Genomic DNA, 57,671 nt, shown 5'->3' with positions numbered 1-57,671 from the left:
CCGCGTCGTCACGACGACCGCGAAGACGCTGACGCAGGCGGTCGGCGGCGAGCAGGTCACGGGCGCCGTGGGCCAGGAGGTCGTCGCCCGGCTGACCGGCGGCATCTCCGCCGACACGACGGTGCCCGTGGGGCGGCTCGTGATCGAGGACGTCGCGGACGGCACCGCCGGGTCCAGCCTGTGGGGCGTCGCCGCGCTCGACCGCCTCGGGTCCGTCGCGGTCCCCGGCGGGTCGCAGGCCGAGGTGCTGGTCCGGGTCGGCGGGGCGTGGACCTCGCTCGCGGGGCCGACCTCCGACGCCTCCGCGCTGCTCGACCTGGCGGTGCCCGCGGGCGCCGACGGGGTCCGCGTCGTGTACACGCCGCTGACCGCCGGCGCGTCCCTGCCGACCACCGGCAGCTTCCGACCCGTCGTCACGCTGGTGATGGCGCTGACCGAGGCGCAGGCCCCGGGGACCGCCCTGACCAACACCGCGTCGACCACCGGTGAGGGCACCGGCGTGGGCGAGGGCCTCACCGGCACCTCGGGCGACACCGCGACCACGACGCCCGGACCGGGCGGCACGCCCCTGGACATCCGCCGCGTCGACGCGAGCAAGCAGTGGCGCGACGCCGCGGCGCTCGTCCCCGTCGGCAACGCGACGGCCGAGGACGGCGACCGGCCCGCCAACCGCCTCACCATGCGGGTGCAGAACGTCACCGGCATCCCCGTGCAGACGCTGCGCCTGGTCGACCCGGACCCGCAGGTGCTCGCCAACGCGTTCGACCTGGTGGACGTGACGCGCCTGGCGGTCACCGCCCCGGAGGGCACGCGGGACCTCACCGTCGTGCTGCGCGACGCGGACGGCACGCCGCTGCGGACGCTGACGTCGGCCGCGGCGGTCGCCGCGCTGACCCGGGCCGAGCTCGCCGACGTGGCGCAGGTCGAGGCGCGCGCGGACGGCACGCTGCCGGACGGCGCCGTGCTCACCGTGGTCGCCGACACGGAGCTGCGGGCCACCACCCGCTCCGGCTCGCCGGTGCTCGGGACCGCGGACGGCCCCGCGTGGACGACCGTCGTCAACACGCTGCGTGGCGACCTCGGCCCCGGCACGCCGGACGACGCCGCGCGCGCCGACACCGTGCTGTACCCCGAGGCGCTGCAGCCGCTCGACGGCGCGCTCGCCAAGTCGGTGGACCCCGGCACGGTGCCCCGGTACGCCGCCGAGGACCGCACCGTGCGGCTCGCGCTGAGCGCGCGGCGCACGAGCGACGCGGCGGTGAGCCGCCCGTGGCAGTACGTGCTCGAGGACACGACGCCGGAGTTCTGGGACGCGGTGGACCTCGTGGGCCTGGAGGCGCTGTCCGGCGTGACCGCCGCCGACGGGACCGGCTTCACCGCCGCCGTCGAGTACCGCGTGGACGGGGCGTGGACCCCGGCGGTGACGTCGGAGCTGGCCCCCGGCACCGCCGCGGCCTCCCCGGCGCTCCCCGCGGGCGCGGGCGACCTGCCGGACGGCGTCGACCCGTCGGACGTGACCGGCCTGCGCGTCACGTTCACCGCACCCGAGGGCCGGTGGTTCGCCAACCGCGTCGTGGGCGGGTTCGAGGGCCCGACGGTCCTGGTCACGCTGGCGCCGCGCAGCACGCTGCGCAGCACCGGCGCGGAGGTCCCGGCGGGCACCGTCACGAACGTGCTCACCGGCTCCGTGCAGGGCGAGCACACGCCGTCGCCCGTGGTCCTGGACCCGGTCACCGCGCCGTACACCGTCACCGACGGCACCCCGGACGCCACGGTGACCAAGTCGCCGGTCACCACGACCACCGGCCCGGGCGCGGTCATCCCGTTCACGCTGACCGCGACCAGCACGGGCACGGCCCCGCTGGTCGACCCCGTGCTGACCGACGTGCTGCCGGCCGACGCCGAGGGCGCCCTGCTCGTGTACGACGAGCAGGCGTACGGCGCCGCGAGCGTGCAGGTCACGCCGGCCACCGCTGCCGCGGCGTCCGCCACGCCCACGGTGACGCTCGACGGCACCGCTCTGCGCGTCACCTTCCCGCCCGGCACCCGCCTGCTGCCCGGGGAGCGCGTGCTCGTCACGGTGCCGCTCGCCGTGCGGCCGGGCGTCGCCGCGGGCACGACGCTCACCAACGGGTTCGTGCTGACCGCCGCGGACGACCTGCGGCGGGAGGCGACCGCGACGGTGGAGGTCGTCGCGATGGCCACCTACCTGCGCGTCAAGGACGTGGCGGAGGACGTCGCCCCCGGCGGGCGGCCCACGGGCGTGGTGAGCACCGTCGGCGGCACCTGCACCGACGACGGCGGGTTCTACCGGAACCCCTGCCTGGTGCGGACGGCCCCCGGCGGGACGGAGACCTGGCGGATGCGGGTGACCAACACCGGCAACCTGCCCACCGCCGCGATCTCGCTCGTCGACGTGCTGCCGCACCCCGGTGACACGGGGACGTCGCGCTCGCAGAGCGGGTCGCCGCGCGGCAGCGTCTGGGCGCCCGAGTACCTGGGCGACCTCCACGTCGAGGGCGTCCCCGCCGCCGGCAGCAGCGCGGTGTCGTACCTGCTCGACGGGCGGACGTGCCGGTTCACCGGCGACCCGCGGTCGGCGGACCCCGCCGGCGACGGGTGCGCCGCCGACGTGTGGACGCCCGCCGACCAGGTCGACGACCTCGCTGCGGTGCGCGGGCTGCGCGTGGACGTCGACCTCGCCGCCGAGCCGCTCCAGCCGGGGGAGACCGTCACGGTGACCTTCCGCACCCGGTCCGCCACCGGGTACGACCGGGCCGCCGCCGACGTGGACGCGCCCGCGTGGAACACGATGGTGGTCAGCACGGCGAGCGTCGCGGCGTCCGGGCTGGTGCACGAGACGCTCGAGCCCAACCGCGCCGGCGTCGCCGTCGACCGCACGTACGCGCTCGGCGACCTCGTGTGGGTCGACCGGGACCGCGACGGCCGGCAGGGCGCGGACGAGCCCGGGGTGCCGGGCGTGACCGTCCAGGTGGTGCCGGCCGGGTCGGACGAGCCCGTCGCGACCACCGTCACCGGCCCGGACGGCCGCTGGCACGTCGACCTGCTGCCGGCGGGGGAGTACCGGGTGCGGTTCGTGCTCGACGACGCCACCGCCGCCCGGTACGTGTTCACGCGGTCGCTCGTGGGCGACGGGGCGGGCGACTCGGACCCGGGCGCCGACGGCTGGACCCGGGTGGTGCGGCTCGGCACCGACGCACCGCGCGTGCGTCCGGTGGTCCCCGCGGACGGGCTCACGGCCGACTACGTCGACCCGACGGTCGACGCGGGCCTGGTCGAGCGCACCGTCCGCGTCGGGGACCTCGTCTGGGTCGACACCGACGGCGACGGCGTGCAGGACCCGGGCGAGCCGGGCATCCCGGGCGTGGTGCTGCGGCTGACCGGACCGGACGGGTCCGACGTGCTGGACGCGTTCGGCCGCCCGGTGCGGCCGGTGACCACCGACGCGGACGGCCGGTACCTGTTCGAGGACCTGCTGCCCGGGCGGTACCGGGTGACGGTCGACCGGCTGGCGTCCGCGGACGCGCTGCGGCCGTACGCACCGACGCTCGAGGGGGCCGGGTCCGACCGGGCGCGGGACTCCTCGACGTGGACTGCGGACTCGTCCGCCCTGACCGGCGGCCAGGAGGACCTGACGCTGGACTTCGGGTTCGTGCCGGCCGACGAGAGCAGGCTCGCGGTGCGCAAGGCGGTCGCCGACCGGGTGGCCGGGCGCATCACGTGGGAGGTCACGGTGCTGTCCGCCGGCACCCGGGACGTGCGGGACGGGTTCACCGTGAGCGACGAGCTCGAGGCCGGCCTGCGGTACGTCTCCGCCACGGGTGACGGGTTCGACTGCACCGTCGAGGGCCAGGTCGTCACCTGCCGCCACGACGGGCCGCTCGCGGCGGGCGGGACCGCCACGGTCCTCGTGGTGACGGACGTGACCACGCCCGGCGCCACGGTGGGCAACACGGCGGTCGTGCAGCCGGACGACCCGCACGGCACCGGCGTGCCGCCGGCGAGCGACTCCGCGGTGAGCGCCGCGCCCGCGGGCGAGCTGGCCCGCACCGGCTCGGACGCCGGGTGGCTGCTGCTGGGCGGGCTGGGCGCGCTGCTGCTCGGCGCCCTGCTGGTGGTGTCCCGCCGCCTGCGACGGGAGTGACGACGCCGGGCCGGCCCGCCGCACGCGCGGTGGGCCGGCCCGGCCCGGTGTCAGGCGACGGCGGGAGGCGTGCCGTCGGGTCGCAGCACGACGGTCGACGTCGGCACGGGCCGCGTGTCCGGCACCGGGACGCCCCACACGGGCCGGCCGTCGGCGTCGAACGGCAGCACCTGCGCGCGGGCGTGGCGGTTGGGGTCCCAGAGCGGGTCCCCGGCCGTCTCGGGGGCGGGCCGGGCGTGGTAGACGAGCACGACCCGGCCGTCCTCGGTCTCGGTGAACGAGTTGTGGCCCGGCCCGTACTGCCCGGTGGCCGGGTTGCTCACCATCACCGGCTCGGGGCTCTTGGTCCAGGACGCCGGGTCGAGCAGGTCGGCGGTGGCGTCAGCCGTCAGCAGGCCCATCGCGTACTCGGGGCCGGTCGCCGCGCCGGAGTACGTGAGCCACACCCGGCCGTGCCGGACCAGCACGGCCGGCCCCTCGTTCACCCAGAACCCGGCGGTCTCCCAGGCGTGCTCGGGCCGGCTGAGCAGGACCGCCGGTCCCGCGAGCGTCCACGGGTCCGCCATCGGGGCGATGTAGAGGTTCGAGTGCCCGCGGACCGCGAGGTCCTGCTGCGCCCACACCAGGTACTGCGTGCCGTCGTGCACGAAGGTGGTGGCGTCGAGCGCGAACGTCTCCCACCCGGTGTCCACCTGGCCGCGCTCGACCCACGTGCCCGTGAAGGGGTCCGGTGCCGTGTTCTCCAGCACGTACACGCGGTGGTTGAACGTCTCCGCGGCGCCGGGCGCGTCCGCGGTGCCGCGGTCGTCGGGGGCCGCGGCCAGGTACACGTACCAGGCGCCGCCCACGCGGTGCAGCTCGGGCGCCCAGATCAGGTGCGACATCGGGCCGTCGGCGTGGCGCTCCCAGATCGTCACCTCGGGGGCGGCCTGCAGCCCCGCGAGCGTGTCGGCGCAGCGCAGCACGACGCGGTCGTAGGCGGGGTGCGACGCGGTGAAGTAGTACCGGCCGTCGTGACGCAGGACGTGCGGGTCGGCGCGCTGCAGCACGACCGGGTTCGGGATCTCCACGAGTTCTCCAACGTTGTACGGGTGGCGCCGCGACAGTAGCGCCGGTCCGCTTCGGAATTCAACGTTGTAAGGTCGCCACGTGGCAGCGCACGCAGGGGAGGGACCGGCGCCCACGCTCCGCGACGTCGCGGAGGTGGCCGGGGTCTCGTTCAAGACCGTCTCCAACGTCCTCAACGACCACCCGCAGGTGCGTGAGGCGACGCGCGCGCGGGTGCTCGCCGCCGTCGAGCAGCTCGGCTACCGGCCGAACCTGTCCGCCCGGAACCTCCGCCGCGGGCACAGCGGGGTGATCGGCCTGGCCGTCCCCGAGCTCGGCCAGGCGTTCTTCGCCCAGCTCGCCGACGACGTCATCCACACGGCGGCGGAGCGCGGGCTGGTCGTGCTGGTCGAGCAGACCGGCGGGGACCGGGAGCGCGAGCTCGAGGTGCTGCGCAGCCCGCGGCTGTCCCTCACGGACGGGCTGCTGCTGGCGCCGCTCGGCCTGACCGCCCAGGACGCCGAGGACGCCGCACCCGCGTCGCCGCTCGTCGTGCTCGGCGAGCCGCTGTTCGCCGGCGCGGTCGACCACGTGACGATGCGCCACGAGGACGCGGCCCGCGCGGCGACCGGGCACCTGCTGGGCCTCGGCCGGCGGCGGGTGCTGCTGCTCGGCGCCCACGCGGGGGAGACGACGAGCGTGGCCGGCCTGCGCCACGCGGGCTACGTCGCGGCGCTCGCCGCGGCCGGCATCCCCGTGGACGACGCGCTGGTGGTGCCGATCGAGACCTGGGACCGGCCGAACGGCGCCCGCGCGATGGCCGAGGTGCTCGACGCGGGCACGCGCATGGACGCCGTGTTCGCCATGAACGACGACCTGGCGCTCGGCGCGCTGCGCTCGCTGCAGGAGCGCGGCCTGCGCGTGCCGCACGACGTGGCGCTGGTCGGGTTCGACGACGTGGCGGACGGCCGCTTCGCGTACCCGAACCTCACGACGGTGGAGCCCGGCCGGCATGAGGTGGCGCGGCTGGCGGTGGAGTACCTGCAGGAGCGGATCGCGGACCGCCGGACCGGGCGGCAGCTCGCGCCGCGCGTGGTCGCGCCGGACTTCCGGCTGGTGGTCCGGGAGTCGACGACGCTCTGACGCCCGGCGCGCCCGCGCCCCTGACCTGCGGTCTGCCCCCTCCCGGGGCCCGGGGTTGACAGCCCGGCGGGCGTCCCGGCACCATGCACTTACAACGTTGACTTACAACGTTGTATCGGGAGTAGACGTTCCGAAAGGTCCACCGCGATGAAGCGAACCCCCGCACTGCTGGCCGCCCCGGTCTGCCTGACGCTCGCCCTCGCGGCGTGCTCCGGCGGCGGCTCCTCCTCCGGCTCCGACGGACCCGTCGAGCTCACGTTCTGGCACGGCTACACCGAGGCCGACGGCGACGTGCTCGAGCAGATCGTCGACGACTTCAACGCCGCGCACGACGGCGAGATCACCATCACCACCGAGGTGAACCCCTGGGACGTCATCGACGACACGTTCCTGCCGGCCCTGTCCGCCGACAACGGGCCCGAGATCGTCGCCATGCCGGCCGAGCGGCTGCCGGTCTACGCCGACCGCGGCGCGTTCGTCGACCTGGACGACTTCTACGCCGGCGACGAGGCCACGCCCGACCTCAACCCGGGCGCCCTCGACATGGTCACCGTCGACGGCACCGCGTACGGCGTCCCCACCGGGTTCGTGCCGCTCACGATGTTCTACAACAAGGCCCTGTTCGCCGAGGCCGGCGTCGAGGTCCCGACAACCTGGGACGAGTGGGTCGCCGCCGCCGAGGCGCTCACCGTGGACGAGGACGGCGACGGCACGCCCGAGCAGTACGGCCTCGTGCTGACCGACCACGCGACGGTCGGCAACGGCGTCTGGCCCACGCTGTTCTACGGCAACGGCGGCGCGGTCGTCGAGGACGGCAAGGCCGTGATCGACTCCCCGGAGAACGCCGAGACCCTCGAGTTCTGGCACGACGCGATCGCGGCGACGCAGCTCAGCCCGACGGGCGTCGACGGCATCGCGGGCGACGGCCTGTACTCCAGCGGCCGGGTCGGCATGTACATCGGCGGCCCGTGGATGGCGTCGATCTCCGAGGAGAACGGCATCGACTACGGCATCGCGCCCATCCCGGCCGGCCCCGCGACGCAGGCCGCCTCCGCCATCGGGGTCGCGATGGCCCTCACCGAGCAGGCCGACCAGGCGCAGCAGGCGGCCGCGCAGGAGTTCTTCAGCTACTTCCTCGCGCACGAGCAGGCGGTCGCGTGGTCGCTCGGCTCCGGCTGGCCGCCTCTGCGCACGGACGTGACGACCGACGAGGTCGGCGAGAACCCCGTCGTCGCGGCGCTCACGGAGCAGGCGGAGCTCGGCCGCCCGCTGCTGCCCGGTGTCGTCAACAGCACCGACGTGCTGACCGCGGTCGACGACCTGACCCAGCGCGCGATGGCCGGCGAGCCGGTCGACGCGCTGCTGGCCGAGGCCCAGACCGCCGTCCAGGCCGCGCTCGACGACTGAGGCCCGGCCCCGCCGGCCCCGCACCGCAGCCGGTCTCCCCCGCCCCGCGTCCTGCCCGGGCGTCGGGGGAGGCCGGCCCCACCGAGAGGCACCACCATGAGCTCCGCGCAGGCCGTCAGCCCGCGTCGCCGGGCCTACCGCGCGCCCGCCCCGCTGGGCGGGCGGCGTCCCGCCACCGGCTCGCCGTCGTCCCGCAGTCCCCGCACCGGCCGCCGCCGTACCCGCACCGCCCTGGCGTTCCTCGCCCCCGCGCTGCTGGTCCTGGGCGTGTTCGTCGTCTGGCCGATGCTGTCCGCGCTCCAGATGTCGTTCACCGACGCGAGCGGCTTCGGGCAGGCCGAGTGGGTCGGGCTGGAGAACTACGCCCGGATCGTCACCGACCCGGACATCCGCGACGCCGTCGGCAACACCGTGCTCTACGCGGTGCTGTTCACGCCGACGGCGGTGGTGGTCGCGCTGGCCCTCGCGCTGCTGCTGAACGACCCGCGGCTGCCGCTGCGCGGCCTGTTCCGGACGGCGCTGTTCCTGCCGTTCATCATCTCGCTGGCCGTGGGTGCGCTCGCCTGGTCGTACCTCATCGACCCGCAGGTCGGGCTGCTGCACTACTGGCTGCGTGGCCTGGGCATCGACCTCGGCAACGTGCTGCAGGACCCGACGCTCGCCATGCCGGCCGTGGCGCTGGTCGCGGTCTGGAAGAACTTCGGGTTCTACATGGTGATCTTCCTGGCCGGGCTCCAGGACATCCCGGGCTCCCTGTACGAGGCGGCGAAGATGGACGGCGCGGGCGCCTGGTCCCGGTTCCGGCACATCACGCTGCCGATGCTGTCGAACACCACCGCGTTCGTCCTGATCTTCGCGCTCATCGCGGCCCTCCAGGCGTTCGACCAGATCTACGTCATGACCGGCGGCGGTCCGTACGGCAGCACCCAGACCGTCGTGATGGAGATCTACGAGTCCGGGTTCCGCAAGCTCGAGCTCGGGTTCGCGTCCGCCCTGTCCTACGTGCTGCTGCTCGCGACGCTGCTGCTCAGCCTCGTCCAGTTCGTGTTCTTCGGCCGCCGCGAGGAGGAGCGCTGATGTCCGCCGCCACCCTGGGGGTCGCCCGTCCCGCGCCCCGGCCCGCGCCCCGCCGCCGCCGGGTCCGCCCGTCGACGGTGCTGCTGACCGCCGCCGTCGTCGTCGCGACCCTCGTCGCGCTGCTGCCGCTCGCGATCGTCCTGTTCACGGCGTTCAAGCCGACGTCCGAGGTCAACGCGTTCCCGCCCACGCTGCTGCCCGACGCCTGGACCACGGCGAACTTCGCGCGGATCTTCGCCGACCTGCCGTTCGCGCGGCTGATCGGCAACTCGTTCCTGTTCGCCGGTGGGGTGACCGTCTTCGCCCTCGTGTTCGACTCGCTCGCCGCCTACGCGCTGGCGCGGATCGACTTCGCCGGCCGCAAGGCGCTGCTGGTGGCGATCGTCGCGACGCTGATGATCCCGTTCCAGGCGACGCTGATCCCCGTCTACCAGATCGTCAGCGACCTGGGCTGGGTCAACACCTTCGCCGGGCTGATCGCGCCGCGCGCCGCCGACGCCTTCGGGATCTTCTTCCTGCGGCAGTTCTTCCTGTCGCTGCCGCGGGACCTCGACAACGCCGCGCGGATCGACGGGGCCTCGGAGCTGCGGGTCTTCACGCAGATCGTGCTGCCCAACGCCCGGCCCGCGCTGATGACCCTCGCGATCTTCGTGTTCGTCAACAACTGGAACGACCTGCTCTGGCCGCTCGTGTTCACCACGCAGCGCGAGATGGGCACCATCACGTCCGGGCTGACGCTGCTCACCGGCCCGGGTGGCATCGTGCCCTACGGCGTGATGATGGCCGGCGCCCTCGTCGCGGTGGTGCCGCTGGTCGTGGCGTTCCTGTTCGTGCAGCGGCGGTTCATCGAGTCCATCGCCACCACGGGGCTCAAGTGAGCGCCCGCCGCTGGTTCGAGGACGGCGCGCTGCACTTCGGCCTCGGGGTGGAGGACACGTTCGTCCCGCAGTCCGGGCCGGGGGAGCGCGCGATCGACGAGTACGCGCTGACCGACCACTACGCGAAGTACGCCTCCGACCTGCAGCTCGCGGTCGACGCCGGGGCCACGTTCCTGCGGTGGGGGGTGCCCTGGTACCGGGTCAGCCCGGCCCCGGGGCAGTGGGACTGGTCGTGGGTGGACCGGGTCGTGGACAGGTTCGGCGAGCTGGGCCTGCGCCCGGTGATCGACCTGCTGCACTACGGCACCCCGCTGTGGCTCGACGGGCAGTTCGCGCACCCCGACTACCCGAAGGTCGTCGCCGAGTACGCCGTCGCGTTCGCCGAGCGGTACGGGGACGCGGTCACGGACTACACCCCCGTCAACGAGCCGATGATCCACGCGCTGTTCTGCGGGGTCTACGGCTACTGGCCGCCCTACCTGACGGGGGACACCGGCCTGGTGGCGATGGTGCGGAGCCTCGGCGAGGGGTTCGTCCGCACGCAGCAGGGCGTCGCGGAGGTGCTCGGCGACCGCGCGACGTTCGTGCACGTGGACGCCTCCATGCGGTACACCGGGGACGTGGACGGCGAGCACCGCGACCAGGCGGCGCGGCTGCGCGAGCAGGCCCACCTGGTCGAGGACCTCGTCACCGGGCGCGTGGCCGACGGTCACCCCCTGCTGCCCGTGCTGCGGGGCGGCGGCATGGACGACGCGAGCCTCGCCTGGTTCGCGGACCAGGCCGTGCGGCCGCACGTGATGGGCGTCAACTACTACCCGCGCATCTCCACGGAGGTGTTCGAGGAGGGCGTCCACCACGGCGGCGGGTTCGCCGACCCGCGGCCCACCCAGGACGCCGGCGTGGCGGGGCTCGTCGAGGTGCTCACCGAGGCCGAGCGCCGCCACGGGGTGCCGGTGATGCTCACGGAGACGTCGGTCACCGCGCCCGTCGCCGACCGCGTCGCGTGGCTGCACGAGTCCGTCGCCGCCGTCCGCGCCCTGCGCGCGCTCGGGCACCGGGTGGTCGGCTACACCTGGTGGCCCGTGTTCGACATGTACGAGTGGACGTACCGCCACGGGACCGGCCCGCGTGCGGACCACCTGCTGACGATGGGCCTGTGGGACCTCGTCGAGGACGGCCGCGGGGGCCTGGACCGCCGCCGCACGCCCGTCGCCGACACGTTCCGCGCGCTCGCGCTGGACGCGCGCGCGAACGGGCGCTGAGCGGCGGTCCCCGCCTGCGTCAGCCCTGGGCGGGGAAGATCGCCCACACGTGCTTGGTGGAGTCGGTCGTGTACCAGCCGACGGACTGCGAGAGCCTCCGGGCGATCAGCAGCCCGAACCCGCCGGCGCCGACGGGCCGCTCGCCCGCGAGCACCGGCACCGAGTGCAGGTCCGCGTCGCAGACGTCGAGCAGGTAGTCGGTGCCGTCGGTCAGCAGGGACAGCACGGTCGGGGGCAGCCCGTGCTCGAGCGCGTTCGTCGCCAGCTCGGAGGCGACCAGGACCATGTTCTCGGGCACCTGGCCCAGCAGGTCCTGCGGTGCGGCGTGCCGGGCGGTGACCTCCGACAGGAGCTCGCGGCGCACCCGGGACAGGTCGGTGACGGAGTCGAGCGACCACGACCGGACGGCGGTGAACCGGTCCGGCGGCACCGACGCGGCGAGCCCCGCGTCGGTGGGTCCGCGGGAGCTCCCACCGCCGTGCTGCACCACGTCGCCTCCCCGTTCTCGAAGGATCTGCCGCATCGACGGTAGGTCCCGCGCCCGGTGCCCGCCACCGGTGCCCGCCACCGGTGCCCGGCGGCCCGGCGGGGCTCAGCGCGGCGGCGTCAGCCGGGTGTAGAACGCCGACGACGGGCTCGGCCGGTAGGCGGCGAACGGGGGGCACGCGACGAACCCCGCGCGCTCGTACAGCGCGCGGGCGGCCGCGGAGCCGTCCTGCGTCCCCGTCTCCAGGCTGACGCGGTCGTCGCCCTGCTCGGCGGCGAGCGCGAGCAGCCGGTCGAGCAGTGCGGCCGCGACGCCGCGCCGACGGGCCGCGGCCGCGGTGTGCATCGACTTGATCTCGGCGTGCCCGGGGGTGATCCGCGCGAGGGCGCCGACGCCGAGCAGCGCGCCGTCCGCGTCACGCGCCGCGAGGAACGTCACCTGGGGGGCGGCGAGCGCGTCGACGTCGAGCGCGTGCACGTCCTCCGGCGGGCTCTGCGCGTGCATCGCCTGCAGGTGACGCGTCAGCAGGGCCCGCACGTCGGGCGTGCGCGGGTCCTCGGGGGCGATCACGGGTGCGGAGGTGCCCCGGGCGGGGGCCGGCGCGGGCGCGGGTCGTGCGGTCACGCGCGGGACGGTACCCGGCGCGTGTTACGCCTCCGGGTCCCCGAGCAGCGACGCGCAGTGGTCCGGGACGTACGTGGACAGCTCGCGGGGCGGCCGCACGTACTCCTCGGACGCCGGTGGGCGCTCCGGCAGCACCACCGGGTCGTGGGGCACCTCCTGGTAGGGGATGGTCGACAGCAGGTGCGCGATCATGTTGAGCCGCGCGTTCCGCTTCAGGTCGGACTCCACGACGTACCACGGGCTGGTGGGCAGGTCGGTGTGCGCGAACATCGTGTCCTTCGCCCGGGAGTACTCCTCCCAGCGCGCGATCGACTCCAGGTCCATCGGGCTGAGCTTCCACCGGCGCACCGGGTCGTTCCGCCGGGACCGGAAGCGCCGGAGCTGCTCCGCGTCCGACACCGAGAACCAGTACTTGCGCAGCAGGATGCCGTCGTCGATGAGCATCTGCTCGAACCCCGGCGTCTGCTGCAGGAACCGGGCGCGCTCCTGCGGTGTGCAGAACCCCATGACCGTCTCGACCCCGGCGCGGTTGTACCAGGACCGGTCGAACAGCACGATCTCGCCGCGCGCCGGCAGGTGCGCGATGTAGCGCTGGAAGTACCACTGGCCGCGCTCGCGCTCCGTGGGCGCGGGCAGCGCGGCGATGCGGGCGACCCGGGGGCTCAGGTACTCGGTGATGCGCTTGATGGTGCCGCCCTTGCCGGCGGCGTCGCGGCCCTCGAACACGACCACCACGCGGGCCCCGGTGGCGCGCACCCACTCCTGCAGGGTCACGAGCTCCGACTGCAGCCGGAACAGCTCCGCCTCGTACACGGCCTTGGGCACCTTCGGCGTCATGCCCGGACGGTACGCCGCCGCCGCGCGCCGCGGGAGGTGCCGGCGGCGGGGACCTGAGCCGTGCTACTTTTGAGTAGCAGCCGCGCATCCCCGAGAGAGGTGGACGAGCGTGGCTGACGCCAGCCTGTTCGAGGTCGACACGGCGGAGCTCCGCCGCACCGGGAACGACGTGCTGCGCGTCGCCGACCGGGTGGCGGCCACGGGCGCCGCCCCGGTGGTCCCCGGGCCGGAGGCGTGGCGCGCGGGCCCGCTGACCTCCGCCGGGGCGCGGTTCGACGCGCGCTACCGCTACCTCCTGACGGCGCTCGCGGCGGAGGTCGACCACGCCGGCGAGCAGATCAGGGGCGCCGCGTCCGCCTACGACGAGGCCGACGCGATGGCCCGCGACCACCTCGCCGGTCTGCCGGCCCGCCCGTGATCGGCGGCGCGGCCCTCGCGACGTCCACCGACGCGCGGGCGCTGGTCCCGACCGACCCCGAGGCGCTCGAGGGCTCGGCGGCGGAGCTCGACGGGCGGCGCCGGGCTCTCGCGGGCGCGTCGGCCGACACGGCACGCGCCGCGTGCGACCGCTGGCACGGTGCCGCGTCCGAGGCCTGGGCGGCGCACCGCACGCGGCTGGTCGAGGTGCTCGACACGGTCGCGGGCGCCACCGACGTCGCCGGCGGGGTCCTGCGGCAGCACGCCGCCGTGGTCCGGTGGGCGCACGCCCGCGCCGAGGTCGCCGTCGCCCTGTGGGCGCAGGGCGAGGACCTGAGCGCGGCGTGGCGCCGCCGCGCCGACGTGGACCCGCCCGTGCTCGGCACGCCGTCGTCCCCCTCGTCCACCCCGGGTGCGACCCGCTGGCGGCCCCGCGTCGCCGACGTCGACCCCGGGGCGTCCCACCGGGCGCTCGCCGAGCAGGTGCTCGCCTCCGCCCGCGCGGAAGTCGTCGCGTCGGAGGCCGCCGCGGCGGGTGTGCTCGACGGGCTCTCCGCCGGCGTCCCGGACGGCGGGCTCCACCCCGGCGACTTCCTGCGCGGCGTCGCCGACTGGCTGACCTCCACCGCCGGCGCGCTGTGGCGGTACGGCTCGCTGCGCGCGGTCGTCGACGGCCCCGGCTGGGCGTCGTCGTGGGCGGAGCTCGGGACCTCGACGGTCGACCTGTACCACGCGGCGGGCGAGGACCCGTTCGGCACCGGGCGGGTGCTGCTCGACACCGACGGGCTCGCCGACCACCCCGGCCGGTGGTGGGGCGGCCACGCGCCCGACCTCGCGACGAGCCTGGTCACGGGCGGGTCGACCGCCGGCGTCGCGGGCGCCGCGCGGATGGCGCGGTACCTCCAGGACATCGCCGACGGCGTGGACCGCGTCGCCGCAGGCGAGCGCTGGCTGGACGCGCTGCGGGCCGCCCCGGACGTGGGGCCGGAGCGCGCGCGTCGGACCGTTGTCGGGTCCGCGCCGTGGGCCGAGTACCAGCGCACCTGGGCCGGCCCGGAGGAGTTCCGGCTCGGTGCGGGTGGCGACACGATCTGGGCCGACGGGGTCCACCTCGACGCGGACGGGGTCGTCGCGGTCGAGGTCAAGCACGTCGACCAGCCGGGAGGAGCGTCGATGTACGAGGGATCACGGCCGGAGTGGCTGCTGCGAGACTTCGACGACGAGATCCGCCGCTACCGAGCAGTCATCGAGGACGGTGGCAACCCCGTCGACCGGCTGCGGCTCGTGGTGTCGACTCCGGCGGCGGCCGAGTTCCTCGGGGACCGAGCACGTGCGCTGCTCGGGCCGGACGCCGGGTTCTCCGTGGTGGTGCGGTCGTGAGCAACAACCTGCTCGTCGCGTGCGAGGGGACGATTCCGCTCACTGCCGACCGGTTCGCCGAGGTGGCGCATCGGCGGTGGCCGGACGCGCTGGTGCGGCAGCTCCGGCCGCCACGCGCCTCCGCGGTCAACGTCCAGGTGGTGGGTCCCGCCGGGATCTACCAGATCAACTACTTCCGGGACCGGCGTTCCTTCTCGTGCGACGCCCTGTGGCCCGGGTGGGGCGAGGTCGCGGCGTGGTTGCGGTCGGTCGTGCCGGACGACGGCCAGCTGCTGGTCGCGGTCGACGCGGCGCTCACGATGCACGTCACCCTGACGCCCGGGATCACCGCGGCGGAGTTCGAGAGCCGCGCGGTCTCCCACGCCGACCCTGGGTGGACGGCCCGAGAACCTGCGGTCGCCGCGATGCTGGGTCTCCCGTGACTGCGACACCCCGCGATCCCGGCGGTGAACCGTGAGCAACAACCTCGTCGTCTGGTGCCGGAGCGGGATCGCGCTCACGTCCGAGGAGTTCGGCGCGGCCGCGGGCCGGCGATGGCCGGACGCGAGGATCCTGCACCTGGAACCACCCTGGGCCGCGGCGGTCAACGTCCAGGTCGACGGGGCCGATGGCGGGTTTCAGATCGACTACCACCGGAACCGACGAGCCTTCTGGTGCGACGCCTTGTGGTCGAAGTGGGGCGAGGTCGCGGCGTGGTTGCGGTCGGTCGTGCCGGACGACGGCCGGCTGCTGGTCGCGGTCGACGCGGCGCTCACGATGCACGTCACGCTGACACCCGGGATCACCGCGGCGGAGTTCGAGAACCGGATGGTGTCTCACGACGCACCCGCCTGGATCGAGCGGGAGCCCGAGGTGGCCGCGCTGCTCGGGTTCACGTGACCGCGGTGGTGGCGTCCTCGTCCGCGGTCGCGTCGGTCCCACCCGTCAGCAGCCGGTTGACGACGTACAGCACCACGCCGATCCCCAGCAGCACGGCGGCCCGCAGGTACACCGCCCCCTCGCGGCCCGTCAGCGGCGACGCCAGCACCAGCGACACGACCGCCCCGACGACGGGCGCCCACGTCGGCGCGCGGAACGAGCGCTCGCGGTCGCCGTCCACCGTGCCGGTCTCGTCGTCGTCCGCGGGGCGGCGGCGCAGGACGAGCACGGCGACGTTGACCACCGCGAACACGAGCAGCAGGAGCAGGACGGTGGTGTCGGCCAGGCCGCCCAGGTCGCCGGTCGCGGTGAGCGTCAGCGCGAGGACCACCGTGAACGCGATCGCGACCACGGGGGTGCGGCGCCGGGAGTGCACGCGGCCGAGCGCGGCGGGGACGATCCCCTCGCGGGACATCCCGTACACCAGGCGGGACGCCATCATCATGTTGATCAGCGCGGTGTTCATGACGGCGAGCAGCGCGATGAGCGCGAACAGCCACGGCGGGAACGCCAGCCCGGCCACGCGCACCACCTCGAGCAGCGGCCCGGTGGAGCCGACCAGCACGTCCGTCTCCACCAGCATCGACGCCGTGAACGCCACCGCCAGGTAGATGGCCCCGGCCACCGCGAGGCCGCCGAACAGCGCCCGCGGGAAGTCGCGCCGCGGGTGCCGCGCCTCCTCCGCCAGGTTCACCGAGTCCTCGAACCCGAGCAGGGCGTAGAAGGCGAGCGCGGTGCCGCCGAGCACGCCCATCCACGCGGGGCCGTCGGTGTGCAGGTCGAGGGCGCGGGACGGGTCGCCGTCGCCGTGCGCGAGCGCCCACACCCCGATGCCGATGATGACGAGCAGCCCGCTCGCCTCGACCAGCGTGAGCACGACGTTCACGCGCACCGACTCGGAGACCCCGAGCACGTTGACGACCGTGATGAGCCCGAGGAACACCCACGCGGCCACGAGGGTCGGCACCCCGAACGGCAGCAGCTCCGCCAGGTAGTCCCCGCCGAACGCCCGCGCCGCCGCGGAGGCGCTGGTGATGCCCGACATCATGACGGCGAACGCCACGAGGAACGTCAGGAACGGCCGCCGGAAGGCGCGGTTCGCGTACAGGGCGGCGCCGGCGGCCTTGGGGTAGCGGGCGACGAGCTCCGCGTAGGCCGTCGCGGTCAGCGTGGCCAGGGCGAACGCCAGCAGGAACGGCAGCCAGATCGCGCCGCCGACCTGCTCCGCGACCGTCCCCGTCAGCGCGTAGATGCCGGCGCCGAGGATGTCCCCGACGACGAACAGCAGCAGCACCGTGCGGCCGATCGTGCGCCGCAGCTCCGGCTGGTCGGCGCCGGGTACCCGTGTGGTCTGCGTCATCGAGCCTCCCCCTCGTCGGGGGCCACTGTGCTCCTGCCCGCATCGTCGTGCGCGTCGAACGGTCCCCGGCGCTCGCCGGGCGCGCCACGACGGGCGCCCCTAGGCTCGATCGAATCAGGAGATCCAGCGACCAGGGAGAGAACGCATGAAGGGCAAGCTCGCATTCGTCCTCGGCGCCGGCATCGGCTACGTCGTCGGCACCCGCGCGGGCCGCGCGCAGTTCGAGAAGATCAAGGGGTGGGCGTCGGACGCGTGGCACGACCCGCGCGTGCAGTCCACGGTCGACGACCTCGAGTCGACGGCGGCGCGGTTCGCGAAGGACCAGGGCGTCGCGCTCAAGGACAAGGCGGTCGACGCGGTGAAGAGCGCGGTGTCCCGCGGCTCCGACGACGGCGCGTCCGCCGAGCCGTGGAGCACCGGGCCGGGCGCCGCGCCGGGCACCGGTGGCGGGAGCACGACGGGGCCCGACCGGGCCTGAGGCGGCCGGCGCCGGCTCAGGCCGGCGCCGCCCACCGGTGCACGGAACCGTCCGCGAGCACCAGCACGCCGGAGGTCCCCGGCAGCCCACGGAGCCGGCCCGGTGCGTGCGCACCCAGCACGACGGCGGCGGTCGCCCACACGTCCGCACGCTCGGCGGTCTCCGCGACGACGGTCGCCGACCGGATCGCGCCGCCGGCGGCCGCGCCGGTGCGCGGGTCGACGACGTGGGCGCCGCGGGCGGCGGGGCCCGACGTGGCCACCCCGCCGTCGGTCACGTCCACCCAGGCGAGCACCCGGCTGCGGTCCGCGGGGTCCTCCACGCCGACCCGCCACGGCAGACCGCTACGGCTCCGCACGCCCACGTCGCCGCCCGCGACCACCGCGACGTCGCCGTCGAGGCCGGCCAGCGCGTCGAGCGTCCGGTCGACGGCCCACCCCTTGGTGAGGCCGGTCGGGTCGAAGCCGTCCCGCCACCCCCACGCGTCGACGACGCCGCCCGTCGTCGACCGCGCGACCACGCACCGCCGGTGCACCGCGGCGAGCTCCGGTGCCGCGTCGAGGCCGAGCTCCCCGCGGCGGTAGCGGCTCAGGTCCGAGTCGGGGCGGAAGGGGCTGAGCGCCGCGTCGATCCGCGCCACCAGGGCGAACGCCTCCGCCACGGCGCCGGCGGTGGCGGGGGCGTGCGCCGCCGGCCCGCGGACGTGCACGCTCCAGGGCATCGCCATGTGGTGGGCCACCCAGGCGCAGCGCGGCAGCCCGGCGGCCTCCCGGACCCGGGTGTCGCGCTCGGCGGCGTCGAGGTCGTCGCCCGACGGCGTCCAGGCCGTGGCGTCCGCGGCCGCGCTCACGCCTGCGCCGCCTCGTCCAGCGCCGCCTGCAGCGACTGCGCGTACGCCTCGCTCGTGTAGGTGGCGTGCGACACGAGGGCGATGTCGGCGCTCTGCGCGTCGAGCGCCTCGCTGTTGAGCGTCGGGATCGCCTGCCCGGAGATGCTCCGGGAGCGCCCGTCCGGGGAGTCCTGGGTCGCGCCGACGTCGGTGAGCCGGCCGTCGGTCACCGTGACCGTCACGGTGACCGTGCCGTACCGCATGGACGTGGACGCCGAGTACGTGCCGGTCGAGCCGGTCGAGCCGGACCCGGTCGAGCCCGCGGCGTCCGGGGTCGTCGCGCCGGCCGCGTCGCCGCTGCCGGCCGCGGATCCGGACTGCGCCCCGGAGCCGGACTGCGCCCCGTCCCCGGCCTGCGACCCGGACGTCGCGCCGCCCGCGGTCGCGGTCCCGCCGGCGGTGCCCGCCGTGTCGAGCGTCCGGCCGGTGCTCGTGGGGTACAGGAGGATCAGGCCGAGGCCGGACAGGGTGCCGGCCACGGCGACGAGGATGCGGCGCACGGGAGTCTCCTCTCACCAGGCGTAGGACTCGAGGTGGATCTGCCGCTCGGGCACGCCGGCGGCGCGCAGGTCGGCGACCAGGGCGGTGGACCAGGCGGCGGGTCCGCAGACGAACACGTCGTGGTGCACCAGGTCGGGCACGAGTCGCCGCAGCGCGTCGGGTCCGGGGACGTGGCCGTGCTCGGCGGGCAGCCAGGGCGTGCCGGTGCGGGAGCGCGGGCCGGGGAGCGGGACGTACCGGAGGGCCGCGTGCTCCGCGAGCCACTCGGCGTCGGCACGCAGCGCGGCCTCCGACGGGTCGGTGACGCGGTGCACGAGGGTGTCGGAGCCGGGCGTCCACGCGTTGTCCTGGAGCAGGGCGACCACGGGCGCGATGCCGGCGCCGGCCGCGAACGCCGCGATGCGGTGCCGCGTCCGGACGCTCGTCGCCGTCCGGCCGAACGGCCCCTCGACGAGCACCGGCGTCCCGGGTCCCATCGCCGCGAGCCGGGCGCCGTCGTCGCCCCGGACGCCGATCGTGACGCGGAGCCCCGCGGTGGTGGGCTGCGCCGAGAGGCTCAGCGGGTGGCCGCGCGTCCAGCCGGCGCCGGTCCGGAACCGCCAGACCAGGAACTGGCCGGCCTCCACCCGGAGCCGGTCGAGCCGGCGCCCCGTGACGTGCACTGACACGATCGTCGGCGTCTCCTGCACGACGGCCGCCACGCGCAGCCGGTGGCGGGCGCTCAGCAGCAGCGGGCGCGCCACCCGGAAGGTCAGCAGCGCGACCAGCGTGAGCCCGTACAGCGACCACCAGTACGCCGCGGTCCAGGGGTGGGCGAGGAACGACGACCCGGTCCAGAGCTGGTGCGGCAGCGCGAGCCCGATGCCCAGGTAGGCGTACAGGTGCAGCAGGTGCCACGACTCGTAGCGCAGCCGCCGCCGCGCGGCACGCACGGACAGCACGACGACGCCGGTGATCAGGGCGGTCCCGGCGACCGCGAGCAGCATGCCGGGCAGCGTGAGCGTCATCGACCACAGCTCCGCGACGGGACCCCGTCCCTCGGCCGACGCGTACGCCACCACGATGAGGACCAGGTGCAACGCGAGCAGCCAGAACGACGTGAACCCGGCCCAGCGGTGCCAGGTGGTGAGCCTGTCCTGCCCGAACGCGCGCTCGGCGGCGGGGATGCGTGCCATGCCCAGCACCTGCAGCAGCAGCAGCGCGCTGGCCCACAGGCCCGCGAGCCGGCCCGCGGACCCCAGCGCGGTCGCGCCGCCCTGGAGCAGCAGCCCGGCGCCACCGGCGCTCACCCAGAACGCGGTGACGACCCCGAGGTGCGCACCCACGAGCCAGGCGACCGCGTCGCCCCACCAGCGTCGTCGCGCCGGGGGGAGCAGGCGCCGGACGTGCCCTCCGCGGGCGTCCGGCGGGCGGGGCGACGGCGTGGTGTCGCCCGGCGCGCGCGGGCCGGGCACTGCGGTGGTCGGCGGAGCGCTCACGCTGCCCTCCCGGGCTGCCGGACCGGGTGGCTCCCGGTGAGGGCTCCTACGCTGCGGTCGGGTGCTCCACGTCCGCTGGAACGCGCCTGTGGTGCACCTGTGCGTGCGGGACCGCGGGTCGCCCCGCGGGCGGGCCGGGCGCGGCGGTCAGGACGCGGCCGCGCCGGCGTCGTCCGGCAGGGACCCCTGCACCTCGTCGACGATGCCGGCCATGGCCCGCTGCGCGGCGACCGGGTCGCCGAGCGCGACCGCGCGCGCCACGGCCTCGTGCCCGTCGAGAGCGGCCGGCACGGGCGAGGCGGGCATGAGGCCGAGAGCCGTGCGGCCGGACAGCACGGCCGTCACCAGCCCCGACAGCGCCCCGAACAGCTCGTTGCCGCTGGCGCGCAGCAGCAGCTGGTGCATCCGGATGTCGAGCGCGAGGAACTCCGCCTGCGTGGCCTCCCCGGCCTCGCCGAGCGCCCGCATCCGCTGCGCGATGTCCATGAGCTCCGTGCGGACCTCGACGGGGGCGTACCGCGCGGCGCCGGCGGCGGCCAGCGGCTCGACGGCGTGCCGCAGCTCGGTCAGCGTCCGCAGCTGCGCGAGCCGGCCGGGTCCCTCGAGCCGCCAGGCGATCACCCGGGGGTCGAGCACGTTCCAGCTCTCGATGCCGAGCACGACCAGGCCGACGCGCCGGCTGGAGCGCACCAGGCCGAGGCCCTCGAGCATGCGCATGACCTCGCGCGCGACCGTGCGGGACACCCCGAACTCGGCGCCCAGCTCCTGCAGCGTCAGGACGGCCCCGGCGCGCAGCTCACCGGCGGTGATGCGGCGCCCCAGCGTGTCGAGGACGGTGCTGTGGAGGACGGCGGCGGGCACGCGTCCAGGGTAGGGCCGCGGACGGCGCCCGACACTATGAGAGCACCACATGTGGACAAAGGTGCTACCTGTGGGTGATGCTGAGCCGGTGGACACCGACGTCACCGAGGCCGAGACCTCACCGCACCGCACCGCCGCGCCGTCGGGCGCCGAGCGCCCCGACCTCGTCGTGGTCATGGGCGTCGCCGGCTCCGGCAAGACCACTGTCGCAGCACTCCTCGCCGGCCGCATGGGGGCGGCGTTCGCCGAGGGCGACGACTTCCACTCCCCGGCCAACGTCGAGAAGATGTCGGCCGGCACCCCCCTGACCGACGACGACCGCTGGCCGTGGCTCGGCGGCATCCGGGACTGGCTCGCCGAGCGCGCCGCCGCCGGCGAGAGCGCCGTCGTCCCGTGCAGCGCGCTGCGCCGGGCCTACCGGGACCTGCTGCGCGAGGCCGGGCCGGTGCGCTTCGTCCACCTCACGGGCAGCCGCGAGCTGCTGTCCGAGCGCATCCAGGGCCGGGCCGGGCACTTCATGAAGCCCGAGATGCTCGTGTCCCAGCTCGCGACCCTCGAGCCGCTGGCCGACGACGAGGACGGGTTCGCCGTCGACATCGACGCCAAGCCCGCCGCGCTGGTCGACGAGATCCTCCGGCGCCTCGGCCGCTGACCCGCACCTCTGCCCACCCACCACCGCCACCACTGTCGACGGAGACACCCATGACGCCTGAGGGCTGGACCCAGACCCTGACCGCCGGGCCGCTGCTCGGCATCGCGGCCGGCGCGATCGCCGTGCTGCTGCTCCTCATCATCTGGCTGCGGATGCACGCGTTCGTCGCGCTGATCCTCGTCAGCCTGCTCACCGCGCTCGCCACCGGCATCCCCGTCGGGGACGTCGTGCCGGTCATGACGTCGGGCTTCGGCTCCACCCTGGCCGGCGTCGCCCTGCTCGTCGCGCTCGGGGCGATGCTCGGGCGGCTCGTCGAGACCAGCGGCGGGGCCCAGGTGCTCGCCGACTTCCTCATCGGCAAGTTCGGGGAGAAGCGGGCGCCGTTCGCGCTCGGCCTCGCGTCGCTGATCTTCGGCTTCCCGATCTTCTTCGACGCGGGCCTCGTCGTGATGCTGCCGATCGTGTTCGCCGTCGCGCGCCGCCTCGGCGGGTCGCTGCTGCTGTACGGGCTGCCCGTCGCCGGTGCGTTCTCCGTGATGCACGTGTTCGTGCCGCCGCACCCCGGGCCGGTCGCGGCCACCGAGCTGCTGGGCGCGAACGTCGGGACGGTGCTGGCGATCGGCGTCCTCGTCGCGATCCCCACCTGGTACGTGACCGCGTACCTGTACGGCGTGTTCACGGGCCGGCGGATCTCGCTGCCCGTCCCGTCGATCCTCGGCGAGGCCGACGAGGAGGCCACCGCCAACCCGCCGTCCTTCGGCACGGTCGTCTCGCTGCTCCTGCTGCCGCTGGTCCTGATCTTCGCCAACACCGGCCTCGACGCGCTGCGCGCGGCCGGCGTGGTGGACGGCGACGCGCTGTGGGTGCAGGCCTTCCGTGCGCTCGGCCAGACGCCCGTCGCCCTGCTCGTCACCGTCCTCGTCGCCACGTACGTGCTCGGCCGGCGCCGCGGCCGGTCCGGGACGGTCCTGGAGAAGGTGCTCGACTCCGCGCTCGGCCCCGTCGCCTCGGTCATCCTCATCACCGGCGCCGGCGGCATGTTCGGCGGCGTCCTGCGCGCGTCCGGCATCGGCGACGCGCTCGCGGACGTGCTCAGCGACCTCGGTGTCCCGGTGATCGTCGCCGGGTTCCTCATCGCCACGGTGCTGCGGGTCGCCCAGGGGTCCGCGACCGTCGCGCTGACCACCGCGGCCGGCCTCATCGCGCCGGCCGTCGCCGCCGGCGGCTACAACGCCGTGGAGCTGGCGACCATCGTCCTGGCGGTCGCGGCAGGCTCGGTGGTCCTCAGCCACGTCAACGACTCCGGCTTCTGGCTGGTCGGGCGGTTCTTCGACATGGACGTGAAGACGACCTTCAAGACGTGGACCGTCATGGAGACGCTCATCGGGGTGATGGGCTTCGGCCTGGCCGCGGTGATCTTCGCGATCGCCTGACGGCCGGGCGCGCGGGCGGCGGGGGCGACGGGGAAATCCGTCGCGCCCGCCGCCCGTCCCGCCCTACGGTCGCAGCGGGCCCGCACGGGGCCCCGGCGGCCGCCGCGGCGTGCCGCGCGAGCGAGGAGCCGATGCGAGATGACCGCGCAGGTGCCGGTGGCCGGACCCGTCCGCCGCCAGACGACGACCCGTCAGCACCCGTGCAAGGAGCGTCACCGTGTTCGACCTTCGCCTGTTCTCCGTCCGTGAGTCCCGCCTCCGCATCCATAACCCCCTGACCGCGCGGCAGCTCGCGGACTGGGGCGCCGGGCTCGACCTGCCGCCCGGCACCCGGGTGCTCGACCTGGCCTGCGGGTCCGGCGAGCTGCTGTGCACCTGGGCCCGCGACCACCGCGTCGCCGGCCTCGGCGTGGACCTCAACCCGGACTTCCTCGCCCACGCGCGGGCGCGCGCCGACGAGCTCGGCGTGGCCGGTGCCGTGCGGTTCGTCGAGGGCGACGCGTCCGGCTACGTCGCCGACGAGCCCGTCGACGTGGCGGCCTGCGTCGGCGCCACCTGGATCGGCGGGGGCGTGCCCGGCACGCTCGACCTGCTGAGCCGCAGCATCGTCCCGGGCGGCATGCTGCTGGTCGGCGAGCCGTACTGGCGCACCGTCCCCGCCACCGCGGAGCTGCTCGCCGCCTGCCAGGCGGGTGCCGTCGAGGACTTCCTGCCGCTGCCGGAGCTGCTCGCCTCGTTCGGGGAGCAGGGCTACGACGTCGTCGAGATGGTCTGCGCGACCGAGGGGTCCTGGGACCGCTACTGGGCGTCGCAGTGGCTCACCATGCGGCGCTGGGCGGACGCCCACCCCGGCCACGACCTGCACGACGAGGTCCGGCGGCTGCTGGCCACCGAGCCGCAGCAGTACGCCGCGGGGGTGCGGGCGCACCTCGGCTGGGGCGTGTTCGCGCTGATCGCGCGGTGACGCCGCCGGTGCCCGGGCGGGACGTCCGCCCGGGCACCGGGGTCAGGGCCGGGGCACGTTGCGCAGGTTCGAGCGGGCCATCGCCATGACCTCGCCCATGCCGCCGCCGAGGATCTCCTTGCTCATGGCCGCCGTGAAGCCGCTGAGCTGCTGGCGCGTGATCTTCGGCGGGATGGACAGCGCGCGCGGGTCCGTCACCAGGTCGACCAGCGCCGGCCCGTCGTGGGAGAAGGCCTCCCGCAGGGCCGTGCGGATCCGCGTCGGGTCCTCCACGCGCACGGCCGGGATGCCCATCGCCTGCGCGACCGCGGCGTAGTCGATCGCCGGGGAGTCCGTGCCGAACGACGGCAGGCCGTCGACCAGCATCTCCAGCCGGACCATGCCGAGCGTCGCGTTGTCGAACAGGATGATCTTGACGGGCAGCTGGTAGTGCACGAGCGTCACGAGCTCGCCCAGCAGCATCGACAGCCCGCCGTCCCCGGCGACCGCCACCACGTGCTTCTGGCGCGCCCCGCCGTCCCGCGCCGCGAACGCCGCGCCGATCGCGTGCGGCACCGCGTTGGCCATCGAGCCGTGCAGGAACGAGCCGATGACGCGGCGGCGGCCGTTCGGGGTCAGGTACCGCGCGGCCCACACGTTGCCCATGCCGGTGTCGACGGTGAACACCGCGTCGTCCGCGGCCTCCTCGTCCAGCAGCACCGCGGCGTACTCCGGGTGGATCGGCGTGTGGTGCTCGACGTCCTTCGTGTACGCGCCGACCACGCCGGACATCGCCCGCTCGTGCTTCTTGATCATCGAGTCCAGGAACCGCCGCGACTTCTTGCGCCCGACCAGCGGCAGCAGCGCACGGACCGTCTCTCCCACGTCGCCGACCACCGCCAGGTCGGTCCGGGTGCGCCGGCCGAGGTGCGTCGGGTCGATGTCGACCTGCGCCGTCCGGACGTCGGACGGCAGGAACTGGTCGTAGGGGAAGTCGGTGCCCAGCATCAGCAGCAGGTCGGCGCCGTCCATCGCGGCCTGCAGCGCGCCGTAGCCGAGCAGCCCGGTCATGCCGACGTCGAACGGGTTGTCGTACTGGATGTGCTCCTTGCCGCGCAGGCTGTGGCCGACCGGGGCGGCGATCTTGTCGGCCAGCGCCAGCACGTCGTCGTGGGCGCCGCGCACGCCGGCCCCCGCCAGGATCGTGACCTTCTTCGCGTCGTCGATCGCGTCGGCGAGCGCGGCCACGTCGACGTCCGCGGGGACGACGCGCGGCCGCCGGGGGCGCACCAGCTGGTCCGGACCGGGCGCGGGCGCCTCCTCGTCGGCGACGTCGCCCGGCAGCGTGAGCACCGCGACGCCCGGGGCGCCGTAGGCGTGGTGGATGGCGCTGCGGATCACCCGCGGCGCCTGGACCGGCGACGAGATCATCTCGGAGTACACCGAGCACTCGACGAACAGCCGGTCGGGGTGCGTCTCCTGGAAGAACTGGGTGCCGATCTGCGCGCTCGGGATGTGCGACGCGATGGCGAGGACCGGCACGCGGCTGCGGTTCGCGTCGTACAGGCCGTTGATGAGGTGCAGGTTGCCCGGGCCGCACGAGCCCGCGCAGACGGCCAGCCGCCCGGTGATCTCCGCCTCGGCCGCCGCGGCGAACGCCGCCGCCTCCTCGTGCCGGACGTGCACCCACTGGATGTCGGCACCGTCCTTCTGCGCCCGGCGGATCGCGTCCACCACCGGGTTGAGGCTGTCGCCCACGATCCCGTAGACGTGCGTGGCACCCGCTGCCACCACCTGCGCCACGAGCTGGTCCGCCACCGTGCTGCTGCGTGCCACCGCGTCCTCCTGTCGTCGTCGCGTGCTGGTCCGCCTCCATAGTCATCCCATGACTTGGGCGGTGCCACCGGGAAGCGTGTCTCGTGCCTCACGCGCACGGCTCGCCGGACCCGGGCGGGGACGACCAGGACCCGGCGGACCCCGGACGACCTGGTGAAAGTCTGCGCAGGAACTGTGGACGACGCACCTGGGGCGCTCCCGCCTGGCACGCTCAGCACGTGGAACCGACCTCGGCAGGCGCCGCCCGGCGCGAGCTCACCGACTTCAGCCGCTGCCCGCACTGCGGGACGACGCTCACCGGGCCGCGCTGCCGGGGCTGCGGGCTCGACCTCGGGGGAGCGGACGGTGCCCGCATCGCCGACGCGTCGCGCACCGCGGCGCGGGCGCTCGACGACCGGCAGCGGCTGATCGAGGCGGTCCGGGCCGCGCAGGCGCGCGCGACCGTGCCGGGGGCGGCGGTCGCGCCCGCGGCGCCGGTCGTGCCGCCGGTCGGGACCCCGGTCGCGTCGCCCCCTGCGTCGCCGGTGGTGCCACCCTCCACGTCACCGGTGGTGCCTCCCCCCGCGGCGCCCTGGGCGGCGGGGCCCTGGGCGACGGGCCCGGACGTCCCCGGTCCGGGCGCGTGGCCCGGCGCCGCGCCGCATCCCCCCGCCGGCTGGCCGGGCGGGCCGGGCGTGCCTCCCCCCGCCCGGCAGCCGGTGCCGCCGGCCGGTCGGCCGTTCGACGTCGCGCGCCTGTTCGCCCTCGCCGGTGCGGGCCTCGTGGCGGCGGCGTTCGTCGTCCTCGCGTTCTTCCTGCTCGGCGACGCGCCCGCCGCCCGGGTGGTCGTGCTGCTGCTCACGACGGCCGGCGCCGCGGTGGGTGCGCTCGCGCTCCGGCGCGCCGGCGTCACCGGGTCCGCGGAGGCGGTCGGCGGCCTGACCGCCGCGCTCGCGGTCGTCGACGCGTGGGTCGTGGGGGCGCTCGCCGGCGGGCGCGTCCAGCCGCTCGTCCTGGCGTTCCTGCTGCTCGCCGTCGGCGTCGGACTGCCCGCGGCGGGCCTCGCCACCCGGATCCGCTCGTGGACCGTCGCCGTCCTCGTGCTGCCCGCCGTCCCCCTGTGCGTCTCGGCGGCCGTCGGCGGCGGCTGGGCCTGGCACGTCGGGCTGCTCGCCGCCTCCCTGGCCACGCTCGTCCGAGTCCCCTACCGCCGCGCGGTCGACCAGCGGTTCGGCGCCCGGGGGGAGGTGGTCGACGGGCTGCTCGTGGCCCTCGCCGGCGTGCTGCTGCTCGCGGCGCTCGCGGTCGCCCCCGACCTGCCGACGGCCGACGGCTGGCCCGCCGGCGGGCTCGCGATCGGCCTGCTGCTCGCCGCGGTCGTCGCCGGCCTCCAGGCCCGCGCGGGCCAGGCGGCCCCCTGGACCGCGACCGCGGGGGCACTGGTCGTCCTCGCAGCGTCGGCCGCTCCCCTCGACCTGGGCACCCTCAGCATCGGCATCGCCGCCCTGACCGGCGCCGGAGCCTGGCTTCTCGTGACGCTGCTGCCCGCCGCGACGGGACGCGACACCGGCTCCGACGCGCTGCACCGGGCGCGGGTGTCCGGCGGGTGGGTCGCGCTGGTGGTCGTGACGCTGCCCGGCCTGCTCGCGGCGGTCGCCGACGGTCTGACGCTGCTCGAGGCGCTCCGGATCCCGCCGCCCTCCAGGCTGCCCGTCGCGGCCTTCGACCCCGCCGGCGACCTCGCCGAAGGCGCCTCCTCGCTCGGGCCGGTGCTCGCGGTCGTCGTGCTCGCCGGTGCCTGCGCCGTGATCGCGGTGCAGCGGCTCGCGCCGGTGCTCGAGCGCCGCTGGGCGGCCCCCGCCGGCACGGTGCCCGGGGTCGTCCCGCCCCCCGGCGTCCCGCTGCCCGGCATCCCGCTGCCCGCCGTGCCGCGCGAGCCGTACGTCGTCACGGCGGGCCGCGCCTGCCTGCCCGCCGCGGTCGTGCTGGCCGTCGCCGCGGCCGCGACGCTGCTGCGGCCGTGGTCCCCGGCGCTGCTGCTCGCCGAGCTGCTCCTGGCGGTGGCCCTGGTCGAGACGGCACGCCGTGCCCCGCGCCGGCCCGGACCGTCGCGCGCGGTCGCCGGAGCAGCAGGTGCGGTGGCTGGAGCCCCCGCTGCGGTCGCCGGCGAGCCGGCCGGCTGGGTGCCGCCGTCGTCGGCGGCACCGGCTCCCGGCGGGCCCACGCCCCGGAGCGCCCCGTGGCGCAGCACCCTCGTCGTGGCCGCGTTCGCGCAGCTCGCGGCGCTGGTGCTGCTGAGCTGGGTGGCGCGGCCGACGGTGCTCCTCGGCGCGGCGGCCGTGGTGCTGCTCCTGCTGCGGTCGCGCCCGCTCGTGCCCGCGCCGGTGCGGGGCGTCCTCGTCGGCGCCGGCGCGGCCTACGCGACGCTGGCGCTCGGCTTCGGGCTGGCGTGGCTGGGGTGGGACGGGTTCGGCGTGGTGGGGGGCACGGCGGTCGTCGCCGTGCTGGCCGCCGCCGTCGTGACCGTGCTGCCGCGGGTCGGCCGGGACACGTGGCTCGCCCTGCTCGTCGTGGCCACGGTGCCGGCCGCCGTGGCGGTGCTCGCGGTGGCCGTCGACCGGACCTGGTGGTCCGCGGGCGCCGCCGCCGCGCTGCTGGTGCTCGAGGCCGTGGTCCTCGACACCCGCGCGCGCCCGGTGCCGGCCTGGCTGCGGGTGCTGGCCGCGGCCCTCGTGCTGCCGACCGTGTCGGTGCTCGTCATCTGCGCCGGCGCGGTGCTGCTGCCCGGGTCGGGATCCCCGGTGCTGCTGCCCGTGGTGGCCGTCCTCGCCGCGGCCGCCGCCGTCGCCGCCCCGCCCGTGGCGACGCGGCTGCGGCGCCGGTCCCTGGACGTCTCGGCGGAGCCCGCCCGGGTGGCGCTCGAGGTCGCGGCCGCCGGGACCTCCGCGGTGGCCCTGCTGCTCGCCGTCCTGCGAGCCACGACCGGCGCGGACACCGTGCTGGTGCTCTGCGCGATCCTGGCCGCCGGGGCCACGGTGGTCGCCCAGCGGCCGGACCGGCGCCCCGTATGGTGGGCCGCCGCGCTGCTCTGGTCGGGGGTGCTGTGGTCGGCGCTCGGGTGGTGGGGCGTCGGCCTCGTGGAGGCGTACACCGCGCCCCCCGCCGCCGCGGCCGTGCTGGTCGGGGCCCTGCTCGCGCGGCGGTCGGCAGAGCGCTGGCGCCCGCTCGTGCGCGCAGGCACCGCGCTGCTCGTGACGCCCACGCTGCTGCTCGCCGTCCTCGGACGGGACACGGGCACGCGGGCGGCGGCCCTCCTCGCCCTCGCCGCCGTCGCGGTGGGGAGCGTGCTCCTGTCCGACGAGGACGAGGGACCCGATCCCGCGCCGACGCCGGCGGGGCGCGCGTGGCGGGTGCTGACGGACGCCGTCCTCGTCGGTGCGGCCGTCGCGGCGCTCGCCGGCCCGGTGCGCGCCCTGCACCTGGCCGCGAGCACCCAGGCGGGGCCGGCGGCCGACGACGCCCGCCTGTTCGGGGCCGCGCTGCTGTGGTCGCTCGGGGGCGCGGTGCTGCTCGGCGTCGCCGGACGGTCGCTCGCCCGACGGCACGAGGCGGCGGTGGTCGCCGTGACGCCTCCGGGTGCCGCGTCGGGACCCACCGGACCGGGCCCCCGGCTCCGCTGGGCCCTGGCCCCGGCCGTCGTCGCCGGGACCGTCGGCACGCTCGTCGCTGTCCGCTCGTCGTGGGCGGCGGCGTGGACCGGGTGGGTCGTCGAGCTGCTGCTCCTGGCCCTCGCCCTGACCGCCGTGCGGTCCGACGTCCGGTCCGGCGGACCCGGTGCCCGATCGGCTGCCCGGCCCGACCTCGGGTCCGCCGCCGCGTCCGGCTCCGACCCCCGGCGACAGGCCGTCGTGCTGCCCCCGGGCTGGTTCCTGTGGCTGGCCGCGCTCGCCTGGGCGATCGGGGCGTGGAGCACGCGGCTGCTGCGCGTCGAGATGTTCGCCCTGCCGGTCGGCCTCGCCCTCACCGCCATGGGTCTCGTCGCGCTGCGCGCGGCCCTCCGGGACGACGCCGTCGCCGGTCCCGCGGGGCCCCCGGCGCGCTCGTCGGCCGGGTGGCCGGTGGGCGGGCGCACCTCCGCGGTCACCCTGACGCCGGGCGCGCTCGCCACGCTCGGTCCCTCCGTGCTGGCGATCTGGACCGACCCGATGACCTGGCGCGCCGTCCTCGTCGTGGTGCTCGCGCTGGGGTTCATGCTGCTCGGGGCGCGCGAGCTGCTCCGGGCGCCGCTGGTCGTCGGCGCGACCACCCTGCCCGTGGCGGTGCTCAGCGTGTTCGCGGCACAGCTCGGCGGCACGGTGTCGGCGGGCCCGTGGCTGCTGACGCTCCTCGCCGCGGGCGGTCTGCTGCTGGTGCTCGGGATCTTCGCCGAGCGGCGCCGGTCCGGGCAGGGCGCGCAGGACGAGCAGCCGCGCGTCCTGCGCTGACGGACGCCGAGGGGACGCCCCGGCGGGCGGTCAGCCCGCGGGGGTGTCGTCGGCCGCGGGCGTCAGCCGCTCCGACCCGGGGACGTCCATCGGCACGGGGAGCGTCGAGCCGCCGGCCCGCCGGGGGGCGTCGTCGGCGGCGACCGGCGTCACGGCATGCGCTGCGGTGCCGCCCGCGGGGGCTGCCGACGCGTCGACCGTGTTCTCGTCGCCCGCGGCGGCCCGTGCGCCGGCCTCGGGCGCGGTGCCGCCCTCGGACGTGCCGCTCTCGGACGTGCCGCTCTCGGACGTGCCGCTCTCGGACGTGCCGCCCTCGGGGGTGCCGCCCTCGGGGGTGCCGCCCTCGGACGTGCCGCCCTCGGGGGTGCCGCCCTCGTCGTCCGGCCCCGCGCCGGCCGGCACCCGCGGGTCCTGGTTGCCGGCCCGCAGGGTGCGCAGCGAGGCGAGCACCGCCACCACGGCGAGCGCCGCTGACCCGACGACCACCAGGTAGCCGCCGTGCGACCCCTGCCGGTCGATCATGGACCCCGCGACCCAGGACCCCAGCGAGACGCCGACGCCGAGCGAGGTGCCGACCCAGGTCAGCCCCTCCGTGAGCCGCTCACGGGCCACGAAGTGCTGGACCAGCGCGTTGCCGTTCACGAGCGTCGGGGCGATCGCGAAGCCCACGACGAACATGACGACGCCGAGCATCGTCATCGAGCTCACGAGGACGAACAGCGACACCCCGAGGGCCAGCGCGACCATCCCGATCGCGAACCGGCGCCACAGGGGCGTCACCCAGTGCCGTGCGCCGTAGAGCAGGCCGGAGATCATCGAGCCGCAGGCGAACACCGCGAGCACCACGCCCGCCAGCGCCTGCCGTCCCGCCTCCTCCGCGAACGCCACGGTGCTCACGTCGGTCGCCCCGAAGATCGACCCCATCGCGACGAACACGACGGCGAGCACCACCATCCCGCCGGAGCGCATGACGGACACGCGCCGCACCGGCGCGCCGTCCGGTCCTGCGGGCCGCGGGCCGGACGGCGGCGGCTCGGTGCGGCGCTGAGCGAGGAACCAGTACCCGCCGAGCACCATCCCGACGACCGGCACGACGAGGCCCGCAGCCGGGGCGACCGCGGTCGCCAGCGTGGTCGCGAGGATCGGGCCGACCACGAACACCAGCTCGTCGAGCGCGGACTCCAGCGAGTACGCGGTGTGCAGCGCGCGCGGGTCCGACAGCACGTGGGACCACCGGGCCCGGACGAGCGCGCCGAACGAGCCGATGGTGGCGCCGACGAGCACGGCGGTCGCGTAGAGCGTCCACACCGGCGCGTCGAGCGTCGCGCAGAGCACGAGGGAGACGAGCGCGACCGCGGAGACGGTGAGCGCGGGGCGCATGACGCGCGCCTGGCCGTGCTGGTCGACGAGGCGGGCGAGCTGCGGGGAGCACACCGCCTGCGCGAGCACGTACGCGGCGGAGACGGCACCCGCCAGCCGGTACGAGCCGTGCAGGGACTCGATCATCAGGATGATGCCGATGCCCACCATGGACATCGGAAGCCGGGCGATGACGCCGGCACCGGAGAACGCCAGGGCACCGGGCCGGTCCAGCACGTCACGGTAGGTCCCCAGCACGTGCACAGTGTCCCACCAGCGGGTGACACGGGGCGCCGTGGAGGGCGCGGCCCGGGTGACGCATACTCGCGGGATGGCGGACGTGGACGTGCGGGACGTGCCGGAGCGGCAGCGGTTCGAGGCGGTGGGCCCCGACGGTGCGGTGCTGGGTGTCGCGGAGTACGAGCGCAGGCCCGGGGTCGTGGTGTTCGCGCACACCGAGGTCGACCCCCGGCAGGAGGGGCACGGGATCGGCTCCACGCTCGTCCGGTCCGCCCTCGACCTGGTCCGTGCCTCGGGCGACCGGATCGAACCGGCGTGCCCGTTCGTGCGGGCGTTCGTCGCCGAGCACCCGGACTACGCGGACCTGGTCGCCGGCACCGGGGACTGAGGCGGGGCCGGCCTCAGCGCAGGACGGCCGCCAGGGCGCTCGCGTCGAGGTCGCGCAGCACCTCGGCCACGTCGTCGTGCACGGCCACGGCGCCCGCCTCGGTCAGCTCGGCCGCGGAGGTGCCGCCGCTGCGGACGGCCACGCACGGCACGCCCGCGCGGACGGCCGCCTGCACGTCCCACACCGAGTCGCCGACGAAGACCGCCCGGTCGGCGGGGACGCCGGCACGCTCGAGGGCCACCTCGACCAGCTCCGGCTCGGGCTTGGCCTCCTCGACGTCCTGCGAGGCCGTGACCTGCACGAGGTCGTCGACGTCGAGCACCTCGCGCAGCCGCTCGACCTCCTCGGGTGCCGCGGAGGTCGCGAGCACCACCCGGGCCCCGCGGTCCGCGAGGTCCCGGACGAGCTCGCGGGCGCCGTCGAACGGCCGGAGCAGCCCGGCGAGGTCCGCGTACCGGGCGGTGTGCTCCTGCTTCACCCGGTCGGCCAGCGCCTCGGTGTCGTCGCCGAGCAGCTCGCGCAGCAGCCGCCCGGAGCCCATGCCGATCCGCCGGTGCACGCGCCAGGCGTCGACGGGGTGGTCGGCGGCGGCGAACGCCTGGACCCAGGCGTGCACGTGCAGGTAGTTGGAGTCGACGAGCGTGCCGTCGACGTCGAACAGGACGGCGCCGGGTCCGGGGGTCTGCGTCATGGCCTCCGGTCTACCGCCCGGTGCGCGTCCCCGCGCGCCGAGCCGCCGCGGTCAGGGGTTGAGGAACGAGCCGGGGTCGGCGTCGCTCGTGCCGGCGTCCGGCATCGACCGCGCGACCTCCTCGTCGCTGATCTCCTCGTCGCGGACGGCGTCCACGTCGGGGTCGGTGACGGCGTCCGGTGCGTCGTCGGGGACGGGGGTGCTGGACTCGCTCATCGCGTGCTCCTTCGCTCGGTAGCGACCCGGTGCGGGCCGCCCCGAGCGGTCACCGGCCGTCGCCGGCCCACGTCGCCGCGGAGGCGGGCACCGGCACCGCCGGGGCGGCCCACGCTAGGCCCGCCGGCGGCGACGCGCGCGCTCAGCCGAGCGCGTCGGAGACGACGTCCTTCGCGGCCTCCTGGACCTGCGCGAGGTGCTCGGGGCTGACGAACGACTCCGCGTAGACCTTGTAGACGTTCTCCGTCCCGGAGGGGCGCGCGGCGAACCAGGCGTTCTCGGTGGTCACCTTCAGCCCGCCGATGGCCGCCCCGTTGCCGGGGGCCTGTGTGAGCTTGGCCGTGATGTCCTCGCCGGCGAGCGTCGTCGCCGTCACCTGCTCGGGCGAGAGCCGGCCGAGCGTGGCCTTCTGCTCGAGCGTCGCCGGGGCGTCGACCCGCGCGTACCAGGACTCGCCGAACTCCCCGACGAGCTCCGCGTGGTGCTGCGACGGCGTCCTGCCGGTGGTGGCGAGGATCTCGGAGGCCAGCAGCGCGAGGATGATCCCGTCCTTGTCGGTCGTCCACACCGAGCCGTCGGTGCGCAGGAACGACGCGCCGGCCGACTCCTCGCCCCCGAAGCCCACGGAGCCGTCGAGCAGCCCCGGCACGAACCACTTGAATCCCACGGGCACCTCGAGCAGGCGGCGTCCGAGGCTGCCCGCCACCCGGTCGATGAGCGACGAGGACACGAGGGTCTTGCCGATCGCGGCGTCGCCGGGCCAGCCGGGGCGGGCGCCGGAGTACAGGTAGCGGATCGCCACCGCGAGGTAGTGGTTCGGGTTCATGAGCCCGGCGTCCGGCGTGACGATGCCGTGGCGGTCGGAGTCGGCGTCGTTGCCGGTGGCGATGTCGAACGGCGCGTCGGCACCCATCGCCGTGACGAGCGACGCCATGGCGGACGGCGACGAGCAGTCCATCCGGATCTTGCCGTCCCAGTCGAGCGTCATGAACGACCACTGCGGGTCGACGCGCGGGTTCACGACCGTGAGGTCGAGGCCGTAGCGCTCCGCGATCGCCCCCCAGTACTCGACGGACGCCCCGCCGAGCGGGTCGGCGCCGATCCGCACGCCGGCCGACCGGATGGCGTCCAGGTCGACCACGTGCACCAGGTCGTCGACGTACGCGCCGAGGAAGTCGTGCTTGCGGGTGGTGTCGGCGGCGAGCGCGGCGTCCACGCTGACGCGCGGCACCCGGTCGACGCCCTGCGCGAGCAGCTCGTTGGCGCGGTCCGCGATCCACGAGGTCGCGTCGGAGCCGGCCGGGCCGCCGTGCGGCGGGTTGTACTTGAAGCCGCCGTCGCGGGGCGGGTTGTGCGAGGGGGTCACCACGATGCCGTCGGCGAGGCCGGGCCCGCTGGCCCGCACGCCCTCCGAGGTCGCGGCCCCGTTGTGGAGCAGGATCGCGTGGGAGACGGCCGGCGTCGGCGTCCAGGAGTCGCGCGCGTCCACCCGGACCTCGACGCCCGCGGCCGCGAGGACCTCGAGCGCCGTCCGCCAGGCCGGCAGCGACAGCCCGTGCGTGTCGCGCCCGATGAACAGCGGGCCGTCCGTCCCCTGCCCGCGGCGGTACTCGACGATCGCCGCCGTGATCGCGACGATGTGCGCCTCGTTGAACGCGCCGTCGAGGCTGGACCCGCGGTGGCCGCTCGTGCCGAACACCACCCGCTGGGCGGGGTCGTCCAGGTCGGGGCGGCGGTCGTGGTACGCCGCGAGCATCGCGTCGACGTCGACCAGGTCGGAGGGCTGGGCGGGGGTTCCGGCGCGGGGGTCCATGCCGTCGATCCTGCCACCGAAGCGCGCGGCGCGGCGGGCCGGACGGGAACCTGTGGACAACCGGACGCGGGCGTCCCGGCCGGTAGCCTGGGGGCATGGCCTCAGCATCCGACGTCGAGTTCGTCCTGCGCCCGTTCGAGGGTCTCCCCGGGGAGCCCGACTGGGTCGCCCTGCGCGAGCTCGTGCCCGCCGCGACCGCCACCGCCCGGACCGTCGCCGAGCACGGGGCGCGCGACGTGGTGGTCACCACGGTCCTGCCGTCCGGGTGGTCCGCGCTGCACCGCGCCGACGGCGTGGTCCTGCTCGCGCTCCAGACCGTCGGGGGCTCGGGCGACGCCAGCCGCGACCTCGCCGCCGCGCTGCTCGAGGCGCTCGACGCGGAGCCCGGCACGGCCGTCCAGCAGTCCGGCCTGCCCGGCCCCGGCCCGCGCCTGCAGGACGTGCTGGACCTGACGGTGCCGTTCGAGGTCACCGTCGAGGACGGCTTCGGCTACTGGATCGCGCCGGACACCGAGATGACGCCCGAGCTGAAGGCGGCCGTCGAGGAGGCCGACGCCGGCGTCGTCGACACGCACAAGGTGCCGGGCGTCGAGGCGGCGTACTGGGTCCGCATGGGCGCCCGCGAGTACCTGCGCTGGGCGCAGCCGCACGACGAGCAGCAGGTCATCGACGGCCTCGCCCGCCTGCACGGACGCCGCGAGTCGGGCTTCGACGGCGCGAAGTTCATCGGCTACTTCCGCTCCAACGGCCTCGTCGTCCCGGTGTGGGAGCTCGCGCGCGGGTCGGAGGCGGAGGACGTCGAGGCGCCGCTCGCCGCGTTCGCGCCCGTGTTCGAGGCGGCGATCGCGGACACCGAGCCGCTCGACGCGAACGCCCGCCGTGCGCGCGCCGGCATCGTCGCCCGGCAGGTCACGCTGCGCTGACGCGGACCACAGCACCGGCGGGGGCCGGGCCGGGCGACGTCCCGGCCCGGCCCCCGCCGTCCGCGGCCCCCGGACCTCCCCGCCTCCGGTCCGCGTGCCCGGGCCGAGCCGCTGGTGACGAGGCCGGGCCGCCGGTGTGACCGTCCTGTGCAGCCTCCGCGTGTCCGGGGCCCGGAAGGGGTCGAGGACGTGCCGGATCGTTAGGCTGTCTCGGGTGACGGGCGAGGCGCAGGACAGGACCGAGGGACGACCGGTCGCCGACGGTCCTGCCCCTGAGCCCGCGGGCGCCACCGACGCCCCCGACGACGCCGGGTCCGGAGCGGCCCCGGACGCGTCGACCCCAGACGCGGACGCGGCCCCGACGCCCCCGGCAGGGCGCAAGCCCCGCCGTCACCTGCCGCAGCCGACCGCCCCGATCGACACCCCCACGACGACCACCCGCACCGGGCGCTCCCGCCAGCGCGTCGCGGTCGTCATCCCCGCGAAGGACGAGTCCCGCCGGATCGCCGCGACGGTCCGCTCCGCGCGGGCGATCCCGCACGTCGACCTCGTGCTCGTCGTCGACGACGGCTCCGAGGACAACACGCAGCACGTCGCCCGGGAGGCCGGCGCGGTCGTCGTGCGGCACTCGCACAACCGCGGCAAGGCGTCCGCGATGGAGACCGGCGCCGCCGTCGTCGCGATGCGGGACGCCCCCGACCGCCCGCCGCGCCTGCTGCTCTTCATCGACGGGGACCTCGGCGACACCGCCGTGAACACCGCGCCCCTGGTGCCGCCGGTGCTCGAGGGCACGGCCGACGTCTCGATCGCCCTGCTGCCGCCGCAGCCCGGTGCCGGTGGCCGCGGCATCGTGGTCGGCGCCGCCCGCCGGGCCATCCAGTCGATGACCGGGTGGACGCCGACCCAGCCGCTGTCCGGGATGCGCTGCCTCACCCGGGAGGCGTTCGAGGCCGCCACGCCGCTCGCCCGCGGCTGGGGCGTGGAGACCGGCATGACGATCGACCTGCTCCGCAAGGGCTTCGTCGCGGTGGAGGTGCCGTGCGACCTGCGGCACCGCCCCTCCGGCAGCGACCTGCGCGGGCAGATGCACCGGGCCGCGCAGTACCGCGACGTGCAGCTCGCCGTCGCCGCCCGACGCCTGCGCACGTTCGCGTCGCCCCGCCGCGCCAAGGGCTGACCTCCGGCCGTCCGGGCGCGCTGTCGGGGGTCGTCCGTACGCTGGACGGAGCCGACCCCGCGACGGTGCGGGGTCACCGGCCCGGGGAGCGGACATGGCACACGGCGACATCACGCACATCGACATCCCGGTCGACGACGTCGAGCGGGCGAAGGGCTTCTACGGCGCGCTGTTCGGCTGGCAGATCCAGGAGTACCCCGGGTTCGAGGGCTACCCGATGTGGCAGGCTCCGAACAAGGTCAGCGGCGGCGGCCTCGCACCGCGCAGCGAGGGGTTCGACCAGCCGCGGTCCTACGTCGAGGTCGACTCCATCGACGAGACGCTGCGCCGGGTCACCGAGCTCGGCGGACGGGTCGTCGTGCCGCGCAGCGAGATCGACGCGACGAGCTGGTGGGCCGCGTTCATCGACACGGAGGGCAACCAGGTCGGGCTGTACGAGGGCACGACCGGCGGCGACGCCGGGTCGTGAGGCGCGAGCACGCCGGGGCCTCGCTCGCGGAGCGTGCGACGATCACGACGAGAGAGGTTCGTCGGGTGCCGGCACACCGCCGATCGGCGCCGAGATCGCAGCCAGGACGTCCCTCGCGACGAACGCACGGTTGTACGTCCCGTGCGGGCCGCTGAGGATGCCGAGGTCGACGAGCTTCATGACGGCCTGGTTCGTGGACGGTGGTGTCTTGCCGAACGCGCGGACGAGTCGTGGGACCGTGACGATCGGGTCCGCGATGAGGGCCTCCGCGATGTCCCGCGCGAGGCCCTTGATGCTCGCCGTCTGCAGCAGAGCGACGTAGCGCTGCTGGATGGCGAGGAGGCGGTTGACCCGCTGGAGGGTGTCGTCGGCGGACGCCTGGACACCGGTCGCGAAGAACCGGATCCAGGTGTCCCAGTCGCCAGTGGCCGAAACCTCGGCGAGATGGTCCTGGTAAGCCGCACGCCGGATCTCGAACCAGGGCGACACGCTGAGGAGGGGCTGCTCGACGAGCTTGGCGACCATCAGGTGCAGGACGACCAGGAGACGACCGATACGCCCGTTCCCGTCGTTGAAGGGATGGAGTGTCTCGAACTGGTAGTGAGCCATCGCGGCGGAGACGAGCGGCTCGCGCGGCGAGCTGACGTCGTTCATCCAGTCCACGAGATCACGCACGGCGATGTCGAGCTCGATCCCAGGTGGCATCGGAACGAAGCGGGCGTCTTCGAGCGTGCCGTTGGCGCTCCCGATCGCGACCTGCGTGTGCCGGATCCTGCCTGCGTCCGCGGTGTCGGCAGGAGTTCCTCTCACGAGGACGCCGTGCACCGACTCGAGCAGCCCGACGGTGATGCGGTCCTGGGCTGTGATGCTCGCGAAGGCGGCGCCTGCGGCGTCCACGTAGTTCATCACCTCGGCCACTTCGGCGCTCAGCGTCTCGCTGCTCGCACGGTCCGCGGCGAGCACCTGCTCCAGCGGCGCGAATGTCCCCTCGAGGGCAGACGTGCTCTGCGCCTCACGCCGGAGCGTCGGGCCTCGGAGGAGATCAGCGCGGGGGATCTGCCGGGAGGCTTGATCCAGGCGGGCCAGCGCGCGGTTCGCGCCGTTCACGGCGTGCCAGGTCGCAGGGAGCAGCGTGGGCTCGGCGCCCAGCGGCGAGGCGACGAAGGCGACGTGCTCGTACGGCCGGGCCGTCCTGCCGTCCGTCCCCCGGATGGGGACGAGATGTCCGACCGGGCTGCTGGTGAAGCGTACGACGTCCACAAATGAAGGCTAACACCGCGCGAGACTTACAATTGGGTCCGGCTTCGAAGGTTCGCCTGCATCGGCGGAGGTGGATGTGTGCCACACCTCGGCACAGACTGCGATCACAGCCGTGCAACTCAGGTCCGCTCACCGTCGTCAGACCGCGTGCGAGCCGGGGACACCCGTCGACGACGAAGGGCCCGCTGCCCACATCGCTGCGGGAACGGGCCCTTCTTCCGGCGGAGGATGGGGGATTCGAACCCCCGAGGGCTTGCACCCAACACGCTTTCCAAGCGTGCGCCATAGGCCACTAGGCGAATCCTCCCGGCCCGTAGAGGGTACCCGAGCCCGGGGGGTGCTCGGAAACTGCGCCTGAGCGGCGTCCCCGGGGCGCCGGCCCGGTGTGGTGGGCTGTCCCCGTGCCCCTGACAGGTCCCGCGCTGCCGGTCCGACGCGTGCGTGCGGACGCGCGCGAGCCCGTCGACGCCGGGGCGTGGTTCGCCCGGGTCCCCGCGGTGGCTCAGGTGCTGCGGGACGGGTGGGACCTGGGGGCCGCGACCGTGCTGGTCGGGGAGAACGGCGCGGGCAAGTCGACGCTGGTCGAGGCGCTCGCGATGGCGTTCGGGATGGGCGCGGAGGGCGGGTCGACGGGCGCGCGGGGCGTGACGCGCGCGTCGGAGTCCGCGCTGTGGCGGCACCTGGTGCTGGAGCGCGGCGCGGGCGCCTCGAAGCGGGGGTTCTTCCTGCGGGCCGAGACGATGCACGGGTTCTTCACCTACCTGGAGGACAACCCGTCGCCGGCGGACCTGGCGTTCCACGAGATGTCCCACGGCGAGTCGTTCCTGGCGCTCGCGGAGGACCGCATGCGCAGGCGGGGGCTGTACGTGCTGGACGAGCCGGAGTCGGCGCTGTCGTTCACCGGGTCGCTGGCGCTGCTCGCCCACCTGCGGCGGCTGGTGGCCGGGGGCGCTCAGGTGGTGCTGTCGACGCACTCGCCGGTGCTCGCGGCGCTGCCGGGTGCGCGGGTCTGGGAGGTCGGCGGGTGGGGGCTGCGGGAGACCCGGTGGGAGGAGACGGACCTCGTGCTGTCGTGGCAGGGGTTCCTCGCCGGACCGGAGCGCTACCTGCGTCGGCTCGACGCGGAGTGACCCCGCGGCTGCGTTAGGCTTGGGGGCAGACCCCTCGTGCGGCGTCATCTCGCTGAACCCCCCCAGGGCCGGAAGGCAGCAAGGGCAGGTGAGCTCTGGCGGGTGTGCGGGGGGTCCTTGCACGCCCGGGGTCGGCAGCGCGGATGACGGGGCCTCCGACTGCGGGCGGACGCGACGCGGCGCCTCCGACCGCGGTCGCACCGGCCCCGCCCGCAGGACGCGACCGCGGGCCGACGCGGCCGCCCGGCGCCCGCGACGACGCTGGGGGCATGACCGAGCCGCACGCCTTCCCCGTCCCCTCCCCGGCCGCCCCGCCCGCGGCAACCCCGCCCGCTGCGGCACCGACCGCGGCGGCGCCACCCGCGGCCGCCCCGTACGGCGCCCCGCCGGCGCCCCCGCGCCTGTCCGCCCGGGGGCTGGTCAAGCGCTTCGGCGCGACGACGGCGCTGGCCGGGGTGGACCTCGACGTCGCCCCGGGCGAGTCCGTCGCCGTGATGGGGCCGTCCGGGTCGGGCAAGTCGACGCTGCTGCACTGCCTGGCGGGCATCCTCGTGCCGGACTCCGGCAGCGTCGCGCTGTCGGGCCGGACGCTGCACGACCTCGACGAGCGCGGGCGCTCGCTCGTGCGGCGGCGCCAGTACGGGTTCGTGTTCCAGTTCGGGCAGCTGCTCGCGGAGCTGCCGGCGGTCGAGAACGTGGCGCTGGCCCCGATGCTGCTCGGCACGTCCCGCAAGGAGGCGACGGCGCTCGCCGTGCGCTGGCTCGGGTCGCTGGGGCTGGCGGGCATGGAGGGGCGCCGGCCGGGCGAGCTGTCGGGCGGGCAGGCGCAGCGCGTCGCGGTGGCGCGGGCGCTCATCACCGGGCCGGAGGTCGTGTTCGCGGACGAGCCGACCGGGGCGCTGGACCAGGCGACGGGCGAGGACGTCATGCGGGTGCTGACCGAGACGACCCGGCTCGCGGGGGCGTCGCTGGTGCTGGTGACGCACGACGCCGGCGTCGCCGCGTGGTGCGACCGGCGGGTGGAGGTGCGGGACGGCCGGGTCGTCGCCGACGTGCGGCAGGCACCTCGCGCCGGCGCCCCGGCCGCCGCTGCCGGGTCCGCGTCCCCGTCCGCTCCGTCGACCGCGCCCGGCGGTGCCCGGTGAGCGCCGTGCTCGCGCTGGCCCCGCGACTGCGCTCCGCGGGCGGCCGCGACAGCCGGCTGACGACGGCCCTCGCGGTGGCGGCGTTCGCCGTGATGACGGCGCTGACGCTGTCGGTGGTGGGAGGGCTGCTCGGGTTCCTGGGACGCGCCGCCGACCCGGTGGGTGCGTACCAGCGCGAGAACGCCGACTTCTACGTCGTGCTCGCCTGGACGGCCCTGGTGCTGCTCGTCGTCCCGCTGCTGACGCTGGGCGGGTCGGCGGCGCGGCTCGGCGTGGCGCGCCGGGACGCCCGGCTCGCGACGCTGCGCCTGCTGGGCGTCACGCCGCGGGAGGTCGTCGCCCTCACCGTGGTCGAGACCGCCTGGCAGGGGCTCGTCGGGGCGGCGGCCGGGGTGGTCGGGTACGTCGCGCTGCTGCCGGTGTGGACGCGCGTGCCGTTCCAGGGCTCGACGTTCTCGGCGGCCGAGCTCTGGGTGGGGTGGCCCGTCCTGGTGGCGGCGGCCGTGGCGGTGCCCCTGCTCGCCGTGGTCAGCGGGGTCGTGTCGCTGCGCCGCGTCGTGGTGTCGCCGCTCGGCGTGGCCCGTCGGCAGACCCCGCCGGGGCTGCGTGCGGTGCGCGCGGTCGTCGCCGTCGTCGCGATGGGCGTCTTCATGGTCGTCCTGGCCGGGCTCGGGCAGCTCGGAGCCGCGGCGGCCACGTTCGCCGTCGCGTCGCTCGCCCTGGGCTTCGGCGCGCTGAACCTCGTCGGGCCGTGGGTGCTCGGGCTGGCCGGGCGTCTGCGCGTGCGCTGGGCGCGGACCCCGGCGCAGCTCCTCGCCGCGCGCCGGCTGGTGGACGACCCCCGCGCGGTGTGGCGGGTGGTCGGCGGGCTCGGCCTCGCCGGGTTCGTCGCCGGGTCGCTCGCCGTCCTGCCCGTGCTGGCGTCCGGTGGCGCGGGCGACGGTGCGAGCGCGGCGGACGTGGCCGCCGCCGAGACGATGTCCGGGGACCTGGTGCGCGGCGGGATGCTGACGCTCGTCATCGCGTTCCTGGTGGCGGCGGCCTCCGCGGGCATCACGCAGGCCGCGGGCGTGCTGGACCGCCGGCGCGAGTACGCGCTCCAGGTGCTCGCGGGGACGCCGGTCGAGCTGCTCGACTCGGTGCGGCGTCGCGAGGTGCTGGTGCCGATGCTGCTCGTCGGCGTCGGGTCCGCTGCCGCCGCGGTCGTCATGTTCTCTCCCCTGCTCGGCCTGACCGGCGTCAGCGACCCCCGCGGGCTGCTGCTGCTCGTGACGTGCCTCACCGCGGGCTGCCTGCTGGTGCTCGCGGCGACGGAGACGAGCCGCCCGCTGCTGCGCACCGTCCTGGCGGAGACGCAGGTCAGGCCGGACTGACTCCCCCGTGGCCGCCTCCGGGGCCGGCGTCGCCCGTCACCGGGACGGGGGACGCCGGTCCCGCTCGACGCGCGCGCTCGCCGATCCGCGGCGATCCTGGTGCCACCCGTCGAGGAGGTCCCGCGTGAGCGAGAGGCGTGCGGAGGACGCACGCGCCGAGGAGCCGTGCCCCACTGCGCCGGCTGCCGACGCGCCGCCCCGCGAGCGTGTGCTCGGCAGCGGCACCGTGCTGTCCGGTCGGTACGTCCTCGGCGACCGCCTGGGTCGCGGCGGCATGGCCGAGGTGTACGCCGCGCGTGACGACGTGCTGGGCCGTGACGTCGCCGTCAAGGCGTTCCACCCCTCGAACGCCGGGCCGGTGGCGGACGAGAGGCACCGCGCCGAGATGCAGCTGCTCGCGCGGCTCAGCCACCCGGGGCTCGTCACCGTCTTCGACGCCGGCACGGCCGAGCTGGCCGGCGGGGAGCGGCAGGACTACCTCGTCATGGAGCTGGTGCGCGGTCCGTCGCTCGCGACGCGGGTGGCGGCCGGGCCGATGTCGGCCGACGAGACCGCCGTCGTCGGGGCGCACGTCGCGGAGGCGCTCGCGTACATCCACGACGAGGGCGTCGTGCACCGCGACGTGAAGCCCGCGAACATCCTGCTGCCCGCGGAGGAGCGGTCCGGTGCGACGGTGCCGTGGACCAAGCTGGCGGACTTCGGGATCGCCCGCGCGCCGTCCGACGAGCACCTCACCGTGGCCGGCGAGCTGCTCGGCACGCCGTCCTACCTCAGCCCGGAGCAGGCGACCGGGGGACCGCTGACGCCGGCGTCCGACGTCTACGCCCTCGGGCTCGTGCTCGTCGAGTGCCTCACCGGCGAGCGGGCGTTCCCGGGCACGCCCATCGCGTCCGCCGTCGCGCGCCTGCACCACGCCCCGCCGATCCCGCGCCACCTGGGGCCGCGCTGGGCCGGGCTGCTGACGGCCATGACAGCCCTCGAGCCCACCGACCGCCCCGGCGCCGTCGCGGTGGCGGAGGAGCTGCGCGCGCTGCTGCGGCCCGCGGCGGCCGGGCTCGTCACCGGCGACGTCGGCTCCGCGACCGTGCCGCTCGGCGTCGTGGTGCCGCCGGTCGTCGGGGCCCCCGGCCGCTCGGAGCCCGGCGTGGCGGTCGCCGACGACGAGGGTGAGCCCACGCAGGCGGTCTCCCCGGCGCAGCGCGCCGACGGCGACGCCCCCGCGGTCGCGGCCGCCGCGCCCCCTGTGGACCTCGCCCGCGCGCGCCGGACCCGCCGCCGGGCGGGCGCGCCGCGTCGTGGCGGGCTGCGTGTCGCGGCCGTGTCCGTCGCCGCCGTCGGCGTGACCGCCGCCCTGCTGGGCGCTCGCGCGCTGGGCGAGCGCCCGCCGGTGGCGGACCCGGAACCGGCCGCGACCGTGAGCGCCGGCCGCACCGCCGACCCCGTCGAGGAGCCCGCCGACAGCACGACGACGGCGCCCGGGGGTGCGGCGACCGAGCCCTCCGACACCGCGGTGCTCGTGGACGCCTCGGTGGAGAGCGACGGGGCAGCCCCGTCGGACGAGCCGGCGGTGTCCGGGGACGGAGCGGCTGCCACGGACCCCGGCTCCGGTCCGGGGTCCTCGGGCGGTGCCGCGGAGGCCGACCCCGGGAGCTCGTCGGGACCCGGGCGCTCGTCGGGCGGTGGCCCGCCGGCCGACCGGGGGCAGGGCGGCGGTGCGGGTGGCACGACGGCCGAGAAGGCGAAGGACCGTGCGGGTCCCCCCGGGGACTAGCGGGCGAAGGACCGCAAGGGCGGCCCGGGCGCGGGCTGATCGCGCCGGGCTGGGAACGGGCTCGTCGCGGGCTCCGGACGGGGTCCCGTCAGCCGCCCGGGTTCCGCAGGGCCAGGCGCGAGAGCGTCTGCACGGCGCCGTCGTCCCGCTTCATGGCGCGCACCAGGCGGTCCAGCCCCGCCGCGTCCGGGACGACGGCGTGCACCAGGTAGTCGTAGCCGCCGGTGACGTGCACGGCGTCGAGCACCTCGGGCCGGGCGACGGCGGCGCGCCGGAACGTCTCGGAGTCGGCGTCCGGCGCGAGGCGCACGTCCACGAACACCTCGAGCCCCGCGCGTCCGCGGTCACCCGCCGCGGGCGCGCGGACGGTGAAGCCGCCGATGCGTCCGTCGTCGAGCATGCGCCGCACGCGGGCCGCCGCGGCGTTCGGGGACAGCCCCACGCGCGCCCCGAGCTCGCGGTACGGCAGCCGCGCATCCACGGTCAGCTCACGGAGGATCGCGTCGTCCACGGTGTCCATGCCGCGATTGTCGCAGCCGAGGTGCGCGATGTGTGGTGTCCCCGGTCCGGTCCGCGGGATCCTCGCCGCATGCCCGCCCTGCTCGACGCGCCGGCCGCGTCCGCTCTCGCCGCGGGCGTGCTCGCCGGGCTCGGCGTCGCCGTCCCGCTCGGCCCGGTGGGGGTGCTCGTCGCGCGGACCGCCGCGCTCGACGGGTGGCGCCACGGGATGGCCGCCGCCGGGGGTGTCGCGGCGGTCGACTGCGGCTACGCGGTGGTCGCCGCGACGGGCGGCGCGGCGCTCGCGCGGGCGCTCGCCGGGCGCGAGCGGGCGCTGTCGCTCGGCGCCGCGGCGGTGCTGGTGGTGGTCGGCCTCGTGCTGCTGCGTGCGGCGCTGACGGCGCCCCGCGGTCCGCTGGCGGAGGCCGTCGCCGCGCCGGGCCCGGGGTCGATGCAGGGCCCGGGGTCGACCCCGGAGCCGGGGTCGGTGCCCGGCCCGGGGCCGCTTCCGGGGCTCGCGACATCGACCCGGCGCCCGCTCGCGGTGGCCGGGCGCTTCGTGCTGCTCACCGCGGTCAACCCGCTGACCGTCGTCACCTTCGCCGCGGTGGCCGCGTCCGTCCCGGGCCGCGCTGCCGGCGTCTGGTTCGTGGTCGGGGTCGCTGCCGCGTCGGGGGCGTGGCAGTCGGTGCTCGCCGGTGCCGGGGCGGTGCTCGGGCGACGGGTCGGTGCCGCCGGACGCCGCGCCACCGGGGTGGTCGGCGCGGGCGCGGTGCTGGCCGCCGCCGTCGTCGCGCTCGCGCGGGCGGTGTGAGCCCGCCGCACCCCCGCGTCGCTGCACGTCACCCCTGCGTCACCGCCCCTCGCCGACTGAGACGTCCCGCCCCGCGCCCCGCCCGCGGGGCTACGGTGCCGGGGCGGGGCCCGGAGCCGCCGGGCCCGTCCGGCGAGGAGGCGACCCGTGCGGCGACGGCTGCAGACCTGGTCCGAGCTCAGACCCCTGGTGCGGATGCGTCCGCTGGAGCTGGACCCGGTGGCCCGCCGGCTGTCCCGGGCGTACACGGTCCGGGACCTGCGGACGGTCGCCCGGGCCCGCACCCCGCGGTCGGTCTTCGACTACGTGGACGGCGCCGCGGAGGCCGAGGTGTCGCTGCGCCGCGCCCGGCGGGTGCTGCGCGATGTCGAGTTCCGGCCGTCGGTGCTGCGGGACGTCGGCGACGTCGACCTGTCGACCACGGTCCTGGGCCGCACCGCGCAGGCGCCGTTCCTGTACGCCCCCACCGGCTTCACGCGGATGATGCAGCACGAGGGCGAGCGGGCCGTCGCGCGCTCCGCGGCCCGCACCGGGGTCCCGTACACGCTGTCGACCATGGGCACGACGTCGATCGAGGAGCTCGCCGACGCCGCGCCGGACGGCCGGAACTGGTTCGGGCTGTACGTGTGGAAGGACCGCGGCGCGTCCACCGAGCTCATGGAGCGGGCGAGGGCCGCCGGCTACGAGGCGCTGGTCATCACCGTGGACGTCCCGGTCGGGGGAGCCCGGCTGCGGGACAACCGGAACGGCTTCAGCATCCCGCCGGCGCTGTCCGTCAAGACCGTCGTCGACGGCGCGCTGCACCCGTCGTGGTGGCTGAACTTCCTCACCACCGAGCCGCTGCGGTTCGCGACGCTCGACTCCTGGCAGGGCACGATCGAGGAGCTGGCCTCGCACATGTTCGACCCGACGGTCGAGCTCGCCGACCTGGCATGGGTGCGCGAGCACTGGGACGGCCCGCTCGTCGTGAAGGGCGTGCAGACGGTGGCCGACGCGGAGCGCGTCGTGGGCGCCGGCGCGGACGCCGTCGTGCTGTCGAACCACGGCGGGCGGCAGCTCGACCGGGCGCCCGTGCCGCTGACCCTCGTGCCGGAGACCGTGCAGGCGCTCGGCGACCGCGCCGAGGTCTACGTCGACACCGGCTTCTCGAACGGCGCCGACATCGTGGCGGCGGTCGCGCTCGGCGCCCGGGCCGTGATGCTCGGCCGCGCCTACCTGTACGGCCTGATGGCGGGCGGCGAGCGCGGCGTCGACCGGGTCGGCGAGATCCTGACCACCGAGATCGCCCGCACCCTGCGCCTGCTCGGCGTGCGGTCGCTGGCCGAGCTCACCCCCGACCACGTGAGGCTGCCGTGACCGCGACCCGCACGCCCGTCGACCCGGCCGCCGACGGCCCGGCCCCGGTCCCCGTCCCCGCGCCGGACGCCGCCGCGCTCGCGGCCGTCCTCGCCGACCTGCGTGCCGCGTTGCCCGCCGAGGCCCTGGTCACCCACCCCGGCACCCTGCGGGGCCGCGCGCAGGACGGCTCGGCGACCCCGCCCACCGGCGACCCGGTCGCCCTGGTGCAGCCGTCGACCACCGCCGAGGTCTCCGCCGTGCTCCGCGCCGCGCACGCCCACCGCGTGCCGGTCGTGCCGCAGGGGGCGCTCAGCGGGCTGGCCGGCGGCGCCAACGCCGTCCCGGGCGCGATCCTGCTGTCGACGGCCCGCATGACCCGGATCCGCCGGATCGACCCGGTCGACCGGGTCGCCGTCGTCCAGCCCGGCGTCGTCACGAAGGACCTGGTCGACGCGGTGGCCGCGCGCGGGCTGTTCTACCCGCCGGACCCGGCGTCGTACGCCCAGAGCACGATCGGCGGGAACATCGCGACGAACGCGGGCGGGATGCGGTGCGTGAAGTACGGGGTGACCCGGGACTTCGTGCGCTCGCTGGAGGTGGTGCTCGCCGACGGGGAGGTCGTCCGGACGTCGCCGGAGACCGTCAAGGCCGTGGCCGGGCTGGACCTCACCGGCCTGGTGGTCGGCTCGGAGGGCACGCTCGCGGTCGTCACGGAGGCGACGCTCGGGCTGCTGCCCGCCCCGGGCCCGGACCGCGGGGTGTGCGCGACCTTCGCCACGGTGGCCGACGCGCTCGACGCGGCGAACGCCGTCGTCGCGAGCGCGCACCGGCCCTCGACGCTCGAGCTCCTGGACGGCGTCGTGCTCGCGTCCCTCGTGGCGTACGACCCGGACGCCGGGCTGCCTGCGGGCGCCGAGGCGATGCTGCTGGCCATCACCGACGAGGCGCTCGGTGGCGCCGAGGACGTCGCGGCGTACGAGGCGATCGCCCGGGCGCACGGCGCGGTCACGGTCGACGTCGCGCACGACGAGGAGCGGCTGCACGCCCTGATGCGCGCCCGGCGCGCGTTCAACCCGGCGATGCGGGCGGTGCGCGGCGGCTCGATCAACGAGGACGTCGCGGTGCCGCGCACCCGGCTGCCCGAGCTGCTGGAGCGGCTCGGCGAGATCTCCGCGCAGTCCGGGCTGCCGATCGGCACCGGCGGCCACGTCGGCGACGGCAACCTGCACCCGGTCATCGCGTTCGACCCCGCCGACCCGGCCCAGGTCGCGGCGGCCGCGGACGCCCACGCGCGGATCCTGGGTCTGGCGGTCGAGCTCGGCGGCACCGTGACGGGCGAGCACGGGATCGGCACCGAGAAGCGCGGCGCCCTGGCGGGCGAGCTCGGCGAGCGGGTCCTGGCGATCCAGCGCGGGATCAAGGCGGTCCTCGACCCGCGCGGCATCCTCAACCCGGGCAAGAAGCTCTGAGCCCTCAGATCCACACAACCCCGCCGACTTTGTGCATGTAAATTGTGGATGTGGATCACGGTGAGCTGACGTCGCTGGTCGCTGCACTACGTGACGAGGGAAGCGACTCGGCCACCGTCGAGGCCAAGTCCGCCCGCCACGGGTTCCCGACGGACCTCGCGAAGACCATCAGCGCGTTCGCGAACACGCCGGGCGGAGGTGTCGTGCTGCTCGGCCTCGACGAGCGTCGTGGCTTCGCATCGGTGCCGGTCTACGACGTCGGGGATGCGCAGGCGAGAGTCGCGACGATCGCCCGCCGCGACGTCGTCCCGCCGGTGATGGTGGACGTCGGGCTGCGGCAGGTCGACGGACGCTCGCTCGTGGTCGCAGAGGTGCAGGAGTCGCCGGCCGCATCCAAGCCCGTCCGGGTGCGCCGCTCGCAGAAGGCCTATCTGCGCGCGTACGACGGCGACTTCGAGATGTCGGCGCTGGAGGAGCAGGCGCTGATCGCGAACCGGGATCACCCTCGATCCGATCGGCAGCCTGTGGCCGGGACGTCGGTGGACGACCTCGACGCGGACCTGCTCTCGGCCTACCGACGGACCTGCCGGACATCGTCGTCGGCGCTGAGCCGATTCGATGACGACGAGCTGCTGCTCCGCACCGGAGTCGTGCTGCCGGACGGCCGGCTGACACTGGCGGGGCTGCTGTCGCTCGGTGTGTATCCGCAGCAGTTCGTCCCGAATCTGGTCATCCAGGCGAGCGTCGCCCCCCGCGCCGGCGACCCCGAGGGCACGCGCGCCTCGGACATGAGGAAGTTCGACGGCCCGCTGCCCCTCATGCTGGACGAGGCCACGCAGTGGGTTCAGCGGAACACCCGCACGCGCCTGCGATTCGGCGACGACGGGCACGGTCGGGACGAGCCGGAGTACCCCCTGACGGCCGTTCGCGAGCTGATCGCCAACGCCGTGATCCACCGGGACCTCGGGCCGCATGCGATGTCGTACCCGGTCTCGCTGGTGCTGGAGCAGACTCAGCTGGTCATCGCGAACCCCGGCGGGTTGTGGGGAATCACCGTCGACCGGCTCGGGCATGACCGCATCAGCTCCGCGCGGAACGACTCCCTGGTGCGTATCGCGCAGAACGTCCGCCTCGCCGACGGCCGCCGGGTCGTCGAAGCCCTCGCGTCAGGCATCCCCGACGTCCTGGCGAGCCTCCGTGCCGCCGGGATGGTGCCACCGGTGTTCCACGACCTCGGAGTGCGCTTCACCGTCCGCATGCCGAACCACGCGCTGCTCGCCCCCGCGGACCTCCAGTGGCTCGCCGCGATCGATCTGCCGCTCAACGACGCGCAGCGCCACGCGCTCGTCGCGATGCGGCACGGCCAGGTGTGGACGAACAGCTCGTTCCGGGCAGCCTTCCCCCGCGACTCGACGGCGGCCAGGGCCGATCTCCAAGGGCTCGTGGACGCGCGCCTCGCCACGGCTCACGGAGAGCGCGGCGGGCGCACCTACTCGCTCGCGCCGGAGGTGGCGGCCGGCAGGCTGCCCGAGCCGTTCGACCTGTTCGCGGCGATCAACACGCTTCCCCGGCTCGCTCCCGAGGAGGGACGGATCAGCCGACGGGAGGAGAACGCCAGAACCCTGCTCGCGGTGCTCGGCGACGGGCCGCGAAGTGCCGCCGAGCTCTCGGCTGTCACCGGGATGACGCGCAGGCGCGTGGAGTATGCGCTCGACCTGCTCCGGGGTGACGGACGCGTCCGGCTCGAGGGGCGGCGTGGTGTGCGCGGTTCGGTCTACATCGCGAGCTCGGTGGTCTCCCGGTCCGAGGACGGCTGATCCCGCGCCCCGGCGATGGACGCAGCAGCCGGAGCCGGGGACCACTCGGCAGGGATGATCACTGCCAGAGCTCAGCGCAGGAACGCGAACACCAGCACCCCCAGGGCGACCACGACGACGGGCGCCGCCCCCAGCAGCAGGGACCGCGTCGACGCGGGCGTCGTGCGGGGCCCGTCCCGGAAGCTCGGGGCGAGGGGGTTCTGGTTCATCCCCGGTCGCTCGCCGATCCCGCGCTCGTCGCGCCACGGCTCCTGTTCGCGCTCGTCCTCGCCCACGGTGCGCCCCCTCCGGCCGGTCGGTGCCCCCAGTGTGCCCGCCCGCGGTCGCCCGCGGGCGGGCACCCGTCAGCGGCGCAAGATCTTGCGGGCCAGCGTGTTGCCCAGCAGCTGCGCCAGCTGGACCATCACGACGATCACGGCCACGGCGGCCAACGTCGCGACGTCGTTGAACCGCTGGTACCCGTAGACGATCGCGAAGTCGCCGAGCCCGCCGGCGCCGATCGCCCCGGCGACCGCCGTCATGTCGACGATCCCGACGAACAGGAACGTGAACCCGAGGATCAGGGGGCCGAGCGTCTCGGGGACGATCACCGTCATGATGATCCGGAGCGGTCCGGCGCCCATGGCGCGCGCCGCCTCGATCACGCCCGGGTCGAGCGCCACGAGGTTCTGCTCGACGATGCGCGAGGTCGCCACCGTCGCCATGATCGACAGCGCGGGGATCGCCGCCTCGACGCCGTACGAGGCGCCGGTCAGGGCGATCGTGAGCGGGCGGACGGCCGTGATGAAGATGATGAACGGGATCGGCCGGATGATGTTCACCACGATGTTGAGCACGGTGAACACGGCGCGGTTCTGCAGGATGTTCCCGCGCCGCGTGACGTAGAGCGCGACGCCGAGGGCGAGGCCGCAGAGCCCGCCGATCGCCAGCGCCGCGATCGCCATCTGGAGGGTCTCGCCGAGGGCGGCCCAGAGAGTCGGCCACAGGGACGTGCCGTTGGGCGTGGTCACGCGCCCACCTCCTTGCTCGCGGGGCCGGCGTGGTCGCCGTCCGGGGCGTGCTCGATCACCTCGGTGTGCGCGCGCAGGTCGGCGAGGAACGCGTCGACCGCGGCGTCCGGGCCCTCGAGCGCGAACGTCAGGGAGCCGAGCGGGCGGGAGTTCACCTCGGTGATGCCGCCGAACACGACGTGCCCGTCGATGCCGTGGGCGCGCAAGCGCTCCGTGACGACGACGCCGGCGGTCGCCTCGCTCTCCCGGATCGCGATCGTGACGATCCGGCCGGCGTGCCGCTCGCGCAGCCGGGCGACCACGTCGGGCCGCGGGCGGTCGTGCAGCGCGGCGCCGATGAACCGCCGCGTGATGGGCTGCGTCGGCTCCGCGAACACGCGGTAGACGTCGCCCTCCTCCACGACCTTGCCGTGCTCCATGACGGCGACCCGGTTGCACAGGTACGAGACGACGGACATCTCGTGGGTGATGACGACGATCGTGACGCCGAGCTCCCGGTTGACCCGGCGGAGCAGGTCCAGCACGTCCTTGGTGGTCTCGGGGTCGAGGGCGCTGGTCGCCTCGTCCGCGAGCAGCAGGGCCGGCGACGTCGCGAGCGCCCGGGCGATGCCGACGCGCTGCTTCTGCCCGCCGGACAGCTGGTCGGGGTACTGCTTGGCCTTGTCGGACAGCCCGACGAACTCCAGCAGCTCCTTCACGCGCGCCTCGCGCTTGGCCCGGGGCCACCGGGCGACCCGCAGCGGGTACGCCACGTTGCCGGCGACCGTGCGGGACTTCAGCAGGTTGAACTGCTGGAAGATGAAGCCGATCCCGGCGCGGGCGGGGCGCAGGCCGCGCTCGGACAGCCCGGTGAGCTCGGTGCCGTCGACCACCACCTGCCCGGAGGTCGGCGTCTCGAGCGCGTTGACGAGCCGGACGAGCGTGCTCTTGCCCGCGCCGGAGGAGCCGATCACGCCGAACACGTCGCCGCGCTCGATGTCGAGCGTGACGCCGTCGACGGCGCGGACGGGACCGGAGGTCCCGTCGAACACCTTCGTGACGTCACGCAGGGAGACCATCGCGGTCATCGGGTCACCGTCCTGGGGTGGGGTCGCCCGCGGTTGCGGGTGTCGGGTGCCGGCGTCGCGCCGGCGGGCGGTCGTGCGCCGGGCGACCCGCGGGCCGCCCGGCGCCGGGTCGTCAGCCTGCGGTGCGGACCTGGTCCTCGAGCTCCGCGAGGCTCGTCTGCAGCTCCTCGGCGCTCAGGTCCTGCTCGACGGCGGTGCCCTGGTTCTCCTCCAGGAGCTGGCCGATGACCTCGTCGCGGTGGTAGATCTCGATGAGCTCCGCGTACACCGGGTTGTCGGCGTCCTCGGACCGGGCGACCCAGACGTTCACGTAGGGCCGGGCCGTGTCCGTGTCCTCGAGGTCGGAGTAGATCGCCGTGGTCGGGTCGATGCCCGCGTCGGCGGCGAAGTTGTTGTTGACCACCGCGGCGTCCAGGTCCTGCAGCTGGATCGCGGTCTGGTTGGCGTCGACGGGGACGACCGTCACGCGGGAGGCGGCCTGGTCGATCTCGGCCGGGGTGGACAGCGCGTTGCCGCCGCCCTCCAGGGTGATGAGGCCGGCCGACTGGAGCACCAGCAGCGCGCGCGCCTGGTTGGTCGGGTCGTTCGGGATGGCGACCTCGCCGCCGTCCGGGATCTCGTCCGGCGAGGCGTAGCCCTTCGTCGTGTAGAGGCCGAGCTGGTAGATGACCGTCGCGCCGATGGGCGCCAGGTCGTCGTCCGCGCTCACGTTGTAGTTCGCCAGGAACAGCAGGTGCTGGAACTGGTTCAGCTCGAGCTGGCCCTCGCTGAGCACCGGGTTGGGCTGCTGGTAGTCCGTGAAGTTCACCAGCTCGACGTCGATGCCCTCCTCGGCCGCGAGCTCGGTGAACGTCGTCCAGTAGGCCTTGGACTCGTCCGTCACGCCGACCCGCACGGTCACGCGGTTGTCCGGGTCCGCGGCGGTCGGGGCGGCGGCGGGCCCGCCGCCGGAGCAGGCGGCCAGCGCGCCCACGGCGAGGGCGGCGAGGACGGCGGTCAGTCTGCGCTTCATGGTGGTGCTGCCTTCCGGTGGTTCTGAGCGGGGATCCGTCGCGGGGGCGAGCCCGGTGCGGGCCGGTGGCCGGGTCCGCAGGACGGTGGCGTGCGGGGGTGCGCGGCGCCGGGGGGTGTGGCTCTCCGGCGGCGGTCCGGTACCGGGCGGCGCGGGGCCGTCGGCGTCAGGGCCGGGTGGGCGTCCGGTCGGGCCGCTCGTCAGGAGCGTCGGGCCGGGCGGGACGTCCGCCGGGGGAGGGCCGTGCTGCGAGGGTGCAGCGTCAGCACATTCGCTGACGACAGCACATGAGCCCGCAGGACGCCCCGGCCATGGCGCGCACCTGCTGCGCGCGGCGCTCGGAAGCGGCGTGGGTGCTCACGTGCTCGACTCCTGTCCCTGGGGGGCGGACGCGGGCGACCCTAACACCTGCCCGGAGCGCCGCGTCCGCCGGTCTCACGGCGTCGCCACGCCCTCCCGCGCGCGGACGGCGCCGGCCCCGGGGCGGGACCGGCGCCGTCCGGCGGCGCGGGGCTCAGGCGTTCTCGCGGACCAGGTCCTCGAGGTCCGCGAGGTCGGACCGGAGCTCCTCGGCCGGCACGTCCTCGACCACGGCGGTGCCGCCGTTCTCCTCGATCAGCTGGTCGGTGACCTCGGGCGAGTGGTAGATCTCGATGAGCTGCGCGTACACCGGGTTGTCGGCGTCCTCCGCCCGGGCGACCCAGATGTTGAGGTACGGCCGGGCGGTGTCGGTGTCCTGCAGGTCGGAGTAGATCGCCGTCGTCGGGTCGATGCCCGCGTCCGTCGCGAAGTTGTTGTTGATGACGGCGCCGTCCAGGCTCTGCAGCTGGACCGCGGTCTGGTTGGCGTCGACGGGGACGACCGTGACCGTCGACGCGGCCTCGTCGATCTCGGCCGGCGTGGAGAAGGCGTTGCCCCCGTCGGTCAGGGAGATCAGCCCGGCCGACTGCAGCACGAGCAGCGCACGGGCCTGGTTGACGACGTCGTTCGGGATCGCGATCTCGGCGCCGTCCGGGATGTCGTCCGGGGAGGCGTAGCCCTTGGTCGTGTAGAGCCCGAGCTGGTAGATCGCCGTCGAGCCGATGGGCTGCAGGTCGTCGTCCGAGCTCACGTTGTAGTTGGCCAGGTACAGCAGGTGCTGGAACTGGTTGAGCTCCAGGTCGCCCGAGCTGAGGATCGGGTTGGGCTGCGTGTAGTCGGTGAAGTTCACCAGCTCGACGTCGATGCCCTCGTCAGCGGCGAGGTCCGTGAACGTCGTCCAGTACTCCTGGGCCTTGTCGGTGACGCCGACGCGGACCGTGACGCGGTTGTCCGCGTCGGCCGTCGCGCTGGCCCCGGCCGAGCTCTCGCCGCCGCCGGACGCGCAGGCGGCGAGCGACGCGGTGGCGGCGATCGCGGCGATCCAGGCGGTCAGTCTGCGCTTCATGGGGGTGTGCCTCTCGCGTAGGCCCGGCGGGGGTCGTGCCGGGTCGGGGGTGGTGCGGGGTTCGGGGGTAGCGGGGTGACCGGGGGCCGGCGGTGCGCGGCGCCGCCCCGGGGCGTCGGGCGCGGGCGGCGGTGGTCGCACCGCGGGCCGTGGCGGGTGACGGGGCGCCGCCTCGGGCCCTGCGTGCGGGACGGGGCCGTGCCGGCGGCTCGTGCGGTCGCGGTGCGGCGGGCCGTCAGGCCGTGGCGGTACAGCGACAGGCGACGGCCTGCGCGGCGGCGCACATCGAGAGGCGGCAGGTGGTCGTGGCGTGCTCGCGCATCGTGCTGCCTCCTCCTCGGGGGCCCGGGCGGACCGTGGGCGGCCCGCGATGCGGCGAAACTAGCGCCGCGTCTCGCAGCATGGAACGGCGCGTCCGACATGCGGGACGTCGTGTCGCGCGCGTGACGCGGGCCGCGCCGGCACCGCCCCGTCCGCTGCCGCCGCGGCCCGCGCGCGCCGAGGCCCGGGTGGGGAGTCGCGCGCGCCGGGCGCCCCCGCCGGAGGAGAAGCGCTCGCGCCGTCCCCAGCCGACCTCGCCGGGGTCCCGGCGTGTGGGCTGCCACCTCTAGAGTTCTGGGGGTGACGACAGCCCTCTACCGCCGCTACCGGCCCGAGACCTTCGCGGAGGTCGTGGGGCAGGACCACGTCACCGGTCCGCTCCGCCAGGCGCTGCGCACGGGGCAGACGAACCACGCGTACCTGTTCTCCGGCCCGCGCGGCTGCGGCAAGACGACGTCGGCGCGCATCCTCGCGCGCTGCCTCAACTGCGCCGAGGGGCCGACCGACACCCCGTGCGGCGTGTGCGAGTCGTGCGTCGAGCTCGCGCGCGGCGGCCCCGGCAGCCTCGACGTGGTCGAGATCGACGCGGCCAGCCACGGCGGCGTCGACGACGCGCGCGACCTGCGCGAGCGCGCGACGTTCGCCCCGGCGCGGGACCGGTACAAGGTGTTCATCCTCGACGAGGCGCACATGGTGTCGCCGCAGGGGTTCAACGCCCTGCTGAAGATCGTCGAGGAGCCGCCGGAGCACGTGAAGTTCATCTTCGCGACGACCGAGCCCGACAAGGTCATCGGCACCATCCGCTCGCGCACCCACCACTACCCGTTCCGGCTCGTGCCGCCGGACGTCATGGTCGGCTACCTCGAGCAGCTGTGCCGCGCCGAGGGCGTGCAGGTCGGGTCCGGCGTGCTGCCGCTGGTCGTGCGCGCGGGCGGAGGGTCCGTCCGCGACTCGCTCTCCGTGCTCGACCAGCTCATCGCGGGCTCGGGCCCCGAGGGGCTCGACTACGAGGCCGCGGTCGCGCTGCTCGGCTACACCCACGCGTCCCTGCTGGACGACCTCGTCGAGGCCGTGGCCGCCCGGGACGGCGCCAGCGCGTTCCGCGTCGTCGAGCGCGTCATCGCCACCGGCCACGAGCCGCGCCGGTTCGTGGAGGACCTGCTCGAGCGGCTGCGCGACCTCATCGTCCTCGCGGCGTCCGGCGACGCCGCGGCGGCCGTGCTCCGCGACGTGCCGGGCGACCAGCTGACGCGGATGCAGACGCAGGCCGCCCACCTGGGCGCGGCCGAGCTGTCCCGGTCCGCCGACCTCGTCAACACCGCGCTCACCGAGATGACCGGGGCGACGTCGCCCCGGCTCCACCTCGAGCTCCTCATGGCGCGGCTGCTCCTGCCCGCGCTGGACGACTCCGCGGCCGGGCTCGGCGCACGCCTCGACCGGCTCGAGCGGGACGGCGTCCGCGTGGGCGGTGGCTCCGCCCCGGCCGCCGGGCGGGAGCCCGCGGAGGTGGCCGGGGCGCGTCCGTCGGCCGGGGCCTTCACGCCGGCCGCACCGGTGGAGCGCGTCGCGGTCGTGACGCCGGCCGCACCGGTCGAGCGCGTCGCGGTCGTCGCGCCGGTGGCCGCTCCCGTGCAGGACGCGGGGGCGCGGGCCGGGTCGGCGCCGGGCGGGTCGGCACAGGACGAGACGCCGGCCGGGTCGGCGCAGGGCGCGGCGCAGGCCGGGTCGGCGCAGGCCGGGTCCGTCGTCGACGCGCCCGCCGACGAGGCACCGCTCGCGCCGCCGGACGACGTGTCACCCCCCACTCCCGAGCCGGCCCCCGTCGCCGCCGCGGACGCCGACGGCGACACCTCGTGGCCGGACGTCCCCGCGCCGGGCCGGCGCGAGGCCGCGGGCCCCATCCCCGACGAGGAGCCGTCCGACGCCCCGGAGGAGCCGGAGCCCGTCGGCCCCGCAGAGCCGGCGGCGGTGGTCCACGACGTGCCGGTCGCCGAGCCCGTCGCCCCGGTGGAGCGCCCGGTCGGCGCGCCCGGCGGCGGCGACACCGAGGTGCTGCGCCGGCGGTGGCCGGAGGTGCTCGACACTCTCGGTCGGCTCAAGAAGACCACGTGGGTCCTCATCAGCCAGAACGCCCAGGTGGTCGAGCTCGACGCGACGACCCTGCGCCTCGGCTTCTCGGCCCCCGGGCTGGCGTCGGCGTTCCGGTCCGGGCCGCACGCGGACCTCGTGCAGCAGGCGGTGCGCGAGACGCTCGGGTTCTCGGTGAAGGTCGAGCCCGTGCTCGCCGGCCCGGGCTCCGCCCCGGGGCGGTCCGCCGAGCCGCAGGGCCCGGCGCCCGCCGGTGGCCGCGGAGGCGCCCCGTCCGCCGCGGAGGCGGCGGCCTCGTGGGACGCGCCCGCGCCCCGGCC

The 57,671-nt window shown here is 75.8% G+C and carries 49 protein-coding genes, 1 tRNA gene and 1 other RNA gene (1 of these 51 running past the window's edge); 29 read left to right on the top strand and 22 right to left on the bottom strand.

The genetic code is table 11. The features are described 5' to 3' along the window. On the top strand, positions 1-4,165 hold the 3' portion of the coding sequence (locus AAHH18_RS13400; protein WP_343301961.1) for an SdrD B-like domain-containing protein. 1,709 nt of this gene lie to the left of the window's left edge; 4,165 of the gene's 5,874 nt are visible here — the last part of the coding sequence; the start codon falls outside the window, past its left edge; its stop codon occupies positions 4,163-4,165. A gap of 50 nt (positions 4,166-4,215) precedes the next feature. Here the strand turns inward: AAHH18_RS13400 and AAHH18_RS13395 are convergent, their stop codons facing one another. After that, complete coding sequence (locus tag AAHH18_RS13395; RefSeq protein WP_343301960.1) at positions 4,216-5,235, bottom strand: glycoside hydrolase family 43 protein; 1,020 nt, start codon at positions 5,233-5,235, stop codon at positions 4,216-4,218. 79 nt (positions 5,236-5,314) lie between these two features. Between AAHH18_RS13395 and AAHH18_RS13390 the strand changes: the two genes are divergently transcribed. The 5 genes from AAHH18_RS13390 (at position 5,315) to AAHH18_RS13370 (ending at position 10,979) form a co-directional block, all read left to right on the top strand. Next, complete coding sequence (locus AAHH18_RS13390) at positions 5,315-6,355, top strand: LacI family DNA-binding transcriptional regulator (protein ID WP_343301959.1); 1,041 nt, start codon at positions 5,315-5,317, stop codon at positions 6,353-6,355. Between the two features lie 147 nt (positions 6,356-6,502). After that, on the top strand, positions 6,503-7,762 hold the full coding sequence (locus AAHH18_RS13385; RefSeq protein ID WP_343301958.1) for an ABC transporter substrate-binding protein: 1,260 nt from the start codon (positions 6,503-6,505) through the stop codon (positions 7,760-7,762). Between the two features lie 96 nt (positions 7,763-7,858). Continuing rightward, positions 7,859-8,839 (top strand): carbohydrate ABC transporter permease, encoded by a 981-nt coding sequence (locus AAHH18_RS13380; RefSeq protein ID WP_283318555.1) that lies wholly within the window; start codon positions 7,859-7,861, stop codon positions 8,837-8,839. After that, positions 8,839-9,717, top strand: coding sequence for a carbohydrate ABC transporter permease (locus AAHH18_RS13375; RefSeq protein WP_343301957.1), 879 nt, complete (start codon positions 8,839-8,841; stop codon positions 9,715-9,717). Before AAHH18_RS13380 ends, AAHH18_RS13375 begins: the two co-directional genes overlap by 1 nt. Then, positions 9,714-10,979: a family 1 glycosylhydrolase gene (locus AAHH18_RS13370; RefSeq protein ID WP_343301956.1), complete on the top strand. Its 1,266-nt coding sequence runs from the start codon at positions 9,714-9,716 to the stop codon at positions 10,977-10,979. Before AAHH18_RS13375 ends, AAHH18_RS13370 begins: the two co-directional genes overlap by 4 nt. Positions 10,980-10,998: 19 nt before the next feature. Here the strand turns inward: AAHH18_RS13370 and AAHH18_RS13365 are convergent, their stop codons facing one another. The 3 genes from AAHH18_RS13365 to ppk2 form a co-directional block, all read right to left on the bottom strand. Beyond that, positions 10,999-11,469, bottom strand: a complete 471-nt coding sequence (locus tag AAHH18_RS13365; RefSeq protein ID WP_343301955.1) for an ATP-binding protein — start codon at positions 11,467-11,469, stop codon at positions 10,999-11,001. Positions 11,470-11,571: 102 nt separating this feature from the next. Next, entirely contained in the window at positions 11,572-12,090 is a 519-nt protein-coding gene (locus tag AAHH18_RS13360; RefSeq protein ID WP_343301954.1) for a GNAT family N-acetyltransferase, read from the bottom strand. 24 nt (positions 12,091-12,114) lie between these two features. Further along, a complete protein-coding gene (gene ppk2 / locus AAHH18_RS13355; protein ID WP_283318550.1) occupies positions 12,115-12,927 on the bottom strand; it encodes a polyphosphate kinase 2 in 813 nt (270 codons plus the stop codon). 109 nt (positions 12,928-13,036) lie between these two features. Here ppk2 and AAHH18_RS13350 point away from each other — a divergent pair, with 109 nt between their 5' ends. Genes AAHH18_RS13350 through AAHH18_RS13335 form a run of 4 tightly spaced genes read left to right on the top strand, consistent with a single transcriptional unit; the run spans position 13,037 to position 15,603 of the window. Continuing rightward, positions 13,037-13,345 (top strand): hypothetical protein, encoded by a 309-nt coding sequence (locus AAHH18_RS13350; RefSeq protein WP_283318549.1) that lies wholly within the window; start codon positions 13,037-13,039, stop codon positions 13,343-13,345. Beyond that, on the top strand, positions 13,342-14,724 hold the full coding sequence (locus tag AAHH18_RS13345) for a putative T7SS-secreted protein (protein ID WP_343301953.1): 1,383 nt from the start codon (positions 13,342-13,344) through the stop codon (positions 14,722-14,724). Before AAHH18_RS13350 ends, AAHH18_RS13345 begins: the two co-directional genes overlap by 4 nt. Next, a complete protein-coding gene (locus AAHH18_RS13340; RefSeq protein WP_343301952.1) occupies positions 14,721-15,146 on the top strand; it encodes a hypothetical protein in 426 nt (141 codons plus the stop codon). The genes AAHH18_RS13345 and AAHH18_RS13340 overlap by 4 nt, the downstream gene beginning before the upstream one ends. Before the next feature lie 31 nt (positions 15,147-15,177). Next, positions 15,178-15,603, top strand: coding sequence for a hypothetical protein (locus AAHH18_RS13335; RefSeq protein WP_343301951.1), 426 nt, complete (start codon positions 15,178-15,180; stop codon positions 15,601-15,603). Here the strand turns inward: AAHH18_RS13335 and AAHH18_RS13330 are convergent. After that, positions 15,596-17,002, bottom strand: a complete 1,407-nt coding sequence (locus AAHH18_RS13330) for an APC family permease (protein ID WP_343301950.1) — start codon at positions 17,000-17,002, stop codon at positions 15,596-15,598. The two genes, AAHH18_RS13335 and AAHH18_RS13330, sit on opposite strands and share 8 nt — an antisense overlap. Positions 17,003-17,147: 145 nt before the next feature. On the opposite strand from AAHH18_RS13330, the gene AAHH18_RS13325 reads away from it, so the two are divergent. Then, positions 17,148-17,480 carry a YtxH domain-containing protein gene (locus AAHH18_RS13325; RefSeq protein WP_283318544.1) on the top strand — a complete coding sequence of 111 codons (333 nt, stop codon included), beginning with the start codon at positions 17,148-17,150 and terminating at the stop codon, positions 17,478-17,480. A gap of 16 nt (positions 17,481-17,496) precedes the next feature. Here AAHH18_RS13325 and AAHH18_RS13320 read toward each other — a convergent pair whose 3' ends face one another. The 4 genes from AAHH18_RS13320 to AAHH18_RS13305 all read right to left on the bottom strand — a co-directional run bounded on the left by AAHH18_RS13320 (position 17,497) and on the right by AAHH18_RS13305 (position 21,209). Then, complete coding sequence (locus AAHH18_RS13320) at positions 17,497-18,330, bottom strand: FAD:protein FMN transferase (RefSeq protein ID WP_343301949.1); 834 nt, start codon at positions 18,328-18,330, stop codon at positions 17,497-17,499. Continuing rightward, on the bottom strand, positions 18,327-18,869 hold the full coding sequence (locus tag AAHH18_RS13315) for an FMN-binding protein (RefSeq protein ID WP_343301948.1): 543 nt from the start codon (positions 18,867-18,869) through the stop codon (positions 18,327-18,329). Before AAHH18_RS13315 ends, AAHH18_RS13320 begins: the two co-directional genes overlap by 4 nt. A 12-nt stretch (positions 18,870-18,881) precedes the next feature. Next, entirely contained in the window at positions 18,882-20,348 is a 1,467-nt protein-coding gene (locus AAHH18_RS13310; RefSeq protein WP_343301947.1) for a ferredoxin reductase family protein, read from the bottom strand. Between the two features lie 147 nt (positions 20,349-20,495). Beyond that, entirely contained in the window at positions 20,496-21,209 is a 714-nt protein-coding gene (locus AAHH18_RS13305; protein WP_343301946.1) for a FadR/GntR family transcriptional regulator, read from the bottom strand. 175 nt (positions 21,210-21,384) lie between these two features. On the opposite strand from AAHH18_RS13305, the gene AAHH18_RS13300 reads away from it, so the two are divergent. From AAHH18_RS13300 to AAHH18_RS13290, 3 genes are all read left to right on the top strand, one after another. Further along, complete coding sequence (locus AAHH18_RS13300) at positions 21,385-21,861, top strand: gluconokinase (protein WP_283321917.1); 477 nt, start codon at positions 21,385-21,387, stop codon at positions 21,859-21,861. A 50-nt stretch (positions 21,862-21,911) separates the two neighbouring features. Continuing rightward, positions 21,912-23,294 carry a GntP family permease gene (locus AAHH18_RS13295; protein ID WP_283318539.1) on the top strand — a complete coding sequence of 461 codons (1,383 nt, stop codon included), beginning with the start codon at positions 21,912-21,914 and terminating at the stop codon, positions 23,292-23,294. A gap of 217 nt (positions 23,295-23,511) precedes the next feature. Beyond that, entirely contained in the window at positions 23,512-24,258 is a 747-nt protein-coding gene (locus tag AAHH18_RS13290; RefSeq protein WP_343301945.1) for an SAM-dependent methyltransferase, read from the top strand. Positions 24,259-24,300: 42 nt separating this feature from the next. On the opposite strand, the gene AAHH18_RS13285 is transcribed toward AAHH18_RS13290, so the two are convergent. After that, positions 24,301-26,073, bottom strand: a complete 1,773-nt coding sequence (locus tag AAHH18_RS13285) for a pyruvate dehydrogenase (RefSeq protein ID WP_343301944.1) — start codon at positions 26,071-26,073, stop codon at positions 24,301-24,303. A gap of 218 nt (positions 26,074-26,291) precedes the next feature. Between AAHH18_RS13285 and AAHH18_RS13280 the strand changes: the two genes are divergently transcribed. Further along, positions 26,292-30,536 (top strand): SCO7613 C-terminal domain-containing membrane protein, encoded by a 4,245-nt coding sequence (locus tag AAHH18_RS13280; protein ID WP_343301943.1) that lies wholly within the window; start codon positions 26,292-26,294, stop codon positions 30,534-30,536. A 30-nt stretch (positions 30,537-30,566) separates the two neighbouring features. Here the strand turns inward: AAHH18_RS13280 and AAHH18_RS13275 are convergent, their stop codons facing one another. Then, on the bottom strand, positions 30,567-32,153 hold the full coding sequence (locus AAHH18_RS13275; RefSeq protein WP_343301942.1) for an MFS transporter: 1,587 nt from the start codon (positions 32,151-32,153) through the stop codon (positions 30,567-30,569). Positions 32,154-32,226: 73 nt separating this feature from the next. Here AAHH18_RS13275 and AAHH18_RS13270 point away from each other — a divergent pair, with 73 nt between their 5' ends. After that, positions 32,227-32,523 carry a GNAT family N-acetyltransferase gene (locus tag AAHH18_RS13270; protein WP_343301941.1) on the top strand — a complete coding sequence of 99 codons (297 nt, stop codon included), beginning with the start codon at positions 32,227-32,229 and terminating at the stop codon, positions 32,521-32,523. A gap of 13 nt (positions 32,524-32,536) precedes the next feature. Here the strand turns inward: AAHH18_RS13270 and AAHH18_RS13265 are convergent, their stop codons facing one another. The 3 genes from AAHH18_RS13265 to pgm all read right to left on the bottom strand — a co-directional run bounded on the left by AAHH18_RS13265 (position 32,537) and on the right by pgm (position 35,243). Continuing rightward, a complete protein-coding gene (locus AAHH18_RS13265) occupies positions 32,537-33,214 on the bottom strand; it encodes an HAD family hydrolase (RefSeq protein WP_283318534.1) in 678 nt (225 codons plus the stop codon). A 51-nt stretch (positions 33,215-33,265) separates the two neighbouring features. Further along, positions 33,266-33,430: a hypothetical protein gene (locus AAHH18_RS13260; RefSeq protein WP_283318533.1), complete on the bottom strand. Its 165-nt coding sequence runs from the start codon at positions 33,428-33,430 to the stop codon at positions 33,266-33,268. Positions 33,431-33,572: 142 nt separating this feature from the next. Then, on the bottom strand, positions 33,573-35,243 hold the full coding sequence (pgm, locus tag AAHH18_RS13255; RefSeq protein ID WP_343301940.1) for a phosphoglucomutase (alpha-D-glucose-1,6-bisphosphate-dependent): 1,671 nt from the start codon (positions 35,241-35,243) through the stop codon (positions 33,573-33,575). A 95-nt stretch (positions 35,244-35,338) separates the two neighbouring features. Here pgm and AAHH18_RS13250 point away from each other — a divergent pair, with 95 nt between their 5' ends. The 3 genes from AAHH18_RS13250 (at position 35,339) to AAHH18_RS13240 (ending at position 37,812) form a co-directional block, all read left to right on the top strand. Continuing rightward, on the top strand, positions 35,339-36,166 hold the full coding sequence (locus AAHH18_RS13250; protein WP_343301939.1) for a DUF5926 family protein: 828 nt from the start codon (positions 35,339-35,341) through the stop codon (positions 36,164-36,166). 415 nt (positions 36,167-36,581) lie between these two features. Next, the gene (locus AAHH18_RS13245; protein WP_283321916.1) at positions 36,582-37,343 is read left to right on the top strand and encodes a glycosyltransferase family 2 protein; all 762 of its coding nucleotides are present in this window, start codon (positions 36,582-36,584) and stop codon (positions 37,341-37,343) included. Positions 37,344-37,437: 94 nt separating this feature from the next. Then, positions 37,438-37,812 carry a VOC family protein gene (locus AAHH18_RS13240; RefSeq protein WP_343301938.1) on the top strand — a complete coding sequence of 125 codons (375 nt, stop codon included), beginning with the start codon at positions 37,438-37,440 and terminating at the stop codon, positions 37,810-37,812. A 42-nt stretch (positions 37,813-37,854) separates the two neighbouring features. Here the strand turns inward: AAHH18_RS13240 and AAHH18_RS13235 are convergent, their stop codons facing one another. Both AAHH18_RS13235 and AAHH18_RS13230 read right to left on the bottom strand, forming a co-directional pair. After that, positions 37,855-39,072 (bottom strand): Fic family protein, encoded by a 1,218-nt coding sequence (locus tag AAHH18_RS13235; RefSeq protein ID WP_343301937.1) that lies wholly within the window; start codon positions 39,070-39,072, stop codon positions 37,855-37,857. Positions 39,073-39,294: 222 nt separating this feature from the next. Continuing rightward, a tRNA-Ser gene (locus AAHH18_RS13230) sits at positions 39,295-39,379 on the bottom strand. A gap of 130 nt (positions 39,380-39,509) precedes the next feature. On the opposite strand from AAHH18_RS13230, the gene AAHH18_RS13225 reads away from it, so the two are divergent. The 5 genes from AAHH18_RS13225 to AAHH18_RS13205 all read left to right on the top strand — a co-directional run bounded on the left by AAHH18_RS13225 (position 39,510) and on the right by AAHH18_RS13205 (position 44,491). After that, entirely contained in the window at positions 39,510-40,202 is a 693-nt protein-coding gene (locus AAHH18_RS13225) for an AAA family ATPase (protein WP_343301936.1), read from the top strand. Positions 40,203-40,227: 25 nt separating this feature from the next. Beyond that, an RNA gene (gene ffs / locus AAHH18_RS13220) (signal recognition particle sRNA small type) lies at positions 40,228-40,324 on the top strand. A gap of 147 nt (positions 40,325-40,471) precedes the next feature. Then, the gene (locus AAHH18_RS13215; protein WP_343301935.1) at positions 40,472-41,347 is read left to right on the top strand and encodes an ABC transporter ATP-binding protein; all 876 of its coding nucleotides are present in this window, start codon (positions 40,472-40,474) and stop codon (positions 41,345-41,347) included. Next, entirely contained in the window at positions 41,344-42,720 is a 1,377-nt protein-coding gene (locus AAHH18_RS13210) for an FtsX-like permease family protein (protein WP_343301934.1), read from the top strand. Before AAHH18_RS13215 ends, AAHH18_RS13210 begins: the two co-directional genes overlap by 4 nt. A gap of 124 nt (positions 42,721-42,844) precedes the next feature. After that, a complete protein-coding gene (locus AAHH18_RS13205; RefSeq protein WP_343301933.1) occupies positions 42,845-44,491 on the top strand; it encodes a serine/threonine-protein kinase in 1,647 nt (548 codons plus the stop codon). Positions 44,492-44,579: 88 nt separating this feature from the next. On the opposite strand, the gene AAHH18_RS13200 is transcribed toward AAHH18_RS13205, so the two are convergent. Next, complete coding sequence (locus AAHH18_RS13200) at positions 44,580-45,011, bottom strand: Lrp/AsnC family transcriptional regulator (RefSeq protein ID WP_343301932.1); 432 nt, start codon at positions 45,009-45,011, stop codon at positions 44,580-44,582. A 69-nt stretch (positions 45,012-45,080) separates the two neighbouring features. Between AAHH18_RS13200 and AAHH18_RS13195 the strand changes: the two genes are divergently transcribed. The 4 genes from AAHH18_RS13195 to AAHH18_RS13180 all read left to right on the top strand — a co-directional run bounded on the left by AAHH18_RS13195 (position 45,081) and on the right by AAHH18_RS13180 (position 50,427). Next, positions 45,081-45,803, top strand: a complete 723-nt coding sequence (locus AAHH18_RS13195; protein ID WP_343301931.1) for a LysE family transporter — start codon at positions 45,081-45,083, stop codon at positions 45,801-45,803. 147 nt (positions 45,804-45,950) lie between these two features. Further along, positions 45,951-47,159 carry an alpha-hydroxy acid oxidase gene (locus AAHH18_RS13190; protein WP_343301930.1) on the top strand — a complete coding sequence of 403 codons (1,209 nt, stop codon included), beginning with the start codon at positions 45,951-45,953 and terminating at the stop codon, positions 47,157-47,159. Then, positions 47,156-48,610 (top strand): FAD-binding oxidoreductase, encoded by a 1,455-nt coding sequence (locus AAHH18_RS13185; protein WP_343301929.1) that lies wholly within the window; start codon positions 47,156-47,158, stop codon positions 48,608-48,610. Before AAHH18_RS13190 ends, AAHH18_RS13185 begins: the two co-directional genes overlap by 4 nt. Before the next feature lie 50 nt (positions 48,611-48,660). Beyond that, complete coding sequence (locus AAHH18_RS13180) at positions 48,661-50,427, top strand: ATP-binding protein (protein WP_343301928.1); 1,767 nt, start codon at positions 48,661-48,663, stop codon at positions 50,425-50,427. A gap of 71 nt (positions 50,428-50,498) precedes the next feature. Here the strand turns inward: AAHH18_RS13180 and AAHH18_RS13175 are convergent, their stop codons facing one another. The 5 genes from AAHH18_RS13175 to AAHH18_RS13155 form a co-directional block, all read right to left on the bottom strand. After that, complete coding sequence (locus AAHH18_RS13175) at positions 50,499-50,702, bottom strand: hypothetical protein (protein WP_283318519.1); 204 nt, start codon at positions 50,700-50,702, stop codon at positions 50,499-50,501. A gap of 69 nt (positions 50,703-50,771) precedes the next feature. Next, on the bottom strand, positions 50,772-51,371 hold the full coding sequence (locus tag AAHH18_RS13170) for a methionine ABC transporter permease (RefSeq protein WP_283321915.1): 600 nt from the start codon (positions 51,369-51,371) through the stop codon (positions 50,772-50,774). Between the two features lie 62 nt (positions 51,372-51,433). Further along, positions 51,434-52,504 carry a methionine ABC transporter ATP-binding protein gene (locus tag AAHH18_RS13165; RefSeq protein WP_343301927.1) on the bottom strand — a complete coding sequence of 357 codons (1,071 nt, stop codon included), beginning with the start codon at positions 52,502-52,504 and terminating at the stop codon, positions 51,434-51,436. A 112-nt stretch (positions 52,505-52,616) separates the two neighbouring features. Next, positions 52,617-53,516: a MetQ/NlpA family ABC transporter substrate-binding protein gene (locus tag AAHH18_RS13160; protein WP_343301926.1), complete on the bottom strand. Its 900-nt coding sequence runs from the start codon at positions 53,514-53,516 to the stop codon at positions 52,617-52,619. A gap of 514 nt (positions 53,517-54,030) precedes the next feature. Further along, on the bottom strand, positions 54,031-54,942 hold the full coding sequence (locus AAHH18_RS13155) for a MetQ/NlpA family ABC transporter substrate-binding protein (RefSeq protein ID WP_283318516.1): 912 nt from the start codon (positions 54,940-54,942) through the stop codon (positions 54,031-54,033). A 621-nt stretch (positions 54,943-55,563) separates the two neighbouring features. Here AAHH18_RS13155 and AAHH18_RS13150 point away from each other — a divergent pair. After that, on the top strand, positions 55,564-57,671 hold a 2,108-nt coding region (locus AAHH18_RS13150; protein ID WP_343301925.1), incomplete at its 3' end, for a DNA polymerase III subunit gamma and tau.

Origin of the sequence: Cellulomonas olei, assembly GCF_039548315.1 — a bacterium.
In the GTDB taxonomy this organism is placed as follows: domain Bacteria; phylum Actinomycetota; class Actinomycetes; order Actinomycetales; family Cellulomonadaceae; genus Cellulomonas.
This window is presented reverse-complemented; position numbering and strand designations above follow the sequence as displayed.

Bases quoted from the DNA above. Each gene is read 5' to 3' on its own strand.
- AAHH18_RS13385 (WP_343301958.1), top strand. From the start codon at position 6,503: ATGAAGCGAACCCCCGCACTGCTGGCCGCCCCGGTCTGCCTGACGCTC.
- AAHH18_RS13380 (WP_283318555.1), top strand. From the start codon at position 7,859: ATGAGCTCCGCGCAGGCCGTCAGCCCGCGTCGCCGGGCCTACCGCGCG.
- AAHH18_RS13375 (WP_343301957.1), top strand. From the start codon at position 8,839: ATGTCCGCCGCCACCCTGGGGGTCGCCCGTCCCGCGCCCCGGCCCGCG.
- ppk2 (WP_283318550.1), bottom strand. From the start codon at position 12,927: ATGACGCCGAAGGTGCCCAAGGCCGTGTACGAGGCGGAGCTGTTCCGG.
- AAHH18_RS13330 (WP_343301950.1), bottom strand. From the start codon at position 17,002: ATGACGCAGACCACACGGGTACCCGGCGCCGACCAGCCGGAGCTGCGG.
- AAHH18_RS13325 (WP_283318544.1), top strand. From the start codon at position 17,148: ATGAAGGGCAAGCTCGCATTCGTCCTCGGCGCCGGCATCGGCTACGTC.
- AAHH18_RS13300 (WP_283321917.1), top strand. From the start codon at position 21,385: ATGGGCGTCGCCGGCTCCGGCAAGACCACTGTCGCAGCACTCCTCGCC.
- AAHH18_RS13295 (WP_283318539.1), top strand. From the start codon at position 21,912: ATGACGCCTGAGGGCTGGACCCAGACCCTGACCGCCGGGCCGCTGCTC.
- AAHH18_RS13270 (WP_343301941.1), top strand. From the start codon at position 32,227: ATGGCGGACGTGGACGTGCGGGACGTGCCGGAGCGGCAGCGGTTCGAG.
- AAHH18_RS13265 (WP_283318534.1), bottom strand. From the start codon at position 33,214: ATGACGCAGACCCCCGGACCCGGCGCCGTCCTGTTCGACGTCGACGGC.
- AAHH18_RS13260 (WP_283318533.1), bottom strand. From the start codon at position 33,430: ATGAGCGAGTCCAGCACCCCCGTCCCCGACGACGCACCGGACGCCGTC.
- pgm (WP_343301940.1), bottom strand. From the start codon at position 35,243: ATGGACCCCCGCGCCGGAACCCCCGCCCAGCCCTCCGACCTGGTCGAC.
- AAHH18_RS13250 (WP_343301939.1), top strand. From the start codon at position 35,339: ATGGCCTCAGCATCCGACGTCGAGTTCGTCCTGCGCCCGTTCGAGGGT.
- AAHH18_RS13240 (WP_343301938.1), top strand. From the start codon at position 37,438: ATGGCACACGGCGACATCACGCACATCGACATCCCGGTCGACGACGTC.
- AAHH18_RS13215 (WP_343301935.1), top strand. From the start codon at position 40,472: ATGACCGAGCCGCACGCCTTCCCCGTCCCCTCCCCGGCCGCCCCGCCC.
- AAHH18_RS13200 (WP_343301932.1), bottom strand. From the start codon at position 45,011: ATGGACACCGTGGACGACGCGATCCTCCGTGAGCTGACCGTGGATGCG.
- AAHH18_RS13195 (WP_343301931.1), top strand. From the start codon at position 45,081: ATGCCCGCCCTGCTCGACGCGCCGGCCGCGTCCGCTCTCGCCGCGGGC.
- AAHH18_RS13170 (WP_283321915.1), bottom strand. From the start codon at position 51,371: ATGGCGATCGCGGCGCTGGCGATCGGCGGGCTCTGCGGCCTCGCCCTC.
- AAHH18_RS13165 (WP_343301927.1), bottom strand. From the start codon at position 52,504: ATGACCGCGATGGTCTCCCTGCGTGACGTCACGAAGGTGTTCGACGGG.
- AAHH18_RS13160 (WP_343301926.1), bottom strand. From the start codon at position 53,516: ATGAAGCGCAGACTGACCGCCGTCCTCGCCGCCCTCGCCGTGGGCGCG.
- AAHH18_RS13155 (WP_283318516.1), bottom strand. From the start codon at position 54,942: ATGAAGCGCAGACTGACCGCCTGGATCGCCGCGATCGCCGCCACCGCG.